This window comes from Reyranella sp. CPCC 100927 (assembly GCF_007859315.1).
In the GTDB taxonomy this organism is placed as follows: domain Bacteria; phylum Pseudomonadota; class Alphaproteobacteria; order Reyranellales; family Reyranellaceae; genus Vineibacter.
This window is the reverse complement of the sequence record NZ_VOHA01000039.1, coordinates 1-40644: the sequence shown is the minus strand read 5'-3', so window position 1 is coordinate 40644 and position 40644 is coordinate 1. Positions and strand designations below refer to the sequence as shown.

General features: G+C 65.0%; 43 protein-coding genes and 1 tRNA gene. 16 read left to right on the top strand and 28 right to left on the bottom strand.

Annotation, left to right across the window (positions count from 1 at the left end):
- Positions 1-734: 734 nt before the first annotated feature.
- The 8 genes from FQU96_RS40845 (at position 735) to FQU96_RS40810 (ending at position 5753) form a co-directional block, all read left to right on the top strand.
- The gene (locus FQU96_RS40845; RefSeq protein ID WP_146547199.1) at positions 735-1514 is read left to right on the top strand and encodes a hypothetical protein; all 780 of its coding nucleotides are present in this window, start codon (positions 735-737) and stop codon (positions 1512-1514) included.
- A gap of 152 nt (positions 1515-1666) precedes the next feature.
- Positions 1667-1873: a hypothetical protein gene (locus tag FQU96_RS40840; RefSeq protein WP_146547198.1), complete on the top strand. Its 207-nt coding sequence runs from the start codon at positions 1667-1669 to the stop codon at positions 1871-1873.
- A 13-nt stretch (positions 1874-1886) separates the two neighbouring features.
- Positions 1887-3320: an amidase gene (locus FQU96_RS40835; protein ID WP_146547197.1), complete on the top strand. Its 1434-nt coding sequence runs from the start codon at positions 1887-1889 to the stop codon at positions 3318-3320.
- 63 nt (positions 3321-3383) lie between these two features.
- Positions 3384-3779 (top strand): YkvA family protein, encoded by a 396-nt coding sequence (locus FQU96_RS40830; RefSeq protein ID WP_146547196.1) that lies wholly within the window; start codon positions 3384-3386, stop codon positions 3777-3779.
- A 39-nt stretch (positions 3780-3818) separates the two neighbouring features.
- Positions 3819-4586 carry an alpha/beta fold hydrolase gene (locus FQU96_RS40825; RefSeq protein WP_146547195.1) on the top strand — a complete coding sequence of 256 codons (768 nt, stop codon included), beginning with the start codon at positions 3819-3821 and terminating at the stop codon, positions 4584-4586.
- Positions 4587-4838: 252 nt separating this feature from the next.
- Positions 4839-5072: a type II toxin-antitoxin system RelE/ParE family toxin gene (locus tag FQU96_RS40820; protein WP_255468865.1), complete on the top strand. Its 234-nt coding sequence runs from the start codon at positions 4839-4841 to the stop codon at positions 5070-5072.
- A 117-nt stretch (positions 5073-5189) separates the two neighbouring features.
- A complete protein-coding gene (locus FQU96_RS40815; RefSeq protein ID WP_146547194.1) occupies positions 5190-5498 on the top strand; it encodes a DNA-binding transcriptional regulator in 309 nt (102 codons plus the stop codon).
- A 178-nt stretch (positions 5499-5676) separates the two neighbouring features.
- A tRNA-Arg gene (locus FQU96_RS40810) sits at positions 5677-5753 on the top strand.
- A gap of 120 nt (positions 5754-5873) precedes the next feature.
- On the opposite strand, the gene FQU96_RS40805 is transcribed toward FQU96_RS40810, so the two are convergent.
- The 10 genes from FQU96_RS40805 to FQU96_RS40760 all read right to left on the bottom strand — a co-directional run bounded on the left by FQU96_RS40805 (position 5874) and on the right by FQU96_RS40760 (position 14189).
- The gene (locus FQU96_RS40805; protein ID WP_146547193.1) at positions 5874-7049 is read right to left on the bottom strand and encodes a helix-turn-helix domain-containing protein; all 1176 of its coding nucleotides are present in this window, start codon (positions 7047-7049) and stop codon (positions 5874-5876) included.
- A 215-nt stretch (positions 7050-7264) separates the two neighbouring features.
- The gene (locus tag FQU96_RS40800; RefSeq protein ID WP_146547192.1) at positions 7265-7504 is read right to left on the bottom strand and encodes a hypothetical protein; all 240 of its coding nucleotides are present in this window, start codon (positions 7502-7504) and stop codon (positions 7265-7267) included.
- Positions 7505-8001: 497 nt separating this feature from the next.
- A complete protein-coding gene (locus FQU96_RS40795) occupies positions 8002-8364 on the bottom strand; it encodes a hypothetical protein (RefSeq protein WP_146547191.1) in 363 nt (120 codons plus the stop codon).
- A 2-nt stretch (positions 8365-8366) separates the two neighbouring features.
- Entirely contained in the window at positions 8367-8732 is a 366-nt protein-coding gene (locus tag FQU96_RS40790; RefSeq protein WP_146547190.1) for a hypothetical protein, read from the bottom strand.
- Between the two features lie 177 nt (positions 8733-8909).
- Positions 8910-9443 (bottom strand): hypothetical protein, encoded by a 534-nt coding sequence (locus tag FQU96_RS40785; protein WP_146547189.1) that lies wholly within the window; start codon positions 9441-9443, stop codon positions 8910-8912.
- Between the two features lie 293 nt (positions 9444-9736).
- Entirely contained in the window at positions 9737-9946 is a 210-nt protein-coding gene (locus FQU96_RS40780) for a hypothetical protein (protein WP_146547188.1), read from the bottom strand.
- A gap of 100 nt (positions 9947-10046) precedes the next feature.
- Entirely contained in the window at positions 10047-12071 is a 2025-nt protein-coding gene (locus FQU96_RS40775) for a hypothetical protein (RefSeq protein WP_146547187.1), read from the bottom strand.
- A 19-nt stretch (positions 12072-12090) separates the two neighbouring features.
- Positions 12091-12747 carry a hypothetical protein gene (locus tag FQU96_RS40770; RefSeq protein WP_146547186.1) on the bottom strand — a complete coding sequence of 219 codons (657 nt, stop codon included), beginning with the start codon at positions 12745-12747 and terminating at the stop codon, positions 12091-12093.
- A gap of 318 nt (positions 12748-13065) precedes the next feature.
- Positions 13066-13542 (bottom strand): hypothetical protein, encoded by a 477-nt coding sequence (locus FQU96_RS40765; protein WP_146547185.1) that lies wholly within the window; start codon positions 13540-13542, stop codon positions 13066-13068.
- A gap of 47 nt (positions 13543-13589) precedes the next feature.
- A complete protein-coding gene (locus FQU96_RS40760; RefSeq protein ID WP_146547184.1) occupies positions 13590-14189 on the bottom strand; it encodes a recombinase family protein in 600 nt (199 codons plus the stop codon).
- Between the two features lie 356 nt (positions 14190-14545).
- Here FQU96_RS40760 and FQU96_RS42980 point away from each other — a divergent pair, with 356 nt between their 5' ends.
- Positions 14546-14680 carry a hypothetical protein gene (locus FQU96_RS42980; RefSeq protein WP_255468864.1) on the top strand — a complete coding sequence of 45 codons (135 nt, stop codon included), beginning with the start codon at positions 14546-14548 and terminating at the stop codon, positions 14678-14680.
- 277 nt (positions 14681-14957) lie between these two features.
- Here the strand turns inward: FQU96_RS42980 and FQU96_RS40755 are convergent, their stop codons facing one another.
- Positions 14958-15530 (bottom strand): hypothetical protein, encoded by a 573-nt coding sequence (locus tag FQU96_RS40755; protein ID WP_146547183.1) that lies wholly within the window; start codon positions 15528-15530, stop codon positions 14958-14960.
- Between the two features lie 185 nt (positions 15531-15715).
- Between FQU96_RS40755 and FQU96_RS40750 the strand changes: the two genes are divergently transcribed.
- Entirely contained in the window at positions 15716-16195 is a 480-nt protein-coding gene (locus FQU96_RS40750) for a hypothetical protein (protein WP_146547182.1), read from the top strand.
- Positions 16196-16504: 309 nt separating this feature from the next.
- Entirely contained in the window at positions 16505-17707 is a 1203-nt protein-coding gene (locus tag FQU96_RS40745; RefSeq protein ID WP_146547181.1) for a hypothetical protein, read from the top strand.
- A gap of 129 nt (positions 17708-17836) precedes the next feature.
- On the opposite strand, the gene FQU96_RS40740 is transcribed toward FQU96_RS40745, so the two are convergent.
- The 7 genes from FQU96_RS40740 to FQU96_RS40710 all read right to left on the bottom strand — a co-directional run bounded on the left by FQU96_RS40740 (position 17837) and on the right by FQU96_RS40710 (position 26433).
- Positions 17837-19156, bottom strand: coding sequence for a tyrosine-type recombinase/integrase (locus tag FQU96_RS40740; protein ID WP_178131151.1), 1320 nt, complete (start codon positions 19154-19156; stop codon positions 17837-17839).
- Positions 19157-19534: 378 nt separating this feature from the next.
- Positions 19535-21265 (bottom strand): bifunctional protein-serine/threonine kinase/phosphatase, encoded by a 1731-nt coding sequence (locus FQU96_RS40735; RefSeq protein ID WP_146547179.1) that lies wholly within the window; start codon positions 21263-21265, stop codon positions 19535-19537.
- Positions 21255-22121: a formate/nitrite transporter family protein gene (locus tag FQU96_RS40730; RefSeq protein WP_146547178.1), complete on the bottom strand. Its 867-nt coding sequence runs from the start codon at positions 22119-22121 to the stop codon at positions 21255-21257. Before FQU96_RS40730 ends, FQU96_RS40735 begins: the two co-directional genes overlap by 11 nt.
- A 168-nt stretch (positions 22122-22289) precedes the next feature.
- Positions 22290-22619 carry a nitrite reductase small subunit NirD gene (nirD, locus tag FQU96_RS40725; protein WP_146547177.1) on the bottom strand — a complete coding sequence of 110 codons (330 nt, stop codon included), beginning with the start codon at positions 22617-22619 and terminating at the stop codon, positions 22290-22292.
- A 5-nt stretch (positions 22620-22624) separates the two neighbouring features.
- On the bottom strand, positions 22625-25075 hold the full coding sequence (nirB, locus tag FQU96_RS40720) for a nitrite reductase large subunit NirB (RefSeq protein ID WP_146547176.1): 2451 nt from the start codon (positions 25073-25075) through the stop codon (positions 22625-22627).
- A gap of 297 nt (positions 25076-25372) precedes the next feature.
- Complete coding sequence (locus tag FQU96_RS40715; protein ID WP_218575074.1) at positions 25373-25972, bottom strand: ankyrin repeat domain-containing protein; 600 nt, start codon at positions 25970-25972, stop codon at positions 25373-25375.
- Between the two features lie 59 nt (positions 25973-26031).
- Positions 26032-26433 carry a carboxymuconolactone decarboxylase family protein gene (locus tag FQU96_RS40710; RefSeq protein WP_178131149.1) on the bottom strand — a complete coding sequence of 134 codons (402 nt, stop codon included), beginning with the start codon at positions 26431-26433 and terminating at the stop codon, positions 26032-26034.
- A 137-nt stretch (positions 26434-26570) separates the two neighbouring features.
- On the opposite strand from FQU96_RS40710, the gene FQU96_RS40705 reads away from it, so the two are divergent.
- Positions 26571-27722, top strand: coding sequence for an aminotransferase class V-fold PLP-dependent enzyme (locus FQU96_RS40705; protein WP_146547173.1), 1152 nt, complete (start codon positions 26571-26573; stop codon positions 27720-27722).
- A 184-nt stretch (positions 27723-27906) separates the two neighbouring features.
- On the opposite strand, the gene FQU96_RS40700 is transcribed toward FQU96_RS40705, so the two are convergent.
- Complete coding sequence (locus tag FQU96_RS40700; RefSeq protein WP_146547172.1) at positions 27907-28455, bottom strand: hypothetical protein; 549 nt, start codon at positions 28453-28455, stop codon at positions 27907-27909.
- Positions 28456-28652: 197 nt separating this feature from the next.
- Here FQU96_RS40700 and FQU96_RS40695 point away from each other — a divergent pair, with 197 nt between their 5' ends.
- Together FQU96_RS40695 and arfB are read left to right on the top strand one after the other, a co-directional pair.
- Positions 28653-29039, top strand: coding sequence for an MAPEG family protein (locus FQU96_RS40695; RefSeq protein WP_146547171.1), 387 nt, complete (start codon positions 28653-28655; stop codon positions 29037-29039).
- A gap of 6 nt (positions 29040-29045) precedes the next feature.
- Positions 29046-29468, top strand: a complete 423-nt coding sequence (gene arfB / locus FQU96_RS40690; RefSeq protein WP_146547170.1) for an alternative ribosome rescue aminoacyl-tRNA hydrolase ArfB — start codon at positions 29046-29048, stop codon at positions 29466-29468.
- Positions 29469-29659: 191 nt separating this feature from the next.
- On the opposite strand, the gene FQU96_RS40685 is transcribed toward arfB, so the two are convergent.
- From FQU96_RS40685 to FQU96_RS40670, 4 genes are all read right to left on the bottom strand, one after another.
- Positions 29660-30268 (bottom strand): glutathione S-transferase family protein, encoded by a 609-nt coding sequence (locus FQU96_RS40685; protein ID WP_178131147.1) that lies wholly within the window; start codon positions 30266-30268, stop codon positions 29660-29662.
- Between the two features lie 75 nt (positions 30269-30343).
- Positions 30344-31561, bottom strand: coding sequence for a CaiB/BaiF CoA-transferase family protein (locus tag FQU96_RS40680; protein ID WP_178131145.1), 1218 nt, complete (start codon positions 31559-31561; stop codon positions 30344-30346).
- A gap of 32 nt (positions 31562-31593) precedes the next feature.
- The gene (locus FQU96_RS40675; RefSeq protein WP_146547167.1) at positions 31594-33306 is read right to left on the bottom strand and encodes an amidohydrolase family protein; all 1713 of its coding nucleotides are present in this window, start codon (positions 33304-33306) and stop codon (positions 31594-31596) included.
- Positions 33307-33345: 39 nt separating this feature from the next.
- Positions 33346-34551 (bottom strand): ABC transporter substrate-binding protein, encoded by a 1206-nt coding sequence (locus FQU96_RS40670; RefSeq protein ID WP_146547166.1) that lies wholly within the window; start codon positions 34549-34551, stop codon positions 33346-33348.
- 166 nt (positions 34552-34717) lie between these two features.
- On the opposite strand from FQU96_RS40670, the gene FQU96_RS40665 reads away from it, so the two are divergent.
- On the top strand, positions 34718-35716 hold the full coding sequence (locus FQU96_RS40665; protein WP_146547165.1) for a LysR family transcriptional regulator: 999 nt from the start codon (positions 34718-34720) through the stop codon (positions 35714-35716).
- Here the strand turns inward: FQU96_RS40665 and FQU96_RS40660 are convergent.
- The 5 genes from FQU96_RS40660 to FQU96_RS40640 all read right to left on the bottom strand — a co-directional run bounded on the left by FQU96_RS40660 (position 35697) and on the right by FQU96_RS40640 (position 39533).
- A complete protein-coding gene (locus tag FQU96_RS40660; protein WP_146547164.1) occupies positions 35697-35948 on the bottom strand; it encodes a hypothetical protein in 252 nt (83 codons plus the stop codon). The genes FQU96_RS40665 and FQU96_RS40660 overlap by 20 nt on opposite strands.
- Before the next feature lie 7 nt (positions 35949-35955).
- Complete coding sequence (locus tag FQU96_RS40655) at positions 35956-36495, bottom strand: hypothetical protein (RefSeq protein WP_146547163.1); 540 nt, start codon at positions 36493-36495, stop codon at positions 35956-35958.
- 76 nt (positions 36496-36571) lie between these two features.
- The gene (locus FQU96_RS40650; protein WP_146547162.1) at positions 36572-37855 is read right to left on the bottom strand and encodes a TRAP transporter large permease; all 1284 of its coding nucleotides are present in this window, start codon (positions 37853-37855) and stop codon (positions 36572-36574) included.
- A 12-nt stretch (positions 37856-37867) separates the two neighbouring features.
- Positions 37868-38446, bottom strand: coding sequence for a TRAP transporter small permease (locus FQU96_RS40645; RefSeq protein WP_146547161.1), 579 nt, complete (start codon positions 38444-38446; stop codon positions 37868-37870).
- Between the two features lie 82 nt (positions 38447-38528).
- Positions 38529-39533, bottom strand: coding sequence for a TRAP transporter substrate-binding protein (locus tag FQU96_RS40640; protein ID WP_146547160.1), 1005 nt, complete (start codon positions 39531-39533; stop codon positions 38529-38531).
- 149 nt (positions 39534-39682) lie between these two features.
- On the opposite strand from FQU96_RS40640, the gene FQU96_RS40635 reads away from it, so the two are divergent.
- Entirely contained in the window at positions 39683-40435 is a 753-nt protein-coding gene (locus FQU96_RS40635) for a FadR/GntR family transcriptional regulator (protein WP_255468863.1), read from the top strand.
- The last annotated feature ends 209 nt before the right edge of the window (positions 40436-40644 follow it).

The window sequence follows — 40644 nt, the reverse complement described above, 5'->3', positions numbered from 1 at the left end:
GGGTGCGGCGCCGACAAGAGTCCAAAGATCGACATCGACAATAAATCTTCGGGATGTCTCGTGCGGATCGTCGATCCCGTTCCACGCCGGCACACCCGGCGGCCCGGCCCGCGCTTGATCAACCTTCCTGAAAGGAAACGGTACGTCTTCGCTGGGAGCGCGCCACTAACAAGAAACAACAAGTCTCGGAGCCAGGACGATCATTCCTGGGAGCGCGGGCGGGACGCCCATAGGCGCTAACTTTGACGATCATCGAGCCGCCAACCTCATCCTGAGGAGGCCGCGCAGCGGCCGTCTCGAAGGATGAGCTACAGACGGAGTCGTAGAAAGGACATGTTGCAACGCCTGCGCTGTTGCCACCCTTCGAGACGCGGCCCTGCGGGCCGCTCCTCAGGGTGAGGTTTGCGCGTAAGTTAGCGCCTATGGGCGTCTCGCCCGCATCTCCGGTGAAAGCGTAGCTTTCGCCTTTGCGCGCAGCGCCGAAGCATGAGCGGGCGGGACGCCCGCGCTCCCAGGGGCTCGCTTCGCTCGCAACCCGCCTTCTACCCGTTTCAGGTCCTTGTGGTCGGCGCAGCCGGTGGAGAACTCTGGTGATCAACTGGACGATTTTACAGAACACGCCAGTAGATTGCCTCATACGAGGCCTTCTCGCGCAGCCGGATCAACCCCAGGGTTGATCCCGGCCGTTCGGCGACGTGCTACGTCATATGTGCCGACACAGACGGAGATGCTTCGTGAGAACCGCGCGATCCGTTGCTCTTGGGCTGGCGCTGGCGAGCGGCGCCGGCAGCGCCATGGCGCAGCCGTCATCGTGGTCGCAGTCGTGCGGCGACCTGACCCGCCATGGATTGCCCGCCGCGACGGTGAGGATGTTCCACGATGCCATGACGGACCGCGCGGCGTCCGGCGCGACGCCGCCCAAGCCGACAGAGGTCGCGCAACGAGCCGCGCAGGTCATGCGCCGGTTGCCGATCCCGATGATCGTCGGCGTGCTGCCGGTCAGCGGCCGGTACGATCCGCGGACGAACGAGGTCACTCTCCATGTCGCCACGTACAGTTTTCAGCGCGCGCAGACACCCGACGGCCGCGAGATCGACGAAACAGTGACGTTCGACGCGGTCGCCGGCACGGACGGCAAGATCACCCGCATCGACTACCGGATGACGGTCATCGAGGATCGCAAGATCGATCACGCCTATCGCGAACGCCCCGGTCAGCCGCCACGCGCCGACGGTGGCCGGTGGCAGGAGATCGGCCTGGCGGCCCGCAAGCCGATCAAAATGCCCGGGGCCGGCCCGGACCCGGACAAGGGTTTCGGCCTCACCGACGACCTGCATCTGGTCGTCGCCGGATCGCCGCGGCCACCTTTCACGACGGCGGAGACGTTCTCCTCGAGGCCGGTCTGCCAGGGCTGCACGGTGGAACAGCACCAGATCCGAACGGTTCACGTGACACCGGTCTGCGCCGCCATCGTCAAGGGCCGTACCGGACGCGCGCTCCACATCATCCAATAGCGGGCGCGGGGTGCGTCGGTTACCGGTCCAGCCCATCATGCATCCACTGCAAAGCAGGTGACGTGGTGTCGGCGTCGCTTTTGCATCGCCGCGCCGCATGCAACTATCGCGGCCATTGCGTTCACTGCGTCCACGCACAGGAGCATTCCGCGATGCCAACCCCGCCGTCCGATGATGATCTCAAGCAGGAACTCGACGCCGCCGCGAAGAAGGCCGGCGTGACCATCCAGCCCGATCGCCACGATGCGATCATGACCAGCTACAAGGAACTCAAGGGCATGGTGGCGTTGGTGCGCGCGCAGCCGCGCAGCGCGGCGGTCGAGCCGTCCAACGTCTATTCGCTCGCACCCCGGCGCTAGGCGGAGGCAACCCATGGCTGCGACCGAACCGCTGCACACGCTCTCCATTGCCGAAGCCGGTGCCCGGCTGCGTGCCGGCACCCTGACCTCGACCGCGCTGACCCGCGACGCGCTGGCGCGCATTGCCGCGATCGATGGCGCACTCGACAGCTTCCTGCTGGTGACCACCGAGCGGGCGCTGGCCGATGCCGCCGCGGCCGATGCCGATTTCAAGGCCGGCATCGACAAGGGTCCGCTGCACGGCATCCCCTACGGCCTGAAGGACATCTACGACACCGCCGGCATCCGCACGACGTGCCACTCGAAGCTGCGGGTCGATAACGTACCGTCGGCCGACTCGGTGGTCGCGACGCGACTCAAGGACGGTGGCGGCGTGCTGCTGGGCAAGCTCGCGACGCACGAGTTCGCCATCGGCGGCCCCAGCTTCGATCTGCCGTTTCCGCCGGCGCGCAATCCGTGGAACCGCGACCACATTCCCGGCGGCTCGTCATCCGGTTCCGGCGCCGCCGTGGCGGCCGGTTTGTGCCGCATGGCCATGGGATCGGATACCGGCGGCTCGATCCGTGGGCCGGCCGCCTATTGCGGCATTGTCGGCCTGAAGCCGACATATGGCCTGGTGTCGCGCCGCGGCGTCTTCCCGCTGTCCTACACGCTGGATCATTGCGGCCCGCTGGCACGCACGGTCGAGGACTGCGCGCTGACCATGCAGGTGATCGCCGCGTACGACTCGCACGATCCGGCCAGCGCCGACGTGGTCACCCCCGACTTCACGCGCGGACTGGACTGGGGCGTCCATGGCCTGAAGATCGCGGTACCGCGGCATTTCTACGCCAAGACCAACGGTGTTTCGCCCGAGACGGTGGCGGCGATCGACAGCGCCGCCGAGACGCTGGCCCGGCACGGCGCCAAGGTCGAGGAGATCACGCTGCCGGATTACGATCTCTTCAACGCCTGCGGCCGCATCATCCTGAATTCGGAAGCCTATGCGATCCACGAGCAGGACCTGCAGACGCGGCCGCTCGACTATGGCCGCATGGGCCATACCCGCCTGATCATGGGCGCCTTCATCTCCGCCGCCGACTTGATGCAGGCGCTGCGCGTGCGCCGCGAACTGGTCGCGGGACTGAACGCGGTCCTGCAGCGCTACGATGCCGTGATCACGGCCTCGTCGCTGGCCCAGGCGCCGCGCTTCAGCGACTACCGCGAGGGTTATCCGGTCGCCTGGCCGGTGCAGACCATGCCGTTCAACGTCACCGGCCATCCGGCGATGTCGGTGCCCACCGGCTTCTCGAAGGAAGGCCTGCCGCTGTCGATGCAGATCGTCGGCCGGCCGTTCGACGAGCCCATGGTGCTGCGCATCGGCGCGGCGCTGGAGCGTGCCCTGGCGTTGAGCGATCGCTGGCCGGCGCTGGCATCGGATACGACAGCGAAGGCCGCCGCATCGTAAGGCGACATACCGCCGGCGGGGACGAACCGTGTTCGCACCCGCCTGACGCCTTATACTGGCGGCGTGACGATCATCGGCTCCGTCAAGCACTGGGCGCGGGCGATCCGGCGGGACACGGTCGCGCTCTGGCTCGCCGCCCGCGATCCCCGTGTGCCGTGGTATGCGAAGGCTGTCGCCGGCGCGGTCGCCGCCTATGCGCTGAGCCCGATCGATCTGATCCCGGACTTCGTGCCGGTGCTGGGCTACCTCGACGACCTGATCATCGTTCCGCTCGGCATCCTGCTTGCCGTGAAGCTGGTGCCCACCCCACTGATGGCCGAGTTTCGCGCCGAAGCCGTGCGGCGCGCAGCGCGTCCCGTGAGCCGGACCGGGCTGGCGGTGATCGTCGCGATCTGGGTGCTGGCCATTGCCGCATCGGTGTGGCTGTTGTGGCCACGCGGCGCCGATCGTTCACCGTGACGCCGAGACCACGCGCCTCCCAACGACAGGAGTGAAGGTTTGCAAACGCTTGTGCTTCTGCATGGCGCGCCCGGCGACGGTACGCTGTGGCGGCCCGTCGCCGCGGCGCTCACCCGCGATGCCCGCGTGCTTTGCCCCACCCTGCGCTGGTTCGGACCCGATCCCTGGCATGACGACGGTAGCGGCTTCGGCACCGCGGCGCATACGGAGCAGCTCATCGCACTATTGGAGGCCGAAGCCGATCGCCCGGTCGCCGTCGCGGCCTGGTCCTATTCCACGCATGTATTGCTGAGCGCGCTGCTGCGCAGACCCGACCTCATTCGAAAGGCCTTCCTGTACGAACCCGGTTTGAGCACCTATCTGGCCGACGCCGATGACAGGGCGGCATTCCATGCCGACGCCCATCGCGCGTTTGGTCCGATCGCAGACGCGCTGCGGACGAAAGGCGCCGAGCACGCCGTCGAGGTTCTCTTCGACAGTTCAGGCGGCGACGGATGTTTCGGCATGCTTTCGCCTGACCGCCGCGCGCGATATCGCGCGAGCGCCAGGATCATGCCCCTGCTGATGGGCGGCGGCCAACCACCGGCAAACATCACGGCCGACGACCTGGGCCGCATCGCGGTCCCGGTCACCGTGTCATTCGGACGCCAGACACGGCCGCTCTTCGAGATCGCATCGCGGGCCGTCGCACGAAGCATTTCATCGGCCGCGCTGCGCATCATCGAGGACGCAGATCACATGCTGCCGGAGAAGAAGCCCGTGCGCTTCGCATCCGTGCTCGATGCCTGGCTCGGTGAGCGTCCCTGACAGGAACCCTGACACCATGATGTGGCCCGGTTGTCCGTGGCGGCAAACCTGATAGGTCAACGGCTTAGGTGGCTATGCCCCCATAGATCAGCCGGATAGAGCGGCGGTTTTCCTAGCAAGTCGACCAATTTATAAGTGATTGAAATTGCTACATTTCAGCTTGCACCAAACCCAAACTGCGGTCCAAAAATACCAACCATTTTGGTTAGTTTTGTGTTGACGACAACTAACCAATATGGTTAGCTTCAACCCATGCACACCGTGCTTGAAACTGCCACCTTCACCGCCCGCGCCGAGCGCCGGCTGACGGTCGAGGAGCTGCACGCGACGATCGACGCAATCGCCAAGAACCCGGCCGCCGGCGACGTGATCAAGGACACCGGCGGGGTACGGAAAATCCGGGTCGCGGTTGGCGGCCGGGGCAAGAGCGGTGGCGCACGGGTCATCTACTTTTTTTCAATGAGCAGTTTCCGATCTACCTGCTGACGGTGTTCACCAAGAACGAGAAGTCGGACCTCAGTGCAAAGGAGCGGAACGAATTACTCAAACTGACGACGGTCCTCAAGGCCGCGTGGCGCCCGACGAAGAAAGGAGAGTGAGGCTATGAGCAAGAAGGCATTTGACAGCATCGCAGCGGGGCTGCGCGACGCGATCGGCCACGCGAAGGGCGAACCCGGCCGCGTCACCCGTGTGCACGAGGTGCCGCCGATCGACGTCAAGGGGGTCCGGGCCAAGCAGCAGATGACACAGGAAGACTTCGCCGAAACGTACTCGATCCCGCTCCCCACGCTCGTGAAGTGGGAGCAAGGTCAGAGCAGCCCAACCGGCGCAACGCGACTTCTGTTGCACGTCATCGACCAGCACCCAAAGACGGTGCTGAAAGTGATCAAGAGCGTCCAGCCAGAGCGTTGATCATCAGAACGCAGAAAAGCCCGCCCTCCACTGGCCTCACGGCCGGGATGAGCGAGCTGCGAACACCGCCGTGAACAATCAGGGCACCGAGTCACGAACAGAAGTCACTAACACCCAGAAGCGCCGGCGGGTTGTCCGTGGCGGCAAAACCTGTTAGGTCAACGGCTTAGGTGACTATGTCCCCGTAGCTCAGCCGGATAGAGCGGCGGTTTCCTAAACCGTAGGCCGGAGGTTCGAATCCTCTCGGGGACGCCAGCCCCTGCATTCCCTGAAAAACGCAGCAAATATCGGCATCGGATTAGCTGCATTATTAATCTTGTGGAGTACGTATGTGGAGTACGCGTGGCCTCGTTTGATCCCGGTTCAAGCCACAAGCTAGGTTGGCCTCCTCCACGCGCCGGAACGAAAGTTGGGTGAGCCCGAGTACCCGAAAGCGTTCCATAGGATGTCGCAGGTCGGCTTCAGTTCGCGATAACAGTCAAAGCTCTCGTCCGTAACTTCCACCTCCGGCAACATGAGATCGTGTCGCCGAAGCGGCTGTGGTCGACCGTACGAATCTCTCCGCACATCGTATCCAAGCGCGTCCACGATCGAAACGAATGCGTAGAGCGGCGGCGTAATGCCCACAAACTTGTAATACTTCATGAACTTGTCGAAAGCAGAAATCATTCCTGCCTCCACATCGCCCAGCCAAAGGTACCGCTGGATGGTCCCCTTCTCCGTCTGTGTTGGCGTGAATGTCGTCACGAACTCAACGACCCCATTTCGAAGGCTGAGCGTGTACGCCCGCGAGGTAGGATCATCCTCTCGCCCGCTGTACGTCATAAAGCCTTCGAGAACATTCGAGAAATTTGTTCCAGAACTGCCCAGCGGTGTCATCAACGCGCCGTCACTTTGCAATGTCGACTGCGAAAGCTGGATTTGTCCGGCGAAGGAGGCGATGGGACACGCATGGACAACTAGTTTAGCTCCCTCCTTAAGACCGATTGCACCGGCATTTGACACGATTCGTGCCAAGCGCTCATCGCGGAAATCCTGTACCCGCTTGGTCAAAGTGTCGGAGAGGGTGAACGCATTCCGCAACTGGGTGACGTTCATCTCAAACACGCCCGCTGAGTGCCGGCCGTAGAACTTGCTGCGTCCTAACTCAACTCTGTGCGGTCCATACCAACTCTGTCGGATGCGAAGAACAACGACAAACAGATCACCACCTAAAGGGATCGGATGAAAAGCAACGGCAGGTAGACGCGGGTCAATGCTGCTATGAAGCAGGTTTTCCAATGTCTGCATCCAGCTATCGAACTTTGGTATGGCAATTCCCGGTCGTCCATTAGCCGCGCCCGTTGCCTTATCCTGAGTCACGCCGAGCACAAGATCACCTCCGGCAGCGTTTGCAAACGCCGACACGTCCTTGAGGAATTCCTTCTTGTCGTCTGGTGTGGTGAGTGAAAGGTCCGCCTTGAAATCCAGCGTCTGGCTCTCTGTGACGCCATTGCTGATCAGGGCGTCAATCGTCGCAAGATCTATCTTGCTGAGAGGTACATCGATCATCTGTGCATCCTAACGTCTTCCGCCCAGCATCGAGAGGCTACCGATGGACGGTGCCAGCCAATACCCGGTCAGCATGTGTCATACCAACGGCGGCCACAACCTGCTCATGTGGGAACAAGAGGACCATCAAGGCAAACTGAAGGATGAAAACGCCCGGCCTCCCCTGAGGGAAACCGGGCACCCCACCTAAGGCACGTCCTGTGTACGCACCCCTCTCACCCAACTCGCAGCGGGATCAGCTTCTGACGCACGGCCACGGCCCAGCGCATGGTGCCCCGGCCGGGTATCGAGACGATCACGTCGCCATCCGCCTTGCGCGCCTGTAGTCCGGCTTCGGCGGCCATCGCGATAACGCGCGCCGGGTCATTGCGACCAAGCTCGGCGAGGAACGTGGCTATAGGCTTGCTGTAGTCCGCTCGGCCAGTTTGGCCCATGCGGGTGTCGGCTTCCGCCACGTCGCCAGCTGCGCGATCTCGCCCGGCTCGGCACCTATACGGCTCGCCAGAGCTTCGACGGCTCGTGAGTTGTTCGGGTCGAAGTCACTGCCGTGCAGTCGGGCCTCCCGCATCACGGCGTTGAAGGCGTCGGGTGCCTTGTCGTACGTGACGCCGATGGCTTTGTCGGTGGCACTATCGAGAACCACCTTCGGGGCGTCGATGGGGGCTTCCTCGGGCTGCTGCTCCCGCCCTTGTGGGCTTTGCTGAGCGTCGTGAGGCGCACTTTGCTGCTGCTGAGGGGGCGCGCCGACGGCCTCATAGGCGTACGGACCGCGGCGGACCAAGCCCATGCGCTCAGCAACGCCGATCGCTCATACCGCCACCTATTCAGGGGCGCGCGAGCGCTTCCACGAGGCCAGCAAGAATCCGGCGAGCCGCTCTAGGCCCGTCGCTGTGAGCCTCACTGAAGGCGGTGTGGTGGTCCAGCCAGACTCTTCAGTGTTCAGATTCCATAGTTATCGTTCGTTGTCCTCGTCTGCGGTGTCGTCGTCTGCGTTGGCGGCTGGGATCATCTCCGCGTCGCCTTCATCGCTCTCGCACAGGAACGGGACCTCGAACGGGATTGCAAAGCCGCTGATCCTGTCGCCGCCTTTGTTGAAGGCCCCGACCGCATCGGTGCCGCCCAGATCAGTGCCAGAGTCCTTCAGGGCCTGGCGAATCGTCTGGAGCATGGGAGCGGTCGGCCGACGGCGGTACCGGGTGATCGCTCCGCCATCGCGATCAAAGTCGACTACCTCCTCACCCTTCTCGAGAACGTCGATGAATTCAGCGAGTAGGAGGTTGGCTAACTTGTTCAGAGTGGCTTTCGATGCGGCCATGACTACGCGACCTTGATCGAACGCGACTCGATCGGTCCACGCGTGGCGAGAGCCTTCGCGGCGTGTGCCAAGAAGACCTCCAGGCCCACCGCTGTTAGCATGACCTTCGCGGCCAACGGCAACGCCCAGTCATTCTTGATGGCGATCTCCGTGGGGATCATCGCGGCCGCCCGTGACTTGCAGTTCCAGCGTCCCAGGTCACAGCCGATCAAGACGGTGCGAGCGTAGGCGCGTGCACAACGGGGCGTCGGCCACGGGATGTACTCGATCAGCAGATCAGCGAGGTCTTGGACGCTGAATTGCTGAGCGGCTTTGGTCGGCGGTACTACTGATACTTGGCTGCCCCCCGACGGCAGGGGATAGGTCATGGTGGTGATTCCGTAGATGAGGGAGAGGTGAGCCCAAGCGGGCGACGGGATGGCTGTAGTTGAGGTTGCGTGCGTGCGCATGGCGTTCGAGGCTTTCCCAGAAAGACGACAGCCCGCGCGATGGCGGGCCTTCTCAGTGGTGTTGAGCGCTGAGAGAGCGCTTGATGATGGCCGAACCTAGCCCCGGCTTTCAGGATTGCCGCGAATCCACCGCTCCCGATCGCTGTACGCGCCGATACCAGCGCCGATGATGCGTAGCCCCGCATCAATGAACGACGGCTTCTGACCTCTCGGGACCGAGTTGATGCGCGTCTCTGCCTGAGCCTGGACGCCCTTCATCTCTTGCCGAAGCTGCCCTTCAGTGGACCTAAGGTTCTGCTGCGTGTTGGCATTGAAGCGCCCCTGCTGTGCCTTGTAGTCGGCCAGAAGAGCGTCAATGGAGTGGCCGTTGACACCGGCCTCGCCGGCCGCAACGGTCGCGGTGGCACCGGCCCGCTTGGCGTCGATGGCGGTCTGAAACTGCTCGTCGATAGTAGCAGCGCGCTCTTGATCGATGCGCTGTTGCAGCGAGGCGTAGCTCTCAGAAGCCGCGCGGCGGGCTGACTCCGCGTTGGCGGCGTATTGCTTGTTCTGTGCTTTGGCCGCGGACTGCTGCCCGGTGTAGCTTGCACCAGCCGACGCTGCGCCAACGGCAAACGTGGCTAGTGCCATGGTTGTTGGTTCACACATCTCGTGATCTCGTAGAAAGGGAGTCCCTGCACACCAAACGGCACCGGGCCGCGCAAGGCTCGCGCCGGGGTGCCTTCAAAATGGAGAACCCGGCGCGGTGGCCGGGGCCCGTGGGCGCCGCGAGGGGCGCGGCTAAAGCGCCGCTGGCGGAGGGCTGAAATGAGAAAGCCCCGCACGATGGCGGTGCCTTTGAGGTTGGCGGTAGTGGGGCGAGAAGGACTACGCGGCGGCCGAGAAAAGTTTCGGTACCGAAACTTCTGATGCGGACCGGGACTTCATCGGTCGTTCCACCACGCGCGCGCTGCAGCGTAGGCTAAGAAGGCGGTCGAGCCGTAAACGACCCATTCGGGCGGGATGAGCGCCGAGCGCGGGTGCGGGAAGATGGAAGCGAGCCAGTCGGCGAAGAAGTAGAAGCCGACAACGGCCGCGATGAGGATCACAGCGTAGCCGAGGCGGGTGTCGGCGAGGCGCTCGATTGGGTTCATGGATCAAGTCTTCTGTGTGTGTGGGCGGTAGTATAGGATAGGCGGAAGACTCCGTGAACGGGAATCACGGAGAGGGTGGCGGTAGGCGCGGTGCAAAGGCCTAGGCGGCCGCGGTCTCGTCCTTGAAGCCAAGGCGCGGCGCCGCCATCGCTCCGGCATGTTCGAGCCGGACGAATGATCGACCCGACAGCGTCCATTCAACCCGTTCGGCGAGCGTTGCCCATGCCTTCTGGAACGTCTTGTTAGGGGCGTCCTTCAGTCCGCATTGCTCCTTGAACTTGCGGACGGAAATGGACGCGACGTCCTGGGGTAGGCTCGACAATGCCGCTTCGACCTTCTCTGCAACGCCGTCGATCTTCCCGCCGCGGGCTTCTGAGCCATACCAGCGGGACCATTGGGCGCTCGGTAGGAGCGCGTTCAGTTCCTCTCTGATCTTCCTGTCGTGGTGTCGAAGCCACACCTTCATGGGCTTCGCCTGTCCATCGACAGTGTCCCGGCAGCGACCGCGCGAGATGGCCTGATAGAGGGTCCCCGCGACTTCGCCGAGGGACACCTCCGTTACCGGGATGAGCCTGTCAGTGTCCGCCATGATGTCGCGGACTTGCGCGATGGATGACGATAGCAGGTCGAAGCGGTCCCGCTGCAGGACGCCAGCGAAGATCACGTTCTCGACGCGCGACCAATCGTTGAAGCCGATATGTCGACCGAACGTCGCGACGCTAATTCGGTCTCTGCCGTTGATCTTGGCCTCGACGTCGACACCCGCCGCGGCAAGCCGCTTCTTGATCAGAGTCGGCAGATCCGGCGCGCGCCAGTACCCGCTGTGCTTGAAGGTCCATATCAGGACGTGTTCCTCGGCAGGGATGGCCTTCACCGTTGCGATAATCTCGCTGACGGATTGCTTCTCGGCCATGGAGTCCCAATCCTTCTCCGTTGGACTGCGGCCGGAGCTACCGTTGGCGAAATGCACCTCGACGTTGTCGTACGATTTGACGACACCAAGCTTGTCGAAGCCGATGGCCAGGCCTATCCGACTGTCGAGCCTGACCAGTCGATTGACGGCGTGGCCGGCGTCGAGGATGGCGATGTTGTCGAACGCGTCTGGGACCGACACCTCAAACGACACCATACCGCCTCTACGGTCCTTGCCCGGCTCGACCAAGAAGGTGAAGCGAGCGTCCATGCCGTTCATCTCGACCAGCGTCGCGAAAGCGTTGGTGTCGCCCTTGGCCATCTTCTTGAAAGCCTGGATGTAGGGCAATTCAAGGTCCTCCGGGATGGACGGAAGTGTCACCTTCGACGGCTCATGTCCGGCGAGTTGGCGTTCCCGTTCGATCTTGATCAGCGACCAACAGCGAGCGAGGTAGTCCGCGCACTCCTTACGGAACGGGGCAGGGGCTTCCTCGCATCGCGCAGAGGCGCCAGCGGCAAGCGCACTGGCGTCCTCTGTGGCGATGGAATGGGCCTGTGTGCTGAGAAGGACCTCGTCCCAGATGAGTAGGTCCCGCGGTCGAGTTAGAGGCCGCAAGTCTATAGAAAGGGTACTTAGGGCCTTTAACGGCCGGGGCCGGTACTGCGTCACCTCCTCTAACTTCCCGGCGCTGTCCCCCGTCCGCTTGATCTTGGCGTGAGCGACCAGCAGCACCGGACGGCGGCTGTTGTCGGTGGTCGGTGGGACTTCCCGTTCCTCTCCTGAGTAGATCAAGCCAATGTCGTCCTCCGGGATGCCGGCTGCGATCATGTCCCGGCGAAGGGCGATCAGGCTGTCTATCTGGGTCTGAGCGACCAGAAAGGACTTGCCGCACCACGGCCGGCCGTCTTCGAGACCGATCTCATAGAGGGCCTGGGCGAAGGCAACGACGCTCTGAGTCTTTCCCGTCCCGCACGGCAGCGGGTAGGCGCGGCGCGCGCGGTGTCGCGGTGAGATGGCGTACAGCTGCCACGCCAGTCCGCCGGCAGTGACCATCAAGGCCTGTGAATGGGCCCCGCTGGGGATGCTGCCGTAGTCGATCAAGCGTTTCGTGACGATGCTGTGGGCGCGATCCGAGAGACGGCGGACGGCGGCGTAGGCTGGGTTGTCGCGAATGACGCTCGCGGCGCGCGCCTCCTCCAGAAGCTTGTCCATGTCGGTGGTGTCTCTCTGTTTAGGGGATGCTGATTTCCTTGGCCTCGATCTCGCGGGTCGCAACCTCGCGGGCGCCCAGCGTCGTGATGCGCTTTGGCTTCGGGGTGATATCGAGACTGTCGATGGCCTCGCTCACGGCCGCCCTTTCCTGCGCCTTCGCGTCCTTCTCGGCTTCGAGGCGGCGAGTGAGCTTAAAAGCTGGAAGGCTGAAATTGTCCCGAATGGTCTTAGCGATCACTGCCATGGCCCTCGGGCTGATGAATGGGTAGGCGTAGTGGGTCTTTCCGGTGTTCGGATTGACCCATTGGCCCCGGTTCGTCGGCGCTAGGTTGCGGACCCTGCGGACCATCTGGAAGTCGAAGGCATTCTCACTAGCAAAGGTGTTCGGCTGGGCCTCGCGGTACATGAAACAAGCGAGCGCGGTGTCGACCACCTTTGCCGCGTCCGCATCGCGGGCGATCCCCAGCACCAGCTTTGCGGCTTCCCGGCTGGGCCGATGGGTCGAGTCGTTGGCTACACTCTCAGCGGCCTTCGCGATGGCCTCCCAGCGGGACGAGAGGAGCGGCCAAAGGGGTGCTGAAGGGTCACGTCGGCGGAGTGTCTCGACGGTCTTCAGGTACGGCTTCAACTCGGTGGAACTGACCGGCCGCTGCTCTGGATGGCCATGCCGGACCATATGGTTCTTGTGGCGCTGACAGTAGCGGGCGAACCGAGACGCAGTCGGCGAGTCGCACCCGGCGCAAGCGCAGGTACGTGATGTCATGTTGGGATTGATCCTTTGAAGAGGGTATGGACCCGTGCCCCCAGGTAAAGACACAGAGAGGCTTGTCCCTGTGGCGATGAGGGTGAGTCGGTGCCCCTCTACCTAGTTACATGGGCCGGGATTGATCCCCACGGCCGCATAACCTGGGTCCGTCTTATGGTGTCCTTTCGGGACTTTCCGAGTCGCATCAAGGCCTTAGCGTCAGCGGCCTCCTAGCGTCGCTAGACGCGCCTAGCGCGGCCCTGGGGCGCTCGCTAAGCGGCGCTGAAGTTGCTCGTCTAGGGATGTTGCCTCAGCCTTAGCCGTGGCTTCAGCCTCCGCTATGACCTTCGCTATGGCCGCTTTCTCGGCCGCGACGCGTGCCTTCTCGTAAGCGTCGCGGTCCGCCTTGGTGTTGATGACGGTGCCTGTGGGGCCCGGATGAGCGTCGGAAAGGTCGAGGCCGGCTTCGGTCATCACTATGGCCCTCGCCATCGCTCTGCGCTTCGACTCTTCGTGCCACTTGCGGTCATCTTCTGCCGTGGGCGCTGTCCATCCCATCTTCGTGGCCCGCTTCTGATATTGCGCCTCCGCCTTGCGGGCCATGGCATCGATCGCGTCCACTCGTTTCCGCTCTGCGTGGTCTGGGTAGCGTAGGTCCTCGTCTTGCCGCTTCCCAACGAACCAGATCACGAGCCCCAACAGGAGCAAGCCGATTGCGTACATCATCCCCGCTCACCACTTTCCCTAACCGTTTGGACCCGCTCCTAGCGGCCCTAGGCGGTGATCCTCAGCACCGTCCCAACGCCGCAGCCCACCTCAGCGGCGATTGCCCGGATACCCATGCCCGCGGCCCGTAGCTCGACGACCTTGGCCTCGACGTCGCCTCCTACCTTAGGCCGCCCGATCGGCTTGCCGCTCTTGGTCTTGCCGGTCGCGCGGACACGATCGATACCGGCCTTAACCCGCTCTCGGATCATCTCCCGTTCCAGCGTCCCGAACACGGCTGCCATCTCAAGCATCGCCCGGCCATGCGCTGTCGCGGTGTCCATGGATTCCTTGAAGTAGAACTGCGCCACACCCGCGCCCGCGAAGTCCGCCATGTGCTGCGTGACGGTCGCTGTGCTGCGGCCCAGCCGGTCCACTGACCAGAACAGGACTCGGTCGAAGCGGCGCTTACGGGCATCCTTCAGTAGAGCGTCGAGGCCGGGCCGGTGCTCTCGACCCTTGGCGCCACTGATGCCGGCATCCTCGTAGGTGGCCACGATAGGCCAGCCCTTCAGTTCGGCGAAGGCGGTAAGGTCGCGGCGCTGATTCTCGACCGTCTGACCGTCCGTGCTCACGCGCAGGTAGATCGATGTTCTGTTCTTCGTCATGACAGCCCTCGCCTCCTCGGCGAGCGATCTTGTACCGGAGCATTGTTCAGAAAACAATAGGTTTCGGAACACTCTGAGGGGCAGGTCGGCGAGGCCGCATTTGCTGGGGTTTCGAGGCGCTGTTTTCGACGGGGTTTCTGAACACCCCTGATCGCCCCTCAATCCCCGCAAGAAGATGAATAGTCTACTGTGAAGTCCCGTGGCGCTTGAGACTTGCCGCAGTCTGTGACACGGGCTGTGTCGACCTATGCATTTCTGGCGATATTTGCGCCCGCGAGATGACTTCTTCGCGCTCCTCTTCAGGTCGACTTCAGGGCATTTGAGGGGCAGCGCATGGTGCGCGGAAGGACTGTAAGATGCCTGTCGAAGTTCACGTTCAATGGGTACCTAAGTCGTGGTCGGTCTGGTCGCTGCCCGTCCGCGGCGTCGCGCCTGGGTCGTGGTGGTTCTACCTGGGCCGGCTGCAGATCGTGACCAGCAGGAAGGCCTAGGATTCGCTGCGGGACTCGTACAGAGCGATTGCGGCCCCGGCTGGCCTCGGATGGCGGCTGTGACGCGTGGCTCTGTACGGCCCCTCTACGGCCCTGCAGGAGGCCCCGCGGTAGACTTGCGAAAGGGCGCAGTCCAGCGCGGTGCCCTCCCGCCCCTCGGCATCGCGTCTCGCGCCTAGACCCCGGCAGCAAGGCACACGGGGGGACCGGCGGCCGGCCGCTCACGGGATACCCTCGGACATTTTTGCACCAACTTTGGTGGCACCCGTTTCACAACTCAAAAAGCGATCTCGCCGGGTTCCTCGCTCTCACCGTGGAGCCGGTCGTGGCATGTGTCGCAAACCGCCACCAGTTCGAAAAGAAATTCGTGTCCGAGATGCTCGTATGAACGGTGGTGGGCTTGGGTCGCCCGTCGAAAACCACAGCCCTCGCATATCCCGCCGGCCCTCGCCAAGACCTTGTCGCGCCGGGTCTTCCACGCCGGCGTCTCGCGGTAAGCCTCGTACTGCTGCCAAAATACTGACGTCCTCTCGCGCTGAGCACGGGCGTGGTGGAGCATGATCTCTTCGCGGCGTTTTTCCCGGTCAGCCTTGGTTTTGGCACTTAGATGTTCGTCAAAGTCGGGGGCGGCACCTGCCACAGCCTTCGAGACAGCCGTGCCTATTGCCTCGCCGCATTGAAGGCATTGGTATCGGTGCTGGAAGCCGCCGCCCTTCACCTGTCGCCGCCGGATCTCAGTCGTCTGGTGCTCGCACTTCTCACCCTCGCCAATCTCTTCGTAGACCGCAGCGTTGGGTTCGAGGTCCAGCTCCTCTCCCGTTTCCGGGTCCAAAATCTTGATGACGCGCACGCTACAATCCCTCCGTAGGGGACGATCCGGGCCAACCTTAATGGGCAGGGTGGGCGGCCGGAAGAGGTGTCTTATGGGCCTCTCAGAGGGGGGCGCCAATGACGGCTCGCGAGGATACCCCCAGACATTTTCCACCAACGGGGGAGCCGCTGTCGTACCCTTGGGGCAAACAGGATAGGCGCCCCGTGACGAAGAAGCCGAAGGCTAAAAGGTCCCCGCGCTCACTGCGCTCGATCATTCCGTCCGTGACCTACGAGGAGCTTGGCTTCGCGAACCACCTGCTGCACGCGGCGTACGTCGGCACCGCACCGACAAAGCCGCTGCCCGACCCGGAGCCAGGCTACCTCACGCTCAAGGATATCCCTCTCAACCGGGCAGCCATGGCGCTGCTCGACGCGTTCAAGGACGATCCCGATAAGGGGCACGCCTTGCTCGCTCGATGCACGACCCTGATGGGCTACTGGAGGCGGCCGGAAGCTGCGCGATGGGTGCGCACGCGCGACGGCGGCGAGGAGGTCCATCCCGCCCTGGCCAAGGCGACGGCAGAGGTGCCCTTCCACTTCATGGAGGACGAGGAGGAGATACCGAAGCGGTTGTTCGAACTGGCCGCCAAGATCGAGAAGGAATGGGATGAGGCAGAAGGCAAGGAAACGGGTACACGATGAAAGCACCGCGGATCGGAACAGAAGGCTCCGCACTGTTGAGCTTGGAGCGAGGCTAATCACTTCGACTCGCGCTCACGAAAGCGAGCGCTCTAGGGCGGCCTCAACGCCCCTCCGCGGGCCACTCGAAGGCAACCCCCGCGGTCTCCCCGCCATGCCACCACGCGACGTCCAGTGTCCCCGTCCGCCTGTCGGTACACGCCGCGGGGCTTGTGTGGGGGGCGGACAGTGCATAGCTAGTGCGTCAATGCCGGCAACCCCTCCTGCCGTGCAGGAGATCATCTAGGTCAGTGCCGGATCGCGAGAGTCGTCATGTCTTCTCCTCCTATTGTCTATCTGGATACTCAGGACTATTCGCGATTCGGTGATGTGCTACGGGGCAAATCTGACGGTGCCACCGAAGCGCTCTTCACGGCTCTCGTGGCACGCAAGCACTCAGGCGACGCAATCTTTGCTGTTTCGATGCCAATCCTTGGCGAGTTGCTGCAATATGACGCCGACTATCGCGACACCACGATTAGGAAAGCCGAGGCAGTTGAGCGGCTGTGCGGTGCCTGGGCGCTCGCCTATCCCACACGCCTTATCGCGGCGGAGATTGCCGAGGCCGCGATAAGGCGCGGTGCCATTCCTAACGCCCAAGATACTCGCATCCTTTCGCCGGATCGGTACTGGTATCCCAACGTCTCGGACAGTTTCGCCGATGTGCGTTCCACATGGCGTCAAACGGTCGACGCCGAGCTTGCTACCCTCCCATCTCGCGCACTCAGGCGCCAGATTGCTAGGAAAGCGCGCAAGATCGATCTCGCCAAAATGGCGCAACTCGCGGCGCCGAAGATGGCGGAAAAATACGGCCTACCACTCAACGCGATTTCTGGCTCGCTTGTTGCCCTGATGGGCGGGGCGATCACGCCTGAGGAAGCGAGCCGGCGACTGTTTACTGCAATCGCCGAACCGGTAAAGTTCGTCGAGACTTACTTCGAAAAGATGGAGTCCGACCGTTCCTTGCCTGATTGGATTGGCAAGACTGGCCGCACTTTTCAAGACAGCTTTATAGCGCTACGTGACCAGCTCCAGCCGTTCATGCACCTCGATCTGGCTCGCGACCAATTCCAAGCAACGCTTGTCGACAGGGCAGGAGAGATGGCGCGCAAAGTGCTACATATGGCAAACGACGACACTGCCGAGTTTGGCGTTGATGCGGCCTTGCGAGATACGCTTTTGTGTGATGCCAGCTTCGCGGCTGAGGTGCCAGTTTGCGAAATCGTCAACGCCGTGATGCACGCCTATATCAGTCAAATCATGGGGCTGACTGGTTCCGAGGCCAAGATCGAACGAAGCTTCGGCGGCGATCTGATCCACGCGTTTTATCTTCCTCATGTGGACTTATGGCGCGGCGATCGGCGCTTTTCAGCCCTGCTTAAGGACGCAGTGCCACACCGTGCCAACCGGATAGTACCCGCGCTCAGAGAGCTACCGGCGGCAATCGACAAATGGCGGGCTGACCGCGCCCCCTGACCTATCCGAACGACTCGCCGGCCTTCTCATGGCCTAGCAATCCTCGATGGCGTGCTGAGCCACAGCCACGCCGTCAGCCGCCGTGCAACCGGGCCTTGCGGATCGAGTGGAACACCTTCAGCGGGGCTCCTAGCTGACCTTCCCCAGCGCACCGGGATACGACAGCGCTGCCACTGCCGCCCTCCTCTGCGCCAGCGATGATCCGCCCGAGTATAGCCCGTAGGTGATCCGAGGTTTGTCGTGCCCGACGACGTCCGCTGCGACGTTCTCCAGCACGTCGGCGCGGTCGAATTGCGTCACAACGCACTTGCGGATGCTGTGGAAGACATGCCTCTCGCCGAACCCATAGGCCTTCTTGAGATATCCGAAGCGTTTACCAACGGCATTCGAGCGATCCCCATACTTGTTCACGGTCAGGCCCGACAGCAGGAACCCATCCTTGCTCTCTTTCACGAGCCGCTTCACCAGTCCCTTCAGATTGTCGTGTATCGGCACCTCTCGGTTGCCCGCCTCGGTCTTGGCGTCAGTGATTCGGAAGGTGTTCTGAAGGACCGCAGAAGCGGATAACGCGCAAAGCTCCTCAATGCGCGCGCCCGTGTAGCTGGCCAGCATTATCAGGTCGGCAAGCTGTCGATCCTTCTTCGCCGCGCCGTAGAGCCTCGCGACTTCCGCGGGCGAAAACGATAGATAGCTTCCCCGTGCTGCGTCCTTGGCCCGCTCGGGGACCTTGACTTTTTCGAACGGCGACGACGCATCCTTCGACACCTCGCCACGCCCCTGTAGAAACTCCCAGAAGCGACGAAACCCGGACAGCTTGCGCTTGATAGCGTCGGGCTTAAGGCCGGCATCAATCTGCCCCTGTACCCAGTCAGCCACACCCGAGCGTGTCAGCTTGTCGAGAGTGGGCAACACATCAATCAGCTTCTCAAGGTCGGACTTCTCCATGTCGGCGGTCTTCTCCTCGACCGCGTCGCGGCGTTTCGCGATGTGAGCGGCGATGAATGGCGCCAGTGGAGACGCCTTGCCCGTCGCGATGGCAACGAAAGTAGCTGCCTTGGGGCCACCAAGGTCCACAATGGCGGCCAGTTCGTTGCCGTCATAGGGTGCCAGAACGCCTACTCTGTTGAACCGTTGGTGTCCGCCCCTCACGTAGCGGTCGGCAACGTGCCGCGCCAACGCGTCATGCATCACACCGACGTCGTCTTGTCTGATCTGCTCGCGCCACCACAGTGCCTCGGCTTCAATCGATCCGGCCCGCCCCCGCGCCTCCATCACCTTCGCCTTCAAGTCCGCCACAATTTTCGCGGCCCGCAGCTTGGCAAGCGCTTTGTCGCTCGCTCCCGTGGTCCGGTAGACTTCGGTCTTGCCTTCGAAAGCGTCTTGCACGTCAGCAGGAACGCGGAACCGCGCGAACCAAACGTTGCGCTGAAGGCGTAGGTGAGTGGCCATCTGTATCTCGGATTGTGGAGTACGAATGTGGAGTACACGCAACCCGATCAAACCCCATAATTCAAGAATTATTGGCATCCGACGGTCGAACCACGCCCCGTCCTCTCGGGGACGCCACCTGCGCGGACAAGAGCGAACCTCGGCACTAACAAGAAACAACAGTCTCGGAGCCAGGACGATCATTCCTGGGAGCGCGGGCGTCTCGCCCGCATCTCCGGCGAAAGCGTTAGCTTTCGCCTTTGCGCGCAGCGCTGAAGCATGAGCGGGCGGGACGCCCGCGCTCCCATGGCTCGCTTCGCTCGCAACCCGCCTTCTACTCGTTTCATCGCCCAAGGGTCGGCTGAAGGCCGGTGGCCAACTCCGGTGCATACTGTCTCGCTAGCGGATGGCTATGGCGAGCAGCGCCAGGACCGTGCAGGCCAGGACGAACGACAGGCCCTTCCAGAACAACAGCGGACGGCGCTCCATCAGCGGCAATGGCGATGTCCTGAGGAACGCCTCGCGCGGGTGGCGCAGGTCGAAGGTGAATTCCGACAACTCCTCGTAGCGCCGATACGGGTCGGCGCGCACCGCCTTCTCCAGTGCGCCATCCACCCACGCGGGGATCTCGGGATTGACGGCGCGTGCCGGTCGATAGACCAGCCGGCGCTGCTGGGCGCGGGTGCGCGCCTGCGCCACCTGCGCGCCGTACGGGAGCTGCCCGGTCAGCATCTGATAGGCGATCACGCCCAGGGAGAACAGGTCGGCGCGAGGGGTGCCGCTGTCGCCGAGAAAATACTCCGGCGCGGTGTATTGCGCGGTGCCCAGAATCGCGCCGTCGTCGACGGACGGCGATGCTTCCAGCACGCCGGCCACCCGCACGGCGCCGAAGTCGATGATCCTGACCGTGCCGGCCTTATCGATCATGATGTTCTGCGGCCGCAGGTCCTGGTGCAGCATCTCCAGGCGGTGAAAGGCGCGCAGGCCCTTGGCGATCTGCTCGACGATGCCGCGCACGGTCTCGAGGTCGGGCCGCGGGTTGTCGATCATCCACTGTGCCAGCGTCGTGCCCTCGATGTATTCCGTGACGACGTACAGGTAGTTGCGCCGGCGCGACGGTGGGCGCGGTTTGAGCACGTGTGCGCTGTCGATGCGGCGTGCGACCCATTCCTCCATCATGAACCGCCGGAGAGAGGCGGCGTCGCCGCGCAGATCCGTCGATGGAATCTTCAGCGCGACGATCTCGTCGCTGTCGGTGTCGACCGCCAGATAGACGTGGCTGCGGCTGCCGGCGTGGATCTGCCGCAGGATCCGGTAGCCGTCGAGGGTCATCCGGGCGTCCGGCAGCGGCGGTGGCGATAATTCAGAAGCCGACCCGAGGACTTCGTCAGCGTCACCTGCCGACACGTCGTCTACCCGAACGATCTGGACGGTGAGGTTGTCCGGGCTGCCCTGGTCGTACGCCTCCTGCGCGATCACCCTGGCCGCCTGGTCCAGATCACGGGCGTGCTCGTCGATGGCCTGGATGACGAAGGCGGCGCCGACATGCTCATGGACGCCATCCGACACCATGATGAAAACGTCACCCGCATCGAGCGCCAGCGCGCGATAGTCGATCTCGATCTGCTGGTCGGCGCCCAGCGCGCGACCGAGATAGGACTGCCGGGACGACACGATGACCCGGTGATCGTCGGTGAGCTGCTCCAGCGACCTTCCCGATACGCGGTAGATGCGCGCGTCGCCGACATGGAAAATGTATGCGGTCGCGGATTTGACGACCATCACACTCAACGTGCAGACGTAGCCCTTGTCCCTTTCGTAGGCATACTGGCTGCGCCGCGTCTGCGCATGGAGCCAGGAATTGGTCGCGGCGATGACGCGCTGCGCCGACGTTTTCACCGACCATGACTCCGACGTGCAGTAGTAGTCGGCCAGGAAACTCTTGACCGCCGATTCGCTGGCAATGCCGCCGACGGCACTGCTGCTGACGCCGTCGGCCAGCGCAACGGCGATGCCCTTCAGGCCGAGCACCGGCTGCGCGGGGATCAGCGCGCCGTGGAAGTCCTGGTTGGTCTGCTTGCGCCCCTTGTCGGAATGCTGCCCGATCGAGACCCTGAGCTCACGCGGCATCAGCAGCGTCCAGGGCCCGCGCCCGGGACGCGCGCCGGTCCACGATGCCCTGGCCGCGCTTGGGCGCCGTCTTCACATGCGTGGTGTAGAGCGTCAGGCCGGTGAAGGCCAAACCGCCGACCAGGTTGCCGATGACGGTCGGAATCTCGTTCCAGATCAGGTAGTCCATCAGCGAGAACTTCGCGCCCAGAAGAAGGCCCGACGGGAACAGGAACATGTTCACGATCGAGTGCTCGAAGGTCATGGCGAAGAACAGCATGATCGGCATCCACATCGCGATCACCTTGCCGCTGACACTGGTGCAGATCATGGCGCCGACCACGCCGGTGGACACCATCCAGTTGCAGAGCATGCCGCGGATGAAGAGGGTCAGCATGCCGGCGGCGCCGTGCTCGGCGTAGCCCAGCGTGCGGCCCTCGCCGATGTGGCCGATGACCGTGCCGACCTTGTCCGGCGGCGTCGAGAAGCCGTAGGTGCAGACGATCGCCATCATCACGGCGACGGTGAAGGCGCCGGCGAAGTTGCCGATGAAGACCAGGCCCCAGTTGCGCAGGATCCCGTTGAGGTCGACGCCCGGTCGCCGGTCGATCAGCGCCAGCGGCGTCAGCACGAAGACGCCGGTCAGCAGGTCGAACCCCAGCAGGTAGAGCATGCAGAAGCCGACCGGGAACAGCACCGCGCCCAGGATCGGTACGCCGGTCTGCACCGTCACGGTAACGGCGAATGCCGCCGCCAACGCCAGGATGGCGCCCGCCATGTAGGCACGGATCACGGTGTCGCGCGTCGACATGAAGATTTTCGATTCGCCGGCATCCACCATCTTCGTGACGAATTCCGACGGAACGAGATACGACATGAAACTACTCCTGGGATTGTCGTTGGTGGTGGTTGGGTTGGTCGTTGGAGAGGACGCTTCATGGCGAGCCTGTCGAACCATGAAGCGTTCGCACCGGCGGTCCGTGCGATGCCTTCATGGTTCGACAGGCTCACCATGAAGGCCATGAAGTGGTGCAACTCACCAAGCCTAGGCAGCTTTCTCCACGACGGCGGCGAGCGCGATGAACAGGTGTCCGCCCTCGCGGCAGACCGGGATGGTGCGGACGGCGCCCTCGTCGGCGCCCAGCGCCTGTCCGGTCTCCAGCGAGATCACCCAGTTATGCAGCGGGCAGGTCACGGACGTGCCGTGCACGATGCCCTGCGACAGCGGCCCGCGCTTGTGGGGGCAGTGGTCCTCGATGGCAAAGACCTGATCCTGCGCGGTGCGGAACACACCGATCCGGCCCTGGGGCGTCTCCACGCAGCGCGCGCCGCGCACGGGGATATCATCGATGGTACCGATGGCGATCCAGTTCATGCGCCTCACTCCGCCGCCTGGGCAAAGCCGACGCGCGCCATCGGATGGAACTCATGCTTGTGCTTGCCGGATGCGCGCTCCGACCAGGGATCGACCTGTGCGAATTTCTGCGAGAAGACGAAGCGGTCCCAGTAGGCGCGGCGCTTCTCACCATCCTGCATGATCTGGCGCCGGATCTCCTCGACGCCGACCCGTTTGGCCCACTTGTAGATGCGTTCCAGATAGCGGCCCTGCTCACGGTACATCTGGACCAGCGCGACGATGTGCTCGAGCGCCTCGTCCTCGGTCTTCACCAGGCCCAGCACTTCGGTACCTTTGATGTCCAGCCCGGCGGCGCCCGCGAAGTGGATCTCGTAGCCCGAGTCGACGCACACCACGCCGACATCCTTGCATGTCGCCTCGGCGCAATTACGCGGGCAGCCGGACACCGCCATCTTGACCTTGGCCGGCGTCCACGAACCCCACATGAACTTCTCGATGCGAATGCCCAGCCCGGTCGAATCCTGCGTGCCGAAGCGACACCAGTCCGTGCCGACACAGGTCTTCACGGTGCGCAGCCCCTTGGCGTAGGCGTGGCCCGAAACGAAGCCGGCCTTGCCGAGATCCGCCCACACGGCAGGCAGGTCCTCCTTGCGAACGCCCAGCATGTCGATGCGCTGGCCGCCGGTGACCTTGACCGTCGGGATGGCGAACTTGTCGACGACGTCGGCGATGGCGCGCAATTCCTGGGCGCTGGTGACGCCGCCCCACATGCGCGGCACCACGGAGAACGTGCCATCCTTCTGGATGTTGGCGTGGACGCGTTCGTTGACGAAGCGCGACTGGTAGTCGTCGGCGTATTCGTCGGGCCAGTCGCAGACCAGGTAGTAGTTCAATGCCGGCCGGCACTTGGCGCAGCCGCACGAGGTCTTCCACTCCAGTTCCTGCATGACGGCGGCGAGCGACTTCAGCGATCGGGCCTTGATCAGGCGACGCACGTCGTCGTGGCCGAGATCGGTGCAGGCGCACATCGGCTGGACGGCGGCGCGGTTGTAGGCATCGCCCAAGGTCAACGCCATCAGCTGCTCGACCAGGCCGGTGCACGAACCGCACGAGGCCGATGCCTTGGTATGGGCCCGCACGTCGTCGAGCGAGGTGAGTCCCTTGGCCGTGATGGCGCCGGTGATCCTGCCCTTGCAGACGCCGTTGCAGCCGCAGATCTCCGCATCGTCAGGCAGCGCCGCGACGGCCGCCGTGGGATCGGGCGCAGACGTTCCTTGGCGAGCCTGACCAAAGATCAGCGTATCGCGCATCTCCGAGATGTCGGCCGCCTTGCGCTTCAGATCGTTGAACCAGGCACCGTCGGCGACCTCGCCGAACAGCACCGTGCCGATGATGCGGTTGTCCTTGAGGATTACCCGTTTGTAGACGCCCGCCGACGCATCGCGCAGGACGATCTCCTCGCGGTCGTCGCCGTCGGCGAAATCGCCCAGCGAGTAGACATCGATGCCCGTCACCTTGAGCTTGGTCGGCGTGTCGCTGTGCACGAAGCGCGCCTCGTCATTGCCGGCGAGCTGCTCGGCGGCAACACGGGCCATCTCGTACAGCGGCGCAACAAGGCCGTAGACATGGCCGTTGACCTCGACGCACTCGCCGAGCGCCAGGATGTCGGGGTCGGAGGTGCGCATGCCGTGGTCGACGACGATGCCGCGGTTGGTCGCCAGGCCGGCGCCGCGCGCCACGGCGGCGTTGGGCCGGATGCCGGCCGCCATCACGACCAGGGTCGCGGGAATGACGGTGCCGTCGGCGAGCGCCACGCCTTCGACCCGATTGCTGCCGAGGATCGCCTTGGTGTTGGCCTTGGTGAGGACCTTGATACCGCGCGCCTCGACGGCCTTCTGCAGGAGATAGCCCGCGGCGGGGTCGAGTTGGCGCTCCATCAGGGTCGGCATGAGATGCACGACGGTGACGTCCATGCCCTGCGCCTGCAGTCCCGCGGCCGCCTCCAGCCCGAGCAGGCCACCGCCGATCACCACCGCCTTGGCGCGCGACTGCGCCGCCAGCAGCATGGCATTGACATCGTCGAGGTCGCGATACGTCAGCACGCCCGCCAGATCATGGCCCGGCACCGGCAGGATCAGCGGCGTCGATCCGGTAGCGATGACCAGCTTGTCGTACGGCGCCGTCTGGCCCTGCGCCGAGGTCACGGTCCGCGCGACGCGGTCGATGGCATCGATCCGGTGGCCCTTGTAGAGCGTGATGCCGTTGCGGATGTACCAGCCGTCGCCGTGGATGATGATCTGCTCGTAGTCCTTCTCGCCCGACAGCACGGGCGACAGCATGATGCGGTCGTAATTGACCCGCGGCTCGGCGTTGAAGATGGTCACGTCGAAGCGGCCCGGCGCCTGCTCCAGGAGATGTTCCAGCATGCGCCCGGGGGCCATGCCGTTGCCGATGATGACGAGCTTCTGGGTCATGTCCGCGGTGAGCCCCAAAATGAAAGCCGCACACCCCTGCATCCCTCCGCGAAAAGGAAGGAAACAGCCGGTTGGCAGCCTTGCCTGGGACGCCCGCCGTTGGACGCCGGCCGTCAGGACCTCATCGCCCGACAGCGTTTGCGGGACCGAGGCAGCACGAACCGTGCCAGACCGGTCCTCGTCAGAATGCCAGCAATCTCAGATATCGCGGGCCATCGCCGCGGCCTGCCACGGCAGCAGCATGGTCACTTATTGACCAGATTGCCTGACCACCCCAGCGCCTCGCGCCGGATGCGGCTACTCACGGGCGCCCTTCGCCTCGAGCAATGCCGTCATCTCGCGATAACCGCGCCGCCTGGCGTGCGCCAGCGGGGTGACGCCGTCGCGGTCGGCGAGGCTCACGTCGGCGCCGGCGTTGATCAGCAGAGTCAAGATCTCGACATGCACCGCACCACCGTCGGACAGGATGATGGTCTCCAACAGCGCGGTCCATCCCAGCCGGTTGACGTGGTCGACGTTGATTTTGGTGCGCAGCAGTTCGCGCACAATGGCGGGATGGCCGTGATGCGCCGCCGGGATCAGGCCCGTGCCGCCATAGCGGTTGGTGCTCTTGAGGTCGGCGCCAGCGGCCAGGGTCAAGCGCAGGATCTCGAGCCGGCCTTCGGCGGCGGCATAGAGATAGGGGGTGTCCTCGATGCCGTCCTTGGCATTCACGTCGGCGCCGGCCGCGATCAGCACGCGCGCGGCGTCGATGGCGTTGGCGTGCGTCGCTAGCAGAAGCGCGGTCCTGCCGGCGGAGTCCCGCGCATCGATGGCAGTACCGCCCGCCAGCAGCGCGGTGACCCGCGCCGCGTCGTTGGCCGCGGCTGCGCGGTGGAGGTCGCCCTGGTTGGCCATGGCGTCACCAGAACCGATCGCCGCCAGCAGCAGCAGGATGCTCCGGCGTCGCCATTGCATCATGCCCCCGGCCCTTCGGCGCGCATCTCGGCGAACACTTCCTTGGCGGTGATCATCGCCTCGCGCACCGAGGGCAAGCCGATATAGCCGGCAAGATGCAGCAGCGCCTCGCCCAGCTCGTCCTCGGTCCAGCCCTGCCGGCGCGCCATGCGCAGATGGATGGCCAGTTCCGGCCAGGCGCCCGTGGCAGCGTCGGAGATCACACAGATCAGCGCCCGCGTCTTGAAGTCCAGGCCCGGCCGCGACCACAGCATGCCGAACACCGCTTCGCGCGAATAGTCGCCGAACTTCTTCATCAGCGGATCGTCATAGACCGTGCCCGCCATCTTCTCGACCAGCTTGTCGCCCATGAGCTGGCGGCGGATCTCGCTGCCCTTTTTGTACAGATCGCTCTCGGCCATGCCCTGCTCCCTCGGTGGTGCCGGCACCCTAACGCATGACTGGCTTCCCGCAAGCGCGCGCATTTGTGGCATAGAGCCGCTTCGCCACGCGCGGCGCCCTTTGCTAAGGTCGGCGCAACGCTGTCCACGGAGCCTGCATGCTGCCCTCGCAACGCGCGTTGTTCGATATTCCGGCCGACGTCTGCTATCTCAACGCCGCGTCCTACAGCCCGCTGCCGCTGGCGGTCCAGGAAGCCGGCCGCACCGGCGTTGGCCGCAAGGGCCAGCCCTGGACGCTCGATGCCGGCCTTGCATCGCGACTGAACGAACGCACCCGCCGCGCCGCGGCGGCGCTGATCAACGCCGATCCCGAGGATGTCGCGCTGATCTCCTCGGTCGCCTATGGCGTCGCCACCGCCGGCAAGCTGGTGCAGGTCACGGCCGGCTATCGCGTGCTGGTGCTGCAGGACGATCATTCCTCGCCGGTCCTGGAATGGATGACGCGGGCCCAGGCCGAAGGCTTCACGGTCGAGACGGTGCGCCAGCCCTATGACGGTGACTGGACCGCTTCGGTGCTGGCGGCGATCGCGCGGCCCGGCGCGCCGCAGCTGGCATTGGCCTCGATCGCCTCGGTCCACTGGTCCGACGGCGGCGCGCTCGATCTCGATCGCATCGCGGCGGCCCTGCGCGCCAAGGGCGCCGGCCTGCTGGTCGACGCCACGCACGGCGTCGGCGTGATGAAGGTCGACGTGCAGGCGCTCGACCCCGACTTCCTGATCTTCCCGACCTACAAGTGGGTGCTGGGTCCCTACGGCCGCGCGTTCCTCTACGTCGCGCGCCGCCACCAGGGCGGCACGCCGCTGGAACAGACCGGCTTCGGCCGCCGCGCCATCTCGGCCGAAAGCGTGCCCTACATGAAGGACGCCTCGTACACCGCGGGCGCCCGGCGCTTCGACATGGGCGAGCGCGATCACTTCATCTCTATGGAGATGGCCGCCGTCGGCATGGAGATGATGGCGGGCTGGGGCCAGGCCGAGGTCGAGGCGCGGCTGTCGATGCTGACCCAGCGCCTGGCCGACGGCCTGGGCAACCTCAAGGACGTGCGCCTGCCCGACCCGCGCCTGCGGGCGCCGCACATCCTGAGCCTGAGCTTCCCGTCGGGCATGCCCGACGGCCTGATCGAGCGGCTGGCCGCCGAGAAGATCCACGTCGCGCCGCGGCTGGGCCGCATGCGCATCAGCCCGCACGTCTACAACGACGAGGACGATGTCGACCGCTTCGTGTCGACGTTCCGGCGGCTGGTCGCGTAATCCCTGTCATCCCTCGCTGCGCTCGGAGGATGTGATCTTTATCGCTTCGCGCTGTCATTCCGAGCGCAGCGAGGAATCTTCGGCAGTTTCTGGGCCGTTCACGGCCGGAAAAGATCCCTCGCTACGCTCGGGATGACAGCGTGGGCCCATAAAATCACAGGCTGTCGGGATGAGCGTGTGACCGTTACCCGGCGCCGGCGGTGGCGCTTTCGATGACGACGGCCTTGCGGGCCGCGGTGTCGAACTTCAGGCGCTGTACATAGTCGAGGTCGCGGCCGGTGACGCGCACGAAGCGTGAACCATCGGGGTAGTCGATCGAGTGGATGGCGCCGACGTCATAGACGCCGGCCTTGCCCGGCTCCAGCCGGTAGCTGCGCACGATCTCCAGATCGGCCGCGCCGGCCGCGGTGCCACCGTCGGTGCGGCGCCACTCGGTCATGTCGGTATGCTTGACCGCCTGACCGTACACCGCCCATGAGCTGCCGTGGTCGTGCGGCGGCGAGCGGTGCGGGCGCGGGTTGCAATGCGCCAGCACGACGAAGCCCATCTCGGTATCCTCGTAGAGCTTGCGCGTGCCGATCGGCGCCTGGGGACCGACGGCCGTATCGACGAAGGCCGCGTTGGCCAGCAGCCGTTCCAACAGCTGGCGCACTTTCTCGCGACCGGCAGGACCAGCGTTCTCCTTGAGGGCCGCGCGGCAATCGTCGATGAAGCCTTCGAGCGTATACGTCATGGTTTTCCTCGCATCGGAGTCCGGACCGATCCTGCGGACCCTAGCAGACGACGGCGCGCCGTCGACAGGTTTCCCGTCACGCGCATGCAGACTCTTCAGATGGCGCACGTGTGGAACGGAAGCACCTTGCATCGCCATGGTTGTCATCGGAGAGTGCCGGCGCCTGCGGGAGCAGGCCTAACGACAGGAAGGGGAACATGAGCGCAGAACTGTCCTTGCTGGCATGGTCGGTTGTCCTGACGCTGGCGCAGATGCTGGTCGCAGGCATGGGGTCCAACGTGCAGGTCGGGCTCACGGTCCTGGCCGGCAACCGCGAGGACATGCCGGCCATCACCGGCTGGGCCGGACGGGCCAAGCGCGCGCACGCCAACATGCTGGAGAACCTGGTGCTGTTCGCGGCTCTGGTGCTGGTGGCGCATGTCGCCGGCAAGAGCAACGCCATGACGGCACTGGGCGCCCAGCTTTTCTTCTGGGCCCGGTTGGCCTATGCCGTCATCTACGTCGCCGGCATCCCCTGGCTGCGCACGCTGGCGTGGTTCGTGTCGCTCGCCGGCCTGGTCCTGATCTTCCTGCAACTTCTCTGAGGTCCCGTGATCCGCATCACCGACCGCATCGCGCTCGACGAAGCGGAGATCGACGAAAGCTTCGTACGGGCCGCCGGGCCGGGTGGCCAGAACGTCAACAAGGTGTCGACGGCCGTGCAGCTGCGCTTCGACGTGCGCGGCTCGCCGTCCCTGTCCGACGCCGTGCGCGCGCGCCTGGAGCGGCTGGCCGGCAAGCGGCTGACCCGCGAGGGCGTGCTGGTGATCGTGGCACAGCGCCATCGTACGCAACAGCGCAACCGCGAAGACGCGCTCGAACGGCTGGTCGACCTGATCCGTGAGGCCGCGATACCGCCCACGCCGCGACGCCCCACGCGCCCGACCGCCGCCTCGCGCAAGCGCCGGCTGGACGACAAGGATCGGCGGTCGAAGACCAAGACCCTGCGCCGCGGCCCACGCGAGGGGGAGTAGCTTTTTACTACCTTCCCCCGCTTGCGGGGGAAGGTGCCCGTTTCGGTACTTCGACGCGTTGCGTCGAAGTACCTGAGGCGGATGGGGGATGCCTGAACGGACTCAGTGCATCGACAGCCAAATCGACTCTGTTGAACCATCCCCCATCCGGCGCTGCGCGCCACCTTCCCCCGCAAGCGGGGGAAGGTATTTCACTCCCGCATGGCGCGGGCGGCGCGGGCGGCGGGACGGTCCCAGCAGCGGCGCAGCCAGTCGCGCGCGTGCGGCTTGTCGTCGAGGTCCATCCACAGCGCACGGTACATCACCGACGCCGCATTGAGATCGGCGACCGTGAAGCGGTCCTCGGCCAGCCACAGTGTGTGGGCCAGCGCGCCCTCGAGCATTTCCAGCGGCCGCTCAAGCTCGAGTCTTGCCGCGCGTGCCCGCTTGGAGTCGCGCTCGGCTTCCGGCAGCACGGAACTGTGCAGCGCCCATTCGATGATGGTCTTGTCGATCTCGGTGACGGCCCAGAAGCTCCACTGCCAGGCGCGCGCCTCGCCCTGCGGCGTCGCGGGATAGAGCGCGCCGCCATAGGTCTTGGCCAGGTAGAGGTTGATCGCCATCGACTCCGACAGCACGAACCCGCCATCGTCGATCGCCGGCACACGGCCGGTGGGATTCACGGCGACATAGTCGGGTTTCAGGTTGGCGCCATCCTGGGTCGTGATCGGGATGTGCTCATACGGCATGCCGAGCTCGCCCATCATCCAGAGCGTACGCACCGTGCGCGTCCGTGCCGCGCCATAGACCTTGAGCGCCATCCGCCGCATTCCTCTTGTGGCTTGCCTGAATGTCCTAACACCTCAGGCGCCGGGCGTCTTCCGGCTCGGCGTGCGCTACGCGTTGCTGCTTGCCTGCGGCACGGCGATCGCGCCCTCGCCGGAGAGCCGCGCAATGTCGCCAGCCCCATACGCCAGCCAGGATGACAGGACCTCCGCCGTGTGCTGGCCGACATCCGGCATGGCGCTGCGGATCGTGAGCGGGGTATCGGACAGCCTGATGGTGACACCGGCGGTCGGGATCGGACCGATGGTGTCGTGCTCGACGGACGTGACTTGCCGGCGATGCCGCAGTTGGGGGTTGGCCACGACCTCGTCCAGGGTCGCGACCAGCGCACAGGGAATGTCGATCCGGTTGAGGGCCGACACGGCGTCGGCAGCCGACAGGGATGCGATCCAGCGCGCGACCTCGCCGTCGACGTCATCGACGTTTTCGAGGCGGGCAGCCGTCGTCGCAAAGCGCGCATCCCGCGCCAATGCCGGCCGTCCCATGGCCGCCGCCAGGCGCGCAAATGCCGGATCCGACGCCGTTACGAGATGGACCCAGCGCGCATCGGCGGTGCGATAACTGTTGGTGGGCGCCGAGAAACGATCGCGATTGCCGCGCCGCGTCGCCGGGCGTCCGAACAGGATCTGTTCCGGGATCGCCGTCATGAGCATGGAGGTCGCCACATCGAGCAGCGCGACATCGACCACCTGCCCGCGACCACTGACGTTCCGGGACTGCAACGCAGCCAGGATGCCGATCACGGCATTCATTGCGGTCGTGTAGTCGCACACGACCGTTCCCGCCATGTGCGGCGGTCCGTCGGCGGCGCCCGTCATCTCCATCAGGCCGCTCATCGCCTGCGCGACGACGTCGAAGCAGGGCTGCTGTGCCAGCGGGCCGTCCTGGCCGAAACCGGAGATGCGGGCGATCACCAGCCGCGGGTTGTCCGCGTGCAGGATATCAGGCGCGCAGCCCAGCCGCTCCAGCACGCCGGGGCGGAAATTCTCGACCAGCACATCGGCCTGGCCGGCCAGGGCGCGCAGCAGCCGCTGCCCGGCGGGCCGGGCCAGGTCGATCGCCACGCTGCGCTTGTTGCGGTTCTGCATCATGGCGTAGAGGCCGCGGCCCTCGATCGCCGGCCCGAAGCGGCGCAGGGGATCGCCGACATCCGGCCGCTCGACCTTGACCACGTCGGCACCCATGTCGCCCAGCATCATCGCGCAATAGGGGCCGGCGACGTAGTGCGACAGGTCGAGCACCTTCAGCCCAGCCAGCGGTCCCGTCATGCATCCATCCAGGTTGCGTGCGATCGCGTGGGCTAGGCCGCGTCGCGCCCGGCACGGATGAGGCGGCCGGGCAGCGCACCGGTGGCCTCGCCGTGCCGCCATGTCACGACGCCGGCGGCGATGGTGGCATCGTAGCCGGTCGCGTGCTGGAGCAGACGACGCCCCTGGGCGGGAAGATCGTGCGCCCAGCGCGGCGGTTCCAGCCGCAGCTTGTTGAAGTCGATCACGTTGACGTCGGCGCGCAAGCCCGCCGTGAGCCGGCCGCGGTCCACCAGCCCATAGGCGGCGGCGCCGCGGCTGGACTGCAAAGCGACGGCCTCCTCAAGGCCCAGAAGCGGCCCGCGCCGGCGGTCGCGCGCCCAGTGGCTGAGCAGGAAGCTCGGTGCGCTGGCATCGCAGATCAGGCCGCAATGCGCCCCGCCATCGGCAAGGCTGAGCAAGGTGTGCGGATGGCGCATCATGTCGTAGAGCGGCTGCAGGCTGCGGTCGGCGTAATTGATGAACGGAAAGTACAGCCAGTCGCGCCCGCCCTGCCCGGTCAGGATGTCGAGCACGATCTCTTCCGGCCGACGTCCGCTGGCGCGCGCGATCGCCTCGACGGAGCGCTCCGGCGGCGGCTCGTAGTCCGGCGGATCACCGAGTTGGAACATGTTGTGGAAATGCGCCATGCGGGTACGCCAGAACCGGTTCGTGCTGGTCGTCTCCTCGGCCAGCAACCGCGCCCGCAGCGCCGGTTGCCGCAGCGCCTCGATGCGCGCTTCCAGCGGCAGGTGGGCAATGGCGCGATAGGACGGATGCTCCGAGAACGGGTGATAGCGGCTTTCCAGATTGATCAGCATGCCCACCGGCCGGCAACCGACCAGCGCCGTGATGTCGGCACCGCCTTCCGCCGCCCGCCGGGTCATGGCCAGCAATTGCCGCCACTTGTCGGGCTGCTCCTCGAACTGCACCAGGATGTAGTGCACGGGCACGCCATGCTGCCGGGCGAGCTGTTCCATCCAGGCGAACTCGGCCTCGGGATCAACCAGGTCGGAGACCATCTGGAAGACGCCATGACCGGCTCGCGCCATGGCGTGGCCGATCGCCAGCAGTTCCGTCGAGTCGGCGAAGCTGCCGGCCACCGCGCTGCCGTCGGCGGCCAGATGCAGCTTGGTGCGCGAGGTCGAGAAGCCGATGGCGCCGGCGCGCAGCGCCTGCTCGACGATCCTCGCCATCGCTTCGACGTGGTCGGCATTGGCAGCCGCGCGTGTCGCGCCGCGATCGCCCATGACATAGTCGCGGACCGCGCTGTGCGGCACCTGGGCGGCGATATCCATCACGCGCGGCATGGCCTCGAGGACATCGAGATACTGAGGAAAGCTCTCCCAGCCCCAGCGCATGCCCTCGTGCAGCGCCGTGCCGGGGATGTCCTCCACCCCCTCCATGACGTTGATGAGATGGTCGTGGCTGTCGGGGCGGGCCGGCGCGAAGCCGACACCGCAATTGCCCATGACCGTGGTCGTCACGCCATGGAAGCCGGACGGGCTGACATAAGGATCCCACGTCACCTGGCCGTCATAGTGTGAATGGATATCGACCCAGCCCGGCGTCACGATGCGGTCGCGGGCATCGATTTCCTCGCGGCCGGCACCGACGGACCCGCCGACGGCCACGAGCTTGCCGTTCTCGATCGCAACGTCGCCTTCGAACGCCGGCGCACCGGTGCCGTCGACGACCAGACCGCCCCGTATCACGATGTCATGCATGGCTTCCTCCGCTTCGTTCGATCGGACGGGATGCGTGCGCTACTGCGCCGAGATGATGGAGCCGAAAAGCTTCCAGCTCGTGCCGTCGAAGCGGGCCAGCTGCAGCGTCCGGAACGGGTTGAAATCCTTCGGCGTGGTGGTGACCGTCACGCCCGGCAGCAGCATCGGCATCTGCAGGTTGCTGAGGTTCGTCGCCTGCTTCATCAGGTTCTCGCGCGTCAGCTCGTTGCCGCAGCGGCGCAACAGGTCGAGCAGCAACTGATTGGCGGTGTAGCCGAAGATGTTGCTGGTATCGGCCGGCTGCCCGTCGGGGTAGTACGCCTTCATGAAGTCGAGATAGGCCTTCATGCCGGCGTCATTGTCCCAGGTCGGGTCGCCCGGCGTCTTGTAGGACATGGCGGTGATCAGGCCGATGGCCTTGTCCGGCCCGACCGGCTGCAGGACGGCGCCGATCGAGCTCGACACGCTGGCCAGGAGGTGCACCGGCTTCCAGCCGAGGTCGTGTACCTTGCGGATCGCCTGGGCCGCGAATTTCGGCGTCGCGACGTTGAAGAACACGGTGGCGCCCGATGCCTTCAGGCTGATGACCTGCGAATCGACCGTGGGGTCGGTGACCTCGTAGGTCGCCTCGGCGACGATCAACGTCTTCGCCTTGTCGCCCAGCCCGGCCTTGAAGCCGCGGACATAGTCTTTCCCCATGTCGTCGTTCTGGTACAGGATTGCGACCTTGGCGTCGGGCTGGGTCTGCAGCAGGTGTCGCGCGTAGACCTGCGCCTCCATCTCGTAGGACGGGTAGAACGACGTGGTCCACGGGAAGTGGACCGGGTCATTCCATTTCGACGCCCCGGTCGAGATCAGCAGCTGCGGCACCTTCTTGAGGTTCATGTATTTGTGCACAGCGGTGTTGGTCGGCGTGCCGACCGAGTTCACCACCGCCAGGACCTGATCGTTCTCGACCAGACGGCGCGTCTGCTCGACCGTCTTGGGCGGGCTGTAGGCATCGTCGAGCACGATCATCGCAACCTTGCGGCCGTTAACCCCGCCCTTTTCGTTGGCCATCTTCCAGAAGGCCGTGGCAATGCGCCCCTGGGTGCCGTAGGCCGATGCCGGTCCGCTGAGCGGCTGCGTCTGGCCGACCCGGATCTCGCTATCGCTGACACCAGGCCCGTACTTCGGCTGCGCCGACGCCGGCGCCAAGAATGCCGCGGCCAGCAGACAGGCTGCCGCGCCAACCAGGCTTCGCATGACTTTCCCTCCCACAAACGCGCTGGGTCCAACTGCCGGGATCCCTTGATCCGAGGGTAGGGTTGTCGCGAGAATCGATATATGCGATTTCGAGAAAAATACTTTGTCGAAAATGCGAAAAACGGCCCGCATGTCATCCCGATGGTCGCCCTCCTGAAGGACACCCATGGACCAGTTCAGAGCAATCCTGGCTTATGTGAAGCTGGTCGAGCGCGGCAGCTTCACGGCCGCGGCGGAGCACCTGGATGTCTCGATATCGTCGGTGACCAAGAGCATCGCTCAACTCGAGAAGTCGCTTCACATCCGCCTGGTCAACCGCACGACGCGTCGCATCGCGCTGACGGACGAGGGCCGCGAGTATTACGAGCGTTGCCGGCGGATCCTGGAGGACATGGAGAGCGCCGATCTGGCCATGCGCCAGGTCAGCACGACACCGCGCGGCCGACTGCATGTGCTGATGCCGGTGGCCATCGGCCGGCTCCATATCGTGCCGGCGCTGCCGCGCTTCACGGCGATGTACCCTGACATCAGCCTGCACCTGACCCTGAGCGATCAGCACATGGACCTGATCGCCCACGGCATCGACGTGGCGATCTGGGTCGGCGAAATCCCGGACTCCAGCATGATCGCCAAGCTGCTGCTGCGCACGTATCGGCTGACCTGCGCCACGCCGGACTATCTCAGGATCCACGGGCGGCCGGCGACACCGGACGATCTCGTGCGGCACAACTGCCTGGCCACCACGAGTTGGCGGCGCGGGCGCGACTGGCTGTTCCGAACGCCGGAAGGCGATCGTACCGTTCCCATTCGGGGCAATCTGCTGCTGGATAACGGCGATGCCTATCGGGAAGCGGCGCTGGCCGGCCTCGGCATCGCACAGGCAGCGTCCTACTTGTTCGGCCAGGACGTCGCGGCGGGGCGGCTGGAACCGGTGCTCGGTGCGTACAATGCGCCCGGACAGGATTTCTGGGTCGTGTATCCCAGCAGCCGGCATGCGGCACCCAAAGTCACCGCGTTCCTCAGGTTCGTCAGCGAGACGTTCAAGAGCCTGCCCGCCATCGTCACATCACCGCCCATGCCGCGGCAGCAAGCCCGGACTGGCGGCCGCCGCCATCCCGCGGCACCGGCGGTGAAGCCGACGCGGGTCAGGCGTCGCAGCGGCTGAGGTTGATGGCGCCGCTCGCCGGCGGCTGCAGGCCGTGCTCGACCAGGGCGGCCAGCCGGCGCAGCAGCTGCGCCGCTTGTCCGGCACCAACCTCATCGATCAGGGTTTCGGCGGTGATATTGAGCAGCGCGTTGCCGGCCAGGTCGCGGTGCGCGGCCGGCAGAGCCTCCACCGCATCGGCGATGCGACGCATGGCATGACGCAGATCGGGCAAACGGTCGGGATCGGGCATCGGCATCTCACTGCACCAGGCGCAGGCCGTGGTTGGCGGCGTGCACCGACGCCGCGCGTGCCGCGCCCGGCACGGCTGTCATCGGCAACAGCATATCCGCCGCCGTCATCGCCGCGCCCAGCGCCAGCGCCGCCGAGGACGCCACACGCACCGCGGCCGGCGCCAGGAATTCATCGAACGCCGCCGTCAGCAGGTCATCGCGATCGCGCTGGCCGGCGGCGACGAGGTTGAGGAACATGCTTTCGTCGTCGCTGACAAAGCGGCAGCGCAGACAGCGGACGTCCAGTTGCCGCTGCGTACCGGCGACCACCGCCCGCATCATGGCGTCGAACGGCGCCATGCCATCGGGTACGTAGGCAACCTCAAAGCCGTCGCGCAGCGCGAGGCTGTCGGGCGCGCCGGCGCGCCAGCCTTCGACCCATTGCCGCAGGCACCAGACCAGGAAACGCTCGGCCACCGCCAGCGTCTGCACGCTGCGCTGTTGCGGCGGACAGCCATGGCTCGGCGCCGCATCGGCTGCCGGCCCGCTCGGCCACTGGTTCGGCATGGTCCCTCCCTACCGGGTTGTGACCATGACCCATAAAGACTTTGCGAATGACTCGCAATTGCAATTATTTGCAGCCTCACGGCTTGAAGAAGCTGGGCAGCCACAGCGACAGCGCCGGCACGTAGGTCACCAGCAGCAGCACGGCCGTCATCACGACATAGAAGGGCCAGATGTGGCGCGTGATCTGCTCCATGGTGACACGGCCGATGGCGCAGCCCACCACCATGGTGGGCCCGACCGGCGGCGTCACCAGGCCGATGCCGAGGTTCAGCAGCATGATCATGCCGAAATGTACCGGGTCGATGCCGAACTTCATGATCACCGGCAACAGGATCGGCGTGCAGATCAGCAGCATCGGCGCCAGATCCATGAAGGTGCCGAGCAGCAGCAGCAGGATGTTGATCAGGATCAGGAAGACATACTTGTTGTCGGAGATCGACAGGAAGAACTCGGTGGCCTTGGCCGGCAGCTGGATCAGCGCCATGGCGTAGGCGAACGCCACCGAGAAGCCGATCATGATCATCACCATGCCCACGGTGCGCGCAACACGAGCCACCAGCTTGGGCAGGTCGCGCCACTTGCATTCACGGTAGACGAACATGGTGATGAAGAAGGCGTAGAGACAGGCCACCGAGCCCGCCTCGGTGGCGGTGAAGATGCCCGACAGAATACCGCCGATGATGATGACGATGGTGAAGAAGCCCCATAGCGAGTCGAGCGCGATGCGCAGCGCCTGGCGCGGACTCACCAGTTCACCTTTGGGGTAGTTGTTGCGGTGCGACAGCAGCAGGCAGAGCGCCATGATGGCGACGCCCAGCAGCACGCCGGGGAAGATGCCGGCCAGGAACAGATGCGCGATCGACACCGTGCCGCCGGCGGCGATGGAGTAGATCACCGAGTTGTGCGAAGGCGGCAGCAGGATCGCCTGCAGCGAGCTGCAGATCGTGACGTTGACGGCGAAAATGCGCGGATAGCCGTTGCGGATCATCTGCGGAATCATCACCGAGCCGATCGAGGCGGTGTCGGCCACCGACGACCCCGAGATGCAGCCGAAGAAGGTCGAGGCCAGCACCGTCACCAGAGTCAGGCCACCGCGGATGAAGCCGACAAAGACCTGCGCCAGGTTGATCAACCGCCGCGCCGCGCCGCCCTCGGCCATCAGCGCGCCGGTCAGCACGAAGAACGGGATCGCGAGCAGCGAGAAGCCGCTGAAGCCGGATGACAGGCGGATCATCGCCGCCTCCAGCGGCACGCCGATCCACATCAGGGTGACGATCGCCGACAGCCCCAGTGCATAGGCCACCGGCACGCCGATGGCGCAGATGATGGCAAAGGAGCCGATGAGAACCAGGGCGTCCATGCGTCGCTCCGATCATTCCGTGGTGGTGGCGACGCTGCCTTCGGGGGGCGCTTCGAACAGCTTGCCGGTCCAGAAGCGCTCGATGATGAACAGCACCATGATGGCGCCGCCGATCGGGATCGGCAGATAGGTGATGCCGGTCGATAGGGCCGGAAACTCGGCAATGGTCTGCTGCCACGTAGTCTCGACCAGCATGAAGCCCCAGATCACCATGAACAGGCCGGTGGCGAGCATGCCGATCTCGGCCAGCCAGCCCATCGCGCGGCGCGGCCCCGGCGACAGCGCATTGGGCAACGCCATCACCGCGATATGGAGGTTGTCGCGGTAGCACACCGCCGCGGCGGCCATCGAGAAGACGATCATCAGCAGGATCGCCATCGGCTCGGGCCAGCTCGAATCATGGCCCAGCACGCTGTTCATGAATCCCAGCAACGGCGCCAGGAACTTGGGCCACTTCGCCGGGTCCGCCAGCACGTAGCGCACGAAGACGCCCCACGGGACGATCAGAGTCACGACGACCAAACAGATGCCGGAGATCCACAGGCAAATGCGCTGCAGTTCGTCCATGGCGCGGATGTAGGCAGCCTTCATCGCGTTGTTCTCAGCAGTGATGGCCCTTCCCCCTCTTGGGGGAAGGATGGAGCGCGCGGCCGGATGACAGCAGAGGCGGCCCTCAGGTGATCGCGTTGATGCGCTTGATCAGCTCGGCGTATTTGGCACCGTACTTGTCCCACACCGGCTTCACCGAGTCCTGGAAGGCCTTCTTGTCGATATCGGTCACCAGCGTAATGCCGGCTTCCTTCATCTTGCCCAGGGCTTCCTTCACCTTTTCATCCCACAGCTTGCGCTCCTCGAACTGCGCTTCGGTGGCGAACTTCTGCACCAGGGCCTGGTCGTCCTTGGAGAGCTGTTCCCAGGACCGGCGCGAGAACACCAGGATCTCCGGGATGATGAGGTGCTCGGTCATCGAGAAGAACTTCGCGACCTGGTAGTGGTTCTGCACCATGAAGGTCGGCGGGTTGTTCTCGGCACCGTCCACGACCTTGGTCTGCATCGCGTTGTAGAGTTGGTCGAAGCCCATCGAGATGCCGTTGCCGCCCATGGCGTTCATGGTGTCGACGAAGATCGGGTTGCCCATCATGCGGATCTTCAGCCCCTTGAGGTCCTCGGGCTTCTGGATCGCCTTGTGGGTGTAGATGTTGCGCGAGCCGGCGTCCATCCAGCACAGCGCGATCAGGTTGGTGCGGGCATTGGTGCTGACCTTGGCCAGCAGTTCCTTGCCGATCTCACCGTCGATCACCTTGCGCATATGCGCTTCACTGCGGAACACGAACGGCAGGTTGAAGACGTTGAGGTCGTCGACGATGGTGCCGACCGGGCCGACGCTGATGCGGGCGAACTGCAGGGCGCCGACCTGCGCCTGCTCGATCATCTCCTTCTCGCCGCCCAACTGCATGGCGGGATACATCTGAACGCTCAGCCGGCCGTTGGTAGCGGCCTCCAGCTTCTTGCCGATCTGCTGCACGGCCTCGACCGTGGGATAACCCAGCGGGTGCACGTCGGCCGCCTTCATCACCATCTTGGACTGCGCCGCGGCCGTGCCGACAGCGCCGGCCATGCCCAGACCAGCCGCCGCTGCGCCGGCGCCGACCTTCAGGATCTCGCGTCGATTGATCATCGTCTCCTCCCGACGACACGCCCGTGGCGCCCCGTCCCGCCTGGCCGGTCGTTCGCCGGCTTGAATGGTCGCGCCCGTCGATTGACCCGGGGCGATGACCGCTTTAGAAGTCAGGTCATACGATGACCATACCGCAGGTGTGCGCGGCCGTGTCAAGTGCCCAAGCCCAGAGTCCCGCTTTCCGTCCCTTGACGCCGCCGCGCAACCTGACGCGGACGCTGATCGAGCGCCTGTCGGCCGAGATCCTCGACGGCAGCCTGGCACCCGGCGCCAAGCTGCCGACCGAGCCGGAGATGATGGCGGCGCTGGGCGTGAGCCGCACGGTCGTGCGCGAGGCGGTGGCGGCGCTGCGGGCCGAGGGCCTGGTGGTGACGCGCCAGGGCGTCGGTGCGTTTGTCGCCAGCGACATCCAGCGCCGGCCGTTCCGCATCGATCCCGACGGCCTGCGCGCGATCAGCGACGTGCTCAACGTGATGGAACTGCGCTGCGGCGTCGAGGTCGAGGCGGCGGGACTGGCCGCCGAGCGCGCGACACCGGAGGACGTGCGCCGCATCGCTGCGGCGCTCAAGGCCATCGACCGTGCCATCGAACATGACGAGGGGGCGGTCGACGAGGATTTCGCCTTCCATCGCGCCATTGCCGATGCCACCGGCAACCCGCAGTTCGTGCGCTTCCACGAATTCCTGGGGCGCTTCATCATCCCGCGCCAGAGCGTGCGCGCCGCGCGCGGCCGCATGGCCAGCCGCCGCGCCTATCTCGAGATGATCCAGGGCGAGCACCACGCCATCTTCGAGGCCATCCGCGACCATCAGCCGCCTGCCGCCCGCCGCGCCATGCGCCGCCACCTCGAGAACAGCCGCAAGCGCTACGGCAAGCTGGCGGCGGAGGGCGCCGGCGACTGATCATCGGCAGATCGCAGCCTTGCATATCTGTGCGGTGGGCATGCCATAGCGGCGTTCCAACCGGCGCCTCAGGTGCGCTAGCATTGCCTTCGTTTGCCGCTGAACGAAGGATCACCGATGAAGACGCGCGCCGCGCTCGCTGTTGCCGCCAAGAAGCCGCTCCAGATCGAGATGGTCGATCTCGAGGGGCCCAAGCAGGGCGAGGTGCT

Bases quoted from the DNA above. Each gene is read 5' to 3' on its own strand.
- FQU96_RS40840 (WP_146547198.1), top strand. From the start codon at position 1,667: ATGCCAACCCCGCCGTCCGATGATGATCTCAAGCAGGAACTCGACGCC.
- FQU96_RS40835 (WP_146547197.1), top strand. From the start codon at position 1,887: ATGGCTGCGACCGAACCGCTGCACACGCTCTCCATTGCCGAAGCCGGT.
- FQU96_RS40820 (WP_255468865.1), top strand. From the start codon at position 4,839: ATGCACACCGTGCTTGAAACTGCCACCTTCACCGCCCGCGCCGAGCGC.
- FQU96_RS40815 (WP_146547194.1), top strand. From the start codon at position 5,190: ATGAGCAAGAAGGCATTTGACAGCATCGCAGCGGGGCTGCGCGACGCG.
- FQU96_RS40805 (WP_146547193.1), bottom strand. From the start codon at position 7,049: ATGATCGATGTACCTCTCAGCAAGATAGATCTTGCGACGATTGACGCC.
- FQU96_RS40795 (WP_146547191.1), bottom strand. From the start codon at position 8,364: ATGGCCGCATCGAAAGCCACTCTGAACAAGTTAGCCAACCTCCTACTC.
- FQU96_RS40790 (WP_146547190.1), bottom strand. From the start codon at position 8,732: ATGACCTATCCCCTGCCGTCGGGGGGCAGCCAAGTATCAGTAGTACCG.
- FQU96_RS40785 (WP_146547189.1), bottom strand. From the start codon at position 9,443: ATGGCACTAGCCACGTTTGCCGTTGGCGCAGCGTCGGCTGGTGCAAGC.
- FQU96_RS40780 (WP_146547188.1), bottom strand. From the start codon at position 9,946: ATGAACCCAATCGAGCGCCTCGCCGACACCCGCCTCGGCTACGCTGTG.
- FQU96_RS40775 (WP_146547187.1), bottom strand. From the start codon at position 12,071: ATGGACAAGCTTCTGGAGGAGGCGCGCGCCGCGAGCGTCATTCGCGAC.
- FQU96_RS40770 (WP_146547186.1), bottom strand. From the start codon at position 12,747: ATGGTCCGGCATGGCCATCCAGAGCAGCGGCCGGTCAGTTCCACCGAG.
- FQU96_RS40765 (WP_146547185.1), bottom strand. From the start codon at position 13,542: ATGATGTACGCAATCGGCTTGCTCCTGTTGGGGCTCGTGATCTGGTTC.
- FQU96_RS40760 (WP_146547184.1), bottom strand. From the start codon at position 14,189: ATGACGAAGAACAGAACATCGATCTACCTGCGCGTGAGCACGGACGGT.
- FQU96_RS42980 (WP_255468864.1), top strand. From the start codon at position 14,546: ATGCCTGTCGAAGTTCACGTTCAATGGGTACCTAAGTCGTGGTCGGTC.
- FQU96_RS40745 (WP_146547181.1), top strand. From the start codon at position 16,505: ATGTCTTCTCCTCCTATTGTCTATCTGGATACTCAGGACTATTCGCGA.
- FQU96_RS40740 (WP_178131151.1), bottom strand. From the start codon at position 19,156: ATGGCCACTCACCTACGCCTTCAGCGCAACGTTTGGTTCGCGCGGTTC.
- FQU96_RS40735 (WP_146547179.1), bottom strand. From the start codon at position 21,265: ATGCCGCGTGAGCTCAGGGTCTCGATCGGGCAGCATTCCGACAAGGGG.
- FQU96_RS40730 (WP_146547178.1), bottom strand. From the start codon at position 22,121: ATGTCGTATCTCGTTCCGTCGGAATTCGTCACGAAGATGGTGGATGCC.
- nirD (WP_146547177.1), bottom strand. From the start codon at position 22,619: ATGAACTGGATCGCCATCGGTACCATCGATGATATCCCCGTGCGCGGC.
- nirB (WP_146547176.1), bottom strand. From the start codon at position 25,075: ATGACCCAGAAGCTCGTCATCATCGGCAACGGCATGGCCCCCGGGCGC.
- FQU96_RS40715 (WP_218575074.1), bottom strand. From the start codon at position 25,972: ATGGCCAACCAGGGCGACCTCCACCGCGCAGCCGCGGCCAACGACGCG.
- FQU96_RS40710 (WP_178131149.1), bottom strand. From the start codon at position 26,433: ATGGCCGAGAGCGATCTGTACAAAAAGGGCAGCGAGATCCGCCGCCAG.
- FQU96_RS40705 (WP_146547173.1), top strand. From the start codon at position 26,571: ATGCTGCCCTCGCAACGCGCGTTGTTCGATATTCCGGCCGACGTCTGC.
- FQU96_RS40700 (WP_146547172.1), bottom strand. From the start codon at position 28,455: ATGACGTATACGCTCGAAGGCTTCATCGACGATTGCCGCGCGGCCCTC.
- FQU96_RS40695 (WP_146547171.1), top strand. From the start codon at position 28,653: ATGAGCGCAGAACTGTCCTTGCTGGCATGGTCGGTTGTCCTGACGCTG.
- FQU96_RS40685 (WP_178131147.1), bottom strand. From the start codon at position 30,268: ATGGCGCTCAAGGTCTATGGCGCGGCACGGACGCGCACGGTGCGTACG.
- FQU96_RS40680 (WP_178131145.1), bottom strand. From the start codon at position 31,561: ATGACGGGACCGCTGGCTGGGCTGAAGGTGCTCGACCTGTCGCACTAC.
- FQU96_RS40675 (WP_146547167.1), bottom strand. From the start codon at position 33,306: ATGCATGACATCGTGATACGGGGCGGTCTGGTCGTCGACGGCACCGGT.
- FQU96_RS40670 (WP_146547166.1), bottom strand. From the start codon at position 34,551: ATGCGAAGCCTGGTTGGCGCGGCAGCCTGTCTGCTGGCCGCGGCATTC.
- FQU96_RS40665 (WP_146547165.1), top strand. From the start codon at position 34,718: ATGGACCAGTTCAGAGCAATCCTGGCTTATGTGAAGCTGGTCGAGCGC.
- FQU96_RS40660 (WP_146547164.1), bottom strand. From the start codon at position 35,948: ATGCCCGATCCCGACCGTTTGCCCGATCTGCGTCATGCCATGCGTCGC.
- FQU96_RS40655 (WP_146547163.1), bottom strand. From the start codon at position 36,495: ATGCCGAACCAGTGGCCGAGCGGGCCGGCAGCCGATGCGGCGCCGAGC.
- FQU96_RS40650 (WP_146547162.1), bottom strand. From the start codon at position 37,855: ATGGACGCCCTGGTTCTCATCGGCTCCTTTGCCATCATCTGCGCCATC.
- FQU96_RS40645 (WP_146547161.1), bottom strand. From the start codon at position 38,446: ATGAAGGCTGCCTACATCCGCGCCATGGACGAACTGCAGCGCATTTGC.
- FQU96_RS40640 (WP_146547160.1), bottom strand. From the start codon at position 39,533: ATGATCAATCGACGCGAGATCCTGAAGGTCGGCGCCGGCGCAGCGGCG.